A 42,953-nucleotide genomic window follows, 5' to 3' on the forward strand; every position below is an offset into this window, starting at 1 on the left:
CGCCAACCTGAGCGGCCTGCAAGCGGCGATGAGCACCTTCATCTCCACCACCGAGCGCGAAGCCACCAACCTGCGCGTCACCACCCAGCACGCCTTCGACGCCCAGACCTACGCCGCCGTGATTCAGGCTGGCGGCGCGGTCAACGTCCAGGCCGGCAACAACATCGACAACAGCGTGGTACGCGGTGGTTTTACCTACGTCAGCGGCGGCAAGCGCACCGACACCACGGCACCGGGCAGCGACTACGCCACCCTGGTACCGCTCGACCGGCAACTGGCGCCAGACCTGGCACAGCAAGCGCTCAACCCGACCACCTTGCCCGGCTTCAGCCTGCCCACTGGCCAGAACGGCCTGTTCCGCCTGAGCGACGCATCCACCAGCGGTGCCGCGCTGCTCAGCGCCGCCAACAGCAGCCAGCCGCACCGCTACCTGATCGAAACCAACCCGGCACTGACCGACCTGCGCCAGTTCCTCAGCTCCAGCTACCTGCTCGACGGCCTGGGCCTGGACGCCGACACCGCCTGGAAACGCCTGGGCGATGGCTATTACGAACAACGCCTGATCCAGCAAGCCGTCGTCGCCCGCACCGGCCAGCGCTTCATCAACGGCCTGACCAGCGACGAAGCGATGTTCAAGTACCTGATGGACAACGCCATCGCCAGCCAGTCGGCGCTGAACCTCAGCGTCGGCGTCGGCCTGTCCGGCGAGCAAGTCGCCGCGCTGACCCACGACATCGTCTGGATGGAAGACCAGGTGGTGCGCGGCGAACACGTGCTGGTGCCGGTGCTGTACCTGGCGCAAGCCAACAACCGCCTGGCCGCCAACGGCGCGCTGATTCAAGGCAACGAACTGTCGCTGATCGCCGGCAACAACCTGACCAACGTCGGTGTACTTAAAGCCACCAGCACCTTGCAGGCCGGGGCCGGCAATAGCCTGATCAACGAAGGGCTGATTCAGACCAATGAACGCCTGAACCTGCAAGCGACCAACGATGTACTCAATCGCGCCGGCGGCGTGATCAGCGGCCGCGATGTCAGCCTGGTCTCGGCCAATGGCGATGTGAGCAACGAGCGTACGGTTACCAGTCATCAGAGCGCCGCTGGAGCCTCGGTCTGGCGCGAAGACTTCGCCAGCAGCGCGGCGCGGATCGAGGCGGCGGGCGATCTGACGGCCAGGGCCGGGCGTGATGTAAATAACAGCGGCGTCATGCAAGCCGCTGGCAACGCGACGTTAGTGGCGGGCCGCGATGTGAATGTAGTGGCAGCGCAGACCCAGGAAGGGCGTGTTGACGGGCCGAATCACACCCGTTCCAGCGTGACGCAACTGGGTGCTGAACTCAGTGCTGGGCAGAACGTAGGCGTGCAGGCCGGGCGCGATATCAATGTCACGGCCAGTCAGGTCGCCAGCCAAGGCAACCAGACACTTCTGGCGGGCGAAAACATTCGGGTCGAATCCGCCGCTAACCAGAGCGAATACGTTTCACGCAGCAAGAGGGTCACTGAAGAGATTCGCACGGTCAACCAGCAGGCCAGCCAGCTGCAAGCCGGCGGCAACCTTGTGCTGGATGCCGGAACGAATCTCGATGTCGTGGCCAGCCAGCTCAACGCACAAGGCAATGTGGCCCTTGACGCTGGACAGGATATCAACCTGACCTCAGCGCTGAATGAGGATGCGCGCTTCTATGCCAAGAAAAGCAAAGGCTCGTTTGGCCGCAGCAGCAGTGAACAACGCGAAAGCTATGACAGCACCAACGTCGCCACCGAGGTCAATGCAGGCCAGGACCTGACCGTCAACGCCCGTCAGGCGGCCGATGGCAGCATCGGTATCAACGGGGCTCGCGATGTCACCGTTATCGGCAGTCAGCTCAAGGCCGGCAACGATCTGGTCATCGGCGCCAGCAACGATGTGGCGGTGCTGTCAGGTGTCGAGGAGCACGGAGCCTATAGCCAGAAAAGCAAATCCGGATTTCTGGGTTTGTCCAAGAGTGGCAAGAGCGAGTTGCAGACCAGCGCCACGCAAGTGGCCAGCGGGCTGGATGCCAAAGGTAATGTCATCGTCGCCTCGGGCAAGGACATCCGCCTGCGCGCCAGCGACATCAATGCCGGTAACGACGTTGATCTCAGGGCGGGTCTGGTCGACAGCAACGGCGACATCAACCTGATCGCCGCCAACGACGAAGCCTACAGCCGTAGCGAGGAATATCGCAAAAAGACCGGCTTGTCGGTCTCGGGCGGCTTCCTGTCAATCAGTTCGGCCAAGCAGGCCGGGCGCGAAGCGCAAAGCAGCACCAGCGTCGGCAGCCAGGTGACGGCAGAGCGCGATGCCGCGTTGCAAGCCGAGCGTGACATCAATGTGGTCGGCAGCCGTATTCAAGCCGGGGGCCAGGTCAATCTGAATGCCGGTCGTGACGTAAATGTCCTGGCCGCACAAAACAGCCGTTCCGATCAGGATTGGGAGAAAAAACGCCAGAGCGGGATTGGCATTTCGGGCGACGACAACGGCGTCACCCTCTTTGCCGGCATCGAGCGCACCGCCGAAAGAAACCGACTGGAACAACAGACCGCCGCCGCGAGCCAGATCAATGCAGGTCAGGACCTTGGTATTCGGGCCGGGCAAGACATCAATCAGATCGGCTCAGACCTGCAAGCCGGCAACGACATCAATCTGGCGGCACAGCGCAATATCCTGATCGACGCCGCCAGCGAGCGGCAGGTCATCGAGCAGCAGCGTGAACAACAACGCAATGGTCTGAGTGGCACCATCAATCACAACTTCGGGAGTACCAAGGATGCGGTGAGCGGTGCAGGCAAAGGCGATGACAACGTCAGCAAGGCCTCCAGCACCCTCAAGGCTGTGGACAGCGTTAGCCAGTTCCTCGCTGGCCCGACCAGTGATGGCAAGTTTGGCACCAGCAAGCAAAGCACCACTGAGCAAGTGACCGAGCAAAGCAGCCGTGCCTCCACGTTAGAGGCGGGTAATGATGTAAATCTGTCGGCGAACAATGATGTGCGGGTACGCGGCAGCCAGATGCAGGCTGGGCGGGACATCAATGTCATGGGGCGCGATGTGACCCTTGAAGCGGCCAAGAACAGTTTTAGCCAGGAAAACCGGGAAAGGCAGAGCTGGGGCGGGATACATGGTGGGACCAGTGGTGGGTTCAAGATAGGGGTCGGTGGCAGTAACGGGCAGATCAGCGGCGACAGCAGCCAGGGCAGCTCAACCGTTAGCTCTTTAACGGCCGGGCAGGACATCAACCTGAAAGCTACCAATGACCTGACACTGGTAGGCACGCAAGCTAATGCCGAACGTAATATCGACCTCCAGGCTGGCAACAACCTGAACATCCGCGCTGCGCAAAACGATGCAGACAGCCAGAACAACCGTAAAAGCGGTGGCGGTGAAGTGGGGCTCAGCGTTGGGTCAGAAGGTGTGGGTATCTACGCCAGCGTGAATCTTGGCAAAGGCAATCTCGAACGGGAAAGCCAGCAACAACAGCAAGCCTACCTCTATGCAGGCAATCGTCTGGCGTTCAGCAGTGGGCAGGACACCACCATCAGTGGTGCCACTTTGCGCGGCAACGAAGTGGTTGGCCGTGTTGGCCGCGATCTGATGGTGTCTTCGGCGGTCGATACCGGTCAGGTCGAAGGCAAAGAATATGATCTCAGCGCTACCGTGACAGTGGGGCCGGGTGCAGGCGTCAGCGGTTCGGTCGGTTATGGCACAACCAATGGCTCGACTTATTGGGTCGATCAGCAAGCCCGTATTACCGGCAAAAACAGTGTCGATATCCGCACGCAAAACCACACCCAGCTCGATGGCGCCTTGATTGCTGCCGACAGCGGCAAGCTCAAACTCGATACTGGCACCTTGGGTTTTAGCGACATCGCCGGCAAGGATAAAGAACACGGCTATTACCTGAATGTCGGCGGTTCTTACGGCAAGGGCACCCAAGACCCGTCGGTTGAAGGCAAGGGTGGTAAAGACGAAAACGGTTGGAGCCTGGAAGGCTGGAACTACGAAAAAGATCGCCAGCAAATTGTCCGCGCCACATTGGGCAGCGGCGACATCGTGGTGCGCAACGATGCACTAACAGGAGCGGACTCGACCAACGGTCTGAATCGCGATGTCGACAAGGCCTACGAAATTACTCGGGACGATGAGCAACGCACCAACCTTTACGCATCCAGTCGTTCGATTGAGGCCGTCAGCAATCCGGTCACAACTGCACAGGTCTGGACCCGCCAACTGCTTGATTACAATGAGACGGCCAAAAAGAACTTCGAGCAGGCTGCTCTTGATGCCAGCCTCGTTATTAATCGGATCGAAAGAGGCCTGGGACGTCAACTCGATAGCGGTGCCACAAAGATGGTGGGCAACGACTTTGCCGAAGCCACCATGGAGTCCTTGATCCGCGGGGGATTGAGTCGCAGTCAGGCCTTGGAGACCATGGCTGATCCAGATTTTCAGGAAAAGGTATTGGCTGAGCTTGATTATCTGTCCAGTATCAATCTAGAACCGGTTAAAGCTGCCAGTGAGGAACTCAACACATCGCTCGCCGGGCTCATAAGCTCAACAACTGTCGTGCTTGATGAAACGCTAATCCATGCCTCTGAGGAGAAAAAACGCACAGCCGCGCAGGATGTCCTGAGCGCCATGGGCAAGGTCAACGATTACATACAAGAGCATGAGACTGAGAGGGAGGCGGTTACCGTTGTCGTTGCTTTGGCAGGAGGCCCTAAGGCGCTGGTTCAGTTAGCCATTGTCAACGCGGCAGCCAAGACTGATATAGGACAGCAACTGAATGAAACCATGGCGCAGTACAGCGACGTCCTGGGCACGAAGCTTGCCATTGAAATTGAAGGTACAGAGCTTAGTAAAGAAGACGTCGAACAACGGTCTCTGATCGGCGGTGGTGTCTTGATGGTGGCGGTCTTGACAGGCGTGATCGCGAGCCGTAAATCAGGAGCCGAGAGCAGAACGGTTTCGATGGATCGGAGCAAGAATGCGAATTCGTCGAGTGCTGTGACAGATGCTGAAGCTGGGGTTAGCAAACTACCAAGAACTTGGGATGTTCCAAGCACTACAATTAGTAAATTCCCAGAGAGCTGGGCAGTTTCGCCAAATAAAAAAGGTACTGGATTTAGATGGCAAGACCCCAAAAATAAAGGAAATGGTGTTCGGATTGATAAGGGTGAAGCTCATATAAGTCAGCCAACTCAGCAAGTGGATCACGTTATTGTTAGGTCAAATGGTAAGGTTATAGGTAGAGATGGTAAGCCTGTTGTAGGGTCTATTAAAGATCATGCAGAGGAAGTTCATATTCCGTTAAGCGAGTACAGGAAGTGGGAAAAATGGAACTCTCCGAACTAGAGTACCCTGCGATGAGAGATGAATTGATCTCCTACTTGGAGGGGTTGTCCAGTGCTGATTATCAATATAGTGCCTGGGTATCTAGGTCGAGCTCTGATATAGCTTATGATGAGTTGGATTATACTATTCACTTTTTATACGATGATACCGATTTGGCAACCGATCCTCGCTCTTGGGTCGGGATTATACTTAGAGGGGAGAACGAAGTAAGAGCAATTTCTAATGTTGTTAAGAGTATTGATAAGGTTTTTGATAAATATGGGACTTGCCTTGCGGATGAGGAATATTTAACAAAGCCTGAATGGGCTAGTGTTATTGAATCATCAAAAAACGCTTTAATAGAGTTTTCTCAGGTGTAGAAATCCTGATTTTATCTGGCACTTAAAGTTAAAGGGCCCTAGTTTGCGCTAGGGCTCTTCCTTTACTCTGCCGTAATCATCAACAGGTCAGCCACACCGCTACCTGATCGAAATCAACCCGGCACGGACCGACCTGCGCCAGTTCCTTAGCTCCAGCTACTTGCTCGACGGCCTGTGCCTGCCAGCGTTGGCATCAGCATTTGTATTCCGCCGCTTTGCCTAGGTGCCAGTGGCAGCGCTGCATTCAGCCGAAAAAGTTGCGCCGCCAGCGCCATAGGTGGTGCGGCATCGAGCTTGCTGACCCATCTGTTCAGCGAAACCAGTCCCGATGAGTCTGCACCGGAGCGCGAAGCCAAACGCAATTTCGCGCACAGCTGCAGCTGGCGGAAATGAATGGGGAGCCCTTTAATCTGGTTGTAAGTCCGCGAACGCAAAATATTTCAGAACCTTTGAAAGCTCAGATAGATGCAGTTGTTAGTAGGTTTGGAGGTGGTATATGTAGATATGATCCAGCTACTAAAGAATTTTCAGATTTTTAGTTGAGGGAGGTAGAGTGTGCTGAAGATATCGTTGATTACGGAAGTGGATACGAAGCTTTGGGAAGTGGGCAAAAAGGTACTTTCAGCTTTCACTGAAATAAGCCCGCTGCTAACTCCTGATGTCTTGTTTTAATGGGAGAACAAGATTTCAGATTTTCATAGCGTGGATGAGTGCAAGAGCTATTGGGCTCAGACTGCAATAATGCAGGCTGCAAACGCTAAAGTAGAAATTCCTATCGGGCTTAGGTGGAAAAATAAAGGGCCTGCTAAATACGATGCTGAGATTAGTCATACTTACATGAGTGTTAAAGGTGATTTGATAAATGGTTTGTTGAAGCTTAGTGCCAAGCTACATAGGTGTGTTGACTGGCTTGTTGTTTTCAAAGAGTTATGTCTGGCGATTAAGCCAGATATTGCAATTATGCATTTTTTCTCTGGGCCTGAACTGAAAAAAACAAGCGTAGGCACCCATGAGAGCTATTTTTTATCAGGGGTTGTTTGTAATGGGAAGATACCTAATATTGGCTGGGCAATGTTTTACGGTGATGGTTTTTCTCAGGAGGTTAATGCTGAAAAAATTTCGGCGGCAGGATTCTGTGTTGAAAGTTTAGGGGGCGGGTATCTAGTGCGGGTGACGGATGATATTAATGATGTTGTGTCAGATTTTTCAGGGTTTTCTAAAAGGCGCTCTGAGCTTAAGGGTTTGTTTCGAGAGGGCTTTTTTATGATTGGGGATGAGCCTGTAGCGTAGATGAGATTTGGTTAGGTTTTTAAGCTGGTCATGAAGTGGTGTGATGTGTATGGTGCAAGTTTTTACATGTTGATTTTTAGATTTTTTGCTCTTTAAAAATTACTTAAATCTGAAGTAAAATTTTATGTTTTCTACGCAATAGTGCTGGCAGGGCAAAAAAGTTTCAGCCCGTTTTTAGACGACTTTTCATAAAATATTAGTCGCGATGCGGATAACAACTTGCAAGCCGGTGGGGCTGCTACCGAGGTCAAAGGCGTCAGCGCCAACGCGCCTGTTGCCTTGATCCCCAGCGGTAATTCCAGCAGTAAAACCCGCAGTGGCATCAGCGGCGCAACCGTCAACATCACTAACGAAGCGGGTCAACGCGCCCTGACCGGCGAAAGCGCAGCTGAAACGGTCGCCGGTATCAATACCGACGTATCCAGCGACCGCGATGGCACCAACAAGCTCAAGCCGATCTTCGACGCCGAAGAGATTCAGACGAATTTCGAGATCACCAGCACATTCGTGAAAAACGTCGGCGTGTTCCTGGAGGACCGCGCCAACGAGGTCAAAGCCAAAAACAATGAGGCTGAAAAAGAACTGGTTGCCTCCCAGAACCCCAATCGTTCGCTGGAGGATCGGCAAGCCAGCCGCGACAGGTACCTGGTCCTCAAGGAAGAGGCCCGCGAAACCAACAACGACTGGGGCGCCGGTGGTACCTACCGCCAGATCGCTACCGCGCTGACCGCCGGCATCTCCGGCAACGTGACCGGCGGCACCAGCCAGTTCTCGCAGAACATGGTGGTCAACTACCTCCAGCAACAAGGCTCGGCCGCCATTGGCGACATGGTCAGGGATGGACTGGGAGAAGGCAGCCCGGAACACGCCGCACTACACGCCATTCTCGGTTGCGCAGGTGCAGCGGCCAGCCGACAAAGCTGTTCCGCCGGCGCCATGGGCGGTGCGGCATCGAGCCTGCTGACCCACTTGTTCAGCGAAACCAGCGCCGATGAGTCTGCACCGGAGCGCGAAGCCAAACGCAACGTCATCGCCAGCCTGGTGACGGGTATTGCGGGCATGACCAGCCCATCTACGGCGGCGACGGCCAGTAATGCTGCGGCTGCCAATGTGGATAACAACTGGCTGGCGACGCAGCAGGAGTTGCAGTACCGCAAGGAAATGGATCAAGCCTCTACCTCGCTGGACAAGCTGAATGTCTGGGCCAAGTGGGAAAAGACCTCGCTCAGGCAGGACGTACTGACAGGCACGGGCATTGCCAAAGGCTTCACCGAGGGCATGGCCGGCATGGGGCTGGACACCCTGAACAGCGCCGCCGGGTTCATGCGTGATCCGAAGGAAAGCTTCAAGGCTGCCAAAGAGTTCATTACCTCCCCTGAAGCCCAGAGACAGTTGGGCCAGCAGCTGGCTGCCACCCTGGAGAAACAGGTCAGGGAGATTGAGGTCGAGCTTGATCAGGGTGGTGACGCTCATGCCGAGGAACTTGGCAAGAAAATGGGGCAGACCTATGCCCTGGTGATCGGAACGATTGCCAGCGGCCCTGGTGGTAATGCCGCCAAATCGATGAACTTCGCGAGAATCGGGCTCAATCTCTCCAGCAAAAGTGTTGAAGCGGTTAGCGCCGGAATCAAGCTTGACCATGTCAAGGACGAGATCGCCACGCTTGGGAAGGTGGGGCGTGATACGGATGTGCCGGTTATTGAAACCGTTGCAGGCACAGCCGCGCAGGCAACGAAGGATGTCGAGTCTGGCCTTGATTTATTACTCACTGATCGTGCCAAGGCTCTGGCAGAGCAAAATGCAAATCGCAAACTCACGCTTTACGGGCCATGCTGCTTCGCAGCGGGCACCAAAGTGTCGACGCCAAGCGGCGAGCGCGCGATCGAGACGCTCAAAGTGGGCGACATCGTCTGGAGCAAGCCAGAAAAAGGCGGTAAACCATTCGCCGCTGCCATCCTGGCCACGCATGTTCGTTCCGACCAGCCGATTTATAAACTCAAACTCAAGGGTGTAGACGAAGACGGTAAGGTCAAGAGCGAAACGCTGCTGGTGACCCCAGGGCATCCGTTCTATGTACCGGCCAAGAAAGACTTTGTTCCCGTCATTGATCTCAAGCAGGGAGACCAACTGCAGTCACTGGCAGACGGCGCGACGGAGAACAGCTCGTCCGAGGTTGAATCGCTGGAGCTTTACGCACCGTCAGGCAAGACGTATAACCTGACAGTCGATATTGGCCATACGTTCTATGTCGGTGAGCTTAAGACGTGGGTTCATAATGAAGGACCTTGTCTGCTTCCAGATGGTACGTTTGGGGCTGGTGGAGCTAAAGGAGGCCCGCCATTAGCGTTGCCGTCGGGGACACAAGGCTCTGTTGTTAGAGGTTCGTTAACCGACCACGAATTCAAACAGGCATCCGACATAGTTTCCTTCAGAGGCGGGGAGTTTAAAGGAGTGGACTCATCTAAGTTTCCTGGTATTGATGGTTGGTTGGATGGTGTGCCAGCTCAGCTTAAGGTTGTAGAGGGTACGAGTATAAATGCGGTTAGGAGGAATATTGTTAGTGGGGCCAAGGATATGGCAAAAGCAGGGTATAAAGGTGATATATATATAGATGCCACAAATACAGGGGTCTCCATGAGTAAGATGTTGGATCATTTTAGTTCTGGGTCTCCAGTATCTAATATTGTTGGTGAAGGAGTTGTGAGCAATATTTATATTAAGACGCAAGATGGCTGGATGAATATTTCGGCTGGGCGAGTGGCTCAACATAAGGGCTGGCAATGATGGCGACAGGTTTGTTTGTTCCCGTTAAAAGAATTCCTGTTTTCAGTGAGCTACTGGATGGGATAGCCTTGTTTCTTTCAAGGTTTTTTGTGACGACAGGTGGGATAACAGTAGGTGTTAATCTTGCTGGGGGGCTTGATTTGAGCAAGGGGTTGATTATTGTACAGGATCATGAGCAAAGTCAGTTCTGTCGAGTTAGTTTTTCAGAGGTTTCTATTGAGTCGAGAGAGATCTCGGAATATGATCTACCTATTGTTGCGCAGGTAATTACTAGGCCGGAAAGTAGTTTTTATTTCTCCGTGGCTGTTTCCTATGCGATCGGTATGAGCTTGGGGGGGCGAGTTGTTTATGATGATGGACATATCTATTTTGACGCCAAAAAAGATGTGTACTCTCTTTTGGAAGTGGAGCAGTATCTTATGGCTAAAGTTTAAGTGTTGCAAAAGTAACTGACGTGAGCGCTGGAGAGTTTTGGGTGGTAAGGAGTGAATGATTAAAGCTAGTGCTTAACAAGTGATCTATGTTGGTGAGTTTAAGGCATGGGTTCATAATGAAAGGGGAGTGCTGGCTTCCGAATGGTACGCTTGGTGTAAATGGTCCAAAAGCAACTGGGGCTGTAGGGAAAGAGATACCTGCGACATCTCCTTGCTCGGGATGGCTTGCGTGAAGACTTAGCGGCACAAGCCGGTACTCCTTCATCTGGTGGCGCCCAAGTCTATACGGTCGAAGGTGGTGCTACAGGGGTTAAAGAAATTCAGTATAGTTCCTTTAATTATTGGTGATGATGTTCTATCAACTCACAAGGGTGAGCACTATGTTGTTTATTGTAATTCGCGAGGGGGGAGTAGTTTTCAAATATTATAAGAGTGTACGTGGGTCAAAGTAATGGGTATTAAAATTTCATGGCGGGCTCCAATAAAACCTTCTGAGTCACTTGCGGGTATTCTGTTGGGAACACACGTAAGAGATCTTGAGCGGGCTTTTGCTGAATATGCTTCAGATTGTACACAGGGCGAATATGTTTTTTTGGAGTCACCTGCTCTGAGAATGGAAAAAGGTTTCGATTCTAATGGGGATGGAGGGTACGGCTTTTTTATTGTTGATCCGGAATTAACCAATTGGCGGCTTTATTACGATAGGTCTGATCATCCAGGTGTTGAATCAAGGGCGCTTCATGTGCTTACTCGTAATTGGCGGGCGGTTGCAGGAATCGAGTGCAGCACGGTCTTGAGGTGAAGAGCGGAACTGCTAATAAGACTAGCTATCAAAGATTTACCGATTATTTTGTGAATAAATTTGGGGCGCAAGGGGAGGGGCGGCTAAATGGCGAGGTCATCGAAAGGGCTGCCACAGTCTATGTGCCGTGAAGGTGGGAAATATGAAGCTCGAAGCCGAAAGTAGTCCTGTAATAATTAGTGTTAATCAAGCGCAGCTTGTAAAAACGTTAAAGAGATTAAAAAGCTATGGCCCTAGCTCATTCGCATGCATAACTGACGATGATGGTAATTACGTGCAAGTGGCTGGCGGTAGGTTCACTTGTTTTGTTGAGAGGTATGACGCTAAAAATAAAATTCTGTTCAGAGGCTATCATTCAAATTCCAGCACTAACTTCGAGGATGGAAGCTTGCTATCGTTTGGTGCGGGTCGTGTTCAATTAAAAAAAGATGAGTGGTTTAATGTTGATGATGTGATCGAGGTTTTCTCTCGCTTTAATGAAGGTCAGGCTCTACCGGAAAGTATTTACTGGCGCGAGATAAAGGTTGAATGAAAACGGGAGTTAAACAAATGGTGCAAAAGTGATAGAGGAAACTAAAGTTGATTTTTTGGACTGGAGTCGCGATGCCTGGGAGACTGAATTGACTAGGGGAATGTAAAAGCTTACTCGCTTTATGATGAAAGTTGTTTTGAAATAATTACTATCGACTCATTTGAGATCGCGCTATCAACGTGGTTGGATCTCATTAAACAGAAACCAGCGCAGGAATAATTCAGGAGGTTGAAGTCTAAACTGCCATTTTGTATGTGGCTTGGGTGCAAAAGGGCCAGATAAGATCGTTGTGCGCAGCGATAACGATTTCAGCGCAACGGTCAACGGGGCTGGCAGCATTCAAACACACGTGCGTGGGAAATTATACTTCTGGCTTTGGCTCAAAGGGTAAGGTAGCGAGGGTAAAAAATGATGAATGTTGCGGAGTTGAACGAGTTGCTTGCCGGTCACAACTGCTTGCATGCAATTAGCATTCAGTTAAATACGGAAGGGATGGCTTATGATTTATCTCTGTCGATTTCTGCCTCCGAAAAGGCGAGGGCTGATGTCGTAAATATCAAATTTATCGATGTTAGCCAATTTGCAGCACATGGTTTTGGCGGCGGATTGACTCAGCTTATGCATATGCGCGTGAGTAAGTTGGACTCAGGCTTTGACAGGGCGCGTTATCAATTGAGTGATCTTGAAGATAAAAAGATGTCGTTTTGTTTTTCATCATTTTCGGTTGGTTAGATAGAGCGTGAAAATTGATTGTCGCCAGCTCTTTTAAATAGTGAGGTTTTGCATGCAGTGTCCACGGTGTGAACAGGGTAGCGTTGTGAAGGCCAAGGTTGTGGTCACTGGTGATTTATTGTATGTCTGTGAGGAGTGTGAGGCTTCATGGTTTAATTATAAGGATATCGGTGGTAAGGCTTTTTTCGATTATGGGGGATACATGGAAAGTCTAGGGCTATTGCCGCTATGGAGTGAGTTGCAAGTCATTTCTGGATAGGAATATAAAAGTTCGGTTGCTTGTAATTTTTTAGCTGTAAGTGCAAGCGAATAGGCAAAGCCATGTGCTTAAGTAACCTGATAAGCTGAACCCAAACGAGCAGGCTTCGTGTTGGATAGGATGATTGAAGTGCTTGCGAACCTAACTCAAATATTGTCGCCTCCCTCCGTTACTAGTCACAAGGACTGGTCAGGTTTCGAGGTAAAAGAAAATCTATACTTGCCAGCCGATTATAAAGAATTTATATCGGTTTATGGTGGTGGTGTGATTGATGATTTTTTATGGGTGTTGAGTCCTTTCGCTAATAATCGAAATTTGAGTTTTGAAAAAAGTAAATATTTCCAAGAGTCGTATCTTGAAGTGAAGAAAGAGTTGCCCGCAGATTACCCAAGGCCCAAGTACCCTTCACAAGGATCTTTCATCCCCTGGGCAGTGACGGATAATGGTGAAACTCTTGTATGGATTGTAGAGGGAAAACCTGAGTCATGGGGCGTGGCTGTTCATAGCTCGGACCAGGGATGCGAGGAGGTCTACAATATTGGGTGTGTGGAGTTTATTCTGAAAATCCTTCGTAGGGAAATATCTTCTAGTATCTTGCCTGTTCAGTTTCCGCCTGAAGGGCAAGCGCTGCATGTTTTTAAGCGAACTGATTAACGGTTATCTTTTTGATGAGTTGTCGAGTCTTAATGTGATTTTTAAAATGTCGTATAATAATGGGGCTATGCGGGCAGTGAGTGAGTCGAAAATAAATTGCACAAACGGCACTTCCAGGCTCATGTTGCTGATCATCGAGCCTTGGGCTGAGCAGTACTGGCTGACACCCGGAATGTCAGTGGATGTTGTCGCTGTGGGCGGAGTGGGCAAGGGCGTATTCGAAATTGAGTATGTCGACGAGGGAATGATTGTCTATGCTTGGGAGGGTAGTGTAGTTTCCGTGTTGATTGACGGCGTAGAGGCAGAGCCGGATTCTCAAATTTAGATTGTTTGGTGTGCGCAGATCGCATGTCAATTTTTAGTAGATGATCTAATCTTTGAGCAGGGACGGTACAGTAGTAAATTTATAGAAAATTTGGGTGTCTGATCTTGGTGGTGATGAGTTTGTTGCGAGGTAAAAATGAATGTTGGCGATTTTTTTGAATCTGCAGGTTGGTTGGCTATTATCGATTTTAGGCTTTTTTTGTGGCCTGTAAATTATTCTGAAAATGATGAGGTTGGTAGTAGGGTTGAAATATCCAGTCCTGAATTAATATTTGCTGTCATTGATAAGATTCTACCCTTGGGTGGTGGTAGAAGTTTTGTGTTTCACAAGTCGGAGGCTTTGGGCTTCATAATACAGCTTTCGCCGGTAAAGATTAAATTGACGGCCTTGTCTGTAGAAGAGAGGGGGCATGGTTTTTTTTGTGTAGATGTCAGTGATGTCTCTATTGAATCGTGTAGGCTTCGCTATCAAGAACTACTTAAAAGCAAAAACATTAAGTCGGGTGACTGGCTGGATTATGTCTAATTGGTTTTTATTCTGAAGTCGGAAATAGCCTGGTTGGCTGTAGAGGGTTTTTTCAACGATCCACAGCAGAAATCAGAACGTATACAGTGGATTGCGTCTAACGATATTGTCTGGCCAGTCGATAGCTGAAAAGACGCTCAAACAATAAAGCTCGAAACGTTAAGCAGGGCATCTGATGAACCACTCGATCCAGACAATCCATGCGCTTCCCTCCATCGAACGTATCAAGCACGTCAGCCAGGCGCTTGCGCTGCTGGATGCGATCATCATGCCCGAGTGGCAATACCGGTATTTCTCATTCAACTGCAATTGGGATGGCGCCGGTCAAGAAATGATGGCGTCGATGAGGGACGGTTCAGGGGCGGAGTACTTCCTGCATTTCAGTTCTGAAGGTGTTGCCGCAAAGGTCGTGAGCGGATCGCTGTTGCCGGATGCCCTCAGGCACCTGAACGCAATGCCTGAGAGGTTCCAGGGTTTCAAATCCGAGCCAGCTTTTTCCACCGAACATGCAAGCCTGTTTTTCTGGCGAGGTGTGGATCAACCCTCGTGGTCGGTATCACCGGACACACTGGACCTCTATCCATTGCTGGGTTTTCTGGTGGATGGCGTCGAGGCGTACAAGAATCTGGTTGAGGATTACTACGAAGAACACCTTGATGCGAATACCATCGAGCAGGTGTTCGCTTCATTGAGCGTGACTGAAGATCAGTTGAGTGCGCTTAACCACGATCTGACCCTTGAGGATCTGGCGGAAGACGCTCAAGAGATTTTGGGGCGAATCCTTTAGGAGCACAAAGGTTGTGATGGATAAACAAGCGATTTCAAGACAGGCCAGCGAAATGCCGTGGATCAAGAAGGCCGCTGTCTTTCTGCTGGTACTCGATCATGCGCTGGAAAACCTCAAGTCATCCGGGGCCACCCATGCAACCTGCAAAGAGGCCATCGAACTTTGCTGGCAGTGGCTGTCTGATCGCAGCGTGACGGGGGAGGCACTGGCGCATTACCTCGATTCCGATGAGCTGCAAGATGGCCCGTTGGCAGAAAGTCATTTTGCCGCCGGCAGTGTCGAGCAGGACAGCCTGATTCTGATTGTGCTGGTTGTAGGGTTTTTTGCTCATCGGGCTTATAAGGTGTCAGGTCAGCAAGCCAGGATGTCGGCTTCGGTGTGCGAAGCGGATGAGGGGGCGGCGCAGTATATTGTCGAGTTCATAGATAAGGTGGGCCTGATGGATGTGCTGGGTGCTCACTTACCCACCCGCCCTGCATAAACCGTCACCGTCGCCCACCGATAATCACCGCCCCGTTTGCCGCTTACCGGGCGTTTCGCCATAATCCTTGCCTTGACACCGTTTCGCAGACTTAGCAGGAGCCTCATGGAGCACTTTCGTAATATCGGCATCATCGGTCGTCTGGGCAGTGCCCAGGTGCTGGAGACGGTGCGCCGACTCAAGAGATTCCTCCTGGACCGGCATCTGCATGTGATCCTCGAAGACACCATTGCCGAGGTGTTGCCTGGCCACGGCCTGCAAACCTCGTCGCGCAAGATGCTTGGCGAGGTCTGCGATCTGGTGATCGTGGTTGGCGGCGACGGTAGCCTGCTGGGCGCGGCGCGGGCGCTGGCCAAGCACAATGTGCCGGTGCTGGGCATCAACCGTGGGCATCTGGGCTTTCTGACCGATATCCGCCCCGACGAGCTGGAGATCAAGGTCGCCGAGGTGCTGGACGGTCATTACCTGGTCGAGAACCGTTTTCTGCTGCAGGCCGAGGTGCGTCGGCACGGTGAAGCCATCGGCCAGGGCGATGCGCTCAACGATGTGGTGCTGCACCCTGGCAAGTCGACGCGGATGATCGAGTTCGAGATCTGGATCGATGGCCAGTTCGTGTGCAGCCAGAAGGCTGACGGCCTGATCGTCGCCACTCCGACCGGCTCGACCGCGTATGCGCTGTCGGCGGGCGGGCCGATCATGCACCCCAAGCTCGACGCTATTGTCATCGTGCCGATGTACCCGCACACGCTGTCGGGCCGGCCGATCGTGGTCGACGGCAACAGTGAGCTGAAGATCGTGGTGGCCAAGGACATGACGATTTATCCGCAGGTGTCGTGCGATGGCCAGAACCATTTCACCTGTGCGCCGGGCGACACCGTCACGGTCAGCAAGAAGTCGCAGAAGCTGCGCCTGATTCATCCGCTGGATCACAACTATTACGAAGTGTGCCGTACCAAGCTCGGTTGGGGCAGTCGCCTCGGCGGGAGAGGAGACGACTGATGCTCGATCCCGCGCGTAGCTACGATCTGATCGGTGACGTGCACGGGTGTGCCCAGACCCTGGAGCGACTTCTGGAGCAACTCGGTTATCGTCTTGAAGCGGGTGTGTGGCGTCATCGCCAGCGCATCGCGCTGTTTCTCGGCGACATCATTGACCGCGGTCCACGAATCCGCGAGTCCCTGCACATTGTGCGCGACATGGTTCAGGCCGGTAGCGCGCTGTGCATCATGGGCAACCATGAATTCAATGCGCTGGGCTGGGTGACGCCGGCCTTGCCGCAAAGTGGCCATCATTTTGTGCGCGAGCACACGCCACGGCATGAAAAGCTGATCGGCGAGACCCTGGCGCAGTTCGAGCAGTACCCGGACGAATGGCGCGAGTTCATCGACTGGTTTTATGAGTTGCCGCTGTTTATCGATGCCGGGCGTTTCCGTGCCGTGCATGCGTGCTGGGACCCGAACCTGATCGAGCCGCTGCGTGGCCTGCACGGCTGCGGGCGCATCGACCGGCATTTCATCCAGGCGTCGGCCATTCCTGGCAGTTTTGCCAGCAATGTCTTCAACCGCCTGCTGCGCGGCACCGACATGCGCCTGCCGCATGGCCTGACGCTGACCGGCGGCGATGGCCTGACCCGCGAGTTCTTCCGCACCAAGTTCTGGGAAGACGACCCGCAAACCTATGGCGACATCGTCTTCCAGCCCGACGCGCTGCCCGAAGGCGTGGCCAAGACGCCGCTGTCGACCTCGGACAAGAACGCCTTGCTGCGCTATGGCATTGACGAGCCGCTGTTGTTCGTCGGCCATTACTGGCGCAGCGGCGTGCCGGCGCCGATCCGGCCCAACCTGGCGTGCCTGGACTACAGCGCGGTGCTGTACGGCAAGCTGGTGGCGTACCGGCTGGATCAGGAAACCCGAATCGACCCGGACAAATTCGTCTGGGTGGATGTCCAACGCCCCGAGGCGAGCCGCTAAGCGCTGTCTGCCCCTTTATTCAACCATTGGCTGTCACAAGGATTCACCATGGATGACTCGACGCTGGACCAACTGGAAGCCGCGCTGTCGGCGTCCCCCGGCAATGTCGCGCTGATTACCCTGCTGCTCAAGGCGTGCCTTGAGCGTGGCGATTACTCGCGGGGGCTGAAACTGCTTCCCGATGACCTGCAAAGCCAGCCCGGCAACGAAGCCCTCAAGCCTGTCGCGGCGCAGCTGTACCTGGCGGCCGGCGATGCACAAAAGGCGCTGGACCTGGCCGATGGCGACGATGCGCAGGCGCAGTTGCTGCGGGCCCGCGCCCTGGCCGATCTGGGCCGGCTCAAGGACGGTCAGGTTGAGTACCGCGCCGCGATCAACGCCAACCCGGCGCTGGAAGACATGGCGCTGTGGCGCCGGCTGAATGTCTCGGTCACCAGCATCGACAAGGGTGAAGGGCGTCCGCGCCTGCGGGTGATCTCCAATGACGACACCGACCAGACCGAAGTGCGCCGTCTGCTGGTGCCGGAAAATCAGGACGTGACCTTCGCCGACATCGGCGGCCTGGATGAGCTGAAAAAGACCATCCACAAGAAAATCATTCTGCCGTACCAGAAGCCGGGCCTGTTCGAGCGCTTTCGCAAGCGCGTCGGCGGTGGCGTGCTGTTGTACGGGCCGCCCGGTTGCGGCAAGACCATGCTGGCGCGGGCCACGGCTGGCGAGTGCAAGGCCAGGTTCTTCAACGTGGCGATTTCCGATGTGCTGGACATGTACATCGGTGAGTCCGAGCGCAAGTTGCACGCCTTGTTCGAGCAGGCGAGGGCGCAGGCGCCGGCGGTGATGTTCTTCGACGAGGTCGAAGCGCTGGGCGGCAAGCGTTCCAATACCCGCGACTCGACGTCTTCCAAGCTGGTCAGCCAGTTTCTGTCGGAGATGGACGGCTTCACTCAGGACAACAAGGGCGTGTTGATCCTGGCGGCGACCAACGTCCCATGGTCGGTGGACTCGGCATTCCGCCGTCCCGGTCGCTTCGACCGTACCTTGTTCGTGCCGCCGCCTGACCGCGTAGCGCGCGAGACCATGCTGCAGTTGATGGTCAAGGGCCGTCCGCTGGCCGCCGATATCGACTTTGCCTTTCTGGCCAAGAACACCTCGGGCTTTTCCGGCGCCGACCTGGGCGAGCTGGTGGAAACCGCTGCTGACGAGGCGATTGAAGAGTCGATCGAGCAGGGCGGTGAACAGCCGATCTGTGACCGGCACTTCAAGCAGGCCTTGAAAGAGGTGCGCGCCACCACGCTGGAGTGGCTGACCACCGCGCGCAATTACGCGCGCTATGCCAACGAAGGCAATCAGTACGATGAAGTGCTGGCCTTTCTCGACAAGCATGGCAAGGGACGTTGATGGCCACTGACAACGTGTATCGCATCGAAGACGAGCCGCGCCCCGGTACGCTGGCCAAATTTGCCGTCTCACCGTTCTGGCCGCTATTGGGCCTGATGATGGGCGGGCTGTGGCTGGGCTTGCCATGGTTCGTGCTCAACTCCATTGCCGTGGGTTGCCCCAACCGGGTCAAGGAATGGATCTGGGCAGGCGTCGGCCTGGTGGGCAGTGTGATTATTGCGCTGGGCTTGCTGTGGCTGATCAATACCGGCTACCTGAACAGCCAGGTGCAGTTGCAGTACGCCATTCTGATTCTGGTGGTATGGAAGCTGTCCATCGGTTATGTGCTGTTCACCCAGCAAAGCGCCACCATCGAGCTGTACCAGTATTACGGCGGCGAACTTAATCGTTTCGCGCCGTTGGTGGCCTTGGGCGGCGCGTTCCTGCTCAGGGGCGCGGTGCTCAAACTGCTGCCTTCAGACCTCTGGTTTTTGGTGATGAGCTGATGAATACAGACTATTTGCTGGAAGTCGCCTATCAGCGTCTGAACACCGGCCACACCGATGGCGCCATCGACAGCCTGCGTCAGTTGCTGGCCCATGACCCGGAGTCGGCCGAGGCGCATGCCTTGCTGGCCATCTGTTTGCTGAACATGCGCCGCCTGCATGCGGCACGTCACGAAGTCGGGCTGGCGCTGGCCAATGACCCGGCGCTGGCGCTGGCACACTATGCGGCCGGGCAGATCGACATCGCCGCCCGCCAGTTCAAGACCGCCGAGCAGCACCTGTTGCAGTTGCTCGATCTGGAGCCGATGCAGCCGCGTGGCTATCGCAGCCTGGCCGATCTTTATCAACTGACCGGACGCTTGAAAGAGAGCCTGCCGTTGCTGGAGAAAGCCCTGGAGTTGCAGCCCGATGACGCCGCCAACCTCACCGCCATGGCCGATTACTATCGCTCGTGCGGCGACTATGGCAAGGCGCAGCTGTATGCCCGCGAGGCGTTACAGGCCCAGCCCGGTCATATCGGCGCCATCGTGGTGCTGGGGCATTTGTTGCTGCGTGAAGGCAATGTGCAAGGCGCGCGCGAGCATGCCGCCTGGGCGTTGCAGGAAGACCCCAACAGCGTTCCGGCGTTGGGTTTGCTGACCGAGGTCAAGGCACGCAGCAATGTGTTCATGGGCGGCTGGTGGCGTTTCAACCGCTGGCTGATCGAACGCGGCAGCACCCGCGCCATTGTGTTGTTGCTGGTGATGTTCGTCTGCTACCGGGTTACGGTGTTGACCGTCAGCAGCCAGGGCTACCCGCAGGCGGCGCAGATGATCGACTGGTTGTGGCTGGGCTTTGCGATCTACACCTTCGCGGCCCCGCAGATCTTCCGCCGTGCGATGCAGAAAGAGCTGGAGCAGGTGAAGCTGTCCCGGGATTTCTAACGCCGCTGAGGATCCCCGTAGGAGCTTGTAGGACCGACTTTAGTCGGGAACGGTGGTGCGCCATTCCCGACTAAAGCGGAGCGCCGCCCGGTCGGTCCTACATCGGTCCCGTTGCTCCCGTTGGTCACACGAAGCGGCGCAGATGCCACAATGCGCGATCAGCGTTAAACTGGCGCCATCCCGTAGAGAGTGTTGAACATGTCCTCTTTTGCAGAAATGATTCAAAACATCACCCCTGATGTGTATGAGAGCCTCAAGCTGGCGGTCGAAATCGGTAAATGGTCCGATGGCCGCAAACTGACCCAGGAGCAGCGCGAGCTGTCGATGCAGGCGTTGATCGCCTGGGAAGTGCGCAACCTGCCCGAAGACCAGCGCACCGGTTACATGGGCCCGCAAGAGTGTTCGTCCAAGTCTGCGCCGATTGCCAATATCCTGTTCAAGTCGGATGCCATCCATTGATTGAACTGGGTCGTGGTGCTGTCAACAAGATGTCGGCGCGTCAAGGTGACGCGCCGTTTGTGCAATATGCCTTTCGCCTGGGCGATGCTGAAATTGCGGTCAACCCGCTGATCGGCAAGACCCTGCGCCTGGAGTTTCTGGGCGCCATTCATTGCAGCAATTGCGGGCGCAAGACCAAGTCCAGCTACAGCCAGGGCTATTGCTACCCGTGCATGACCAAGCTGGCGCAGTGTGATGTCTGCATCATGAGCCCGGAGAAATGCCATTACCATGCAGGCACCTGCCGCGATCCGTCCTGGGGCGAGCAGTTCTGCATGACCGACCACATCGTTTATCTGGCCAATTCGTCCGGGGTCAAGGTCGGCATCACCCGCGCCACCCAGTTGCCGACCCGCTGGCTCGACCAGGGCGCCAGCCAGGCGCTGCCGATCCTGCGCGTGGCCACCCGTCAGCAGTCCGGCTTTGTCGAAGACCTGCTGCGCAGCCAGGTCGCCGACCGCACCAACTGGCGCGCGCTGCTCAAGGGCGATGCGCAACCGGTTGACCTCAAGGCCATTCGCAGCGAGCTTTTCGAACACTGTGGCGCCGGCCTTGCCGCGTTGCAGGAACAGTTTGGCCTGCAGGCCATCCAATTGCTGCACGATGCCGAGCCGCTGGAGTTCCGCTACCCGGTCGAGGCGTACCCGACCAAGATCGTCAGCTTCAATCTGGACAAGAATCCGATCGCTGAAGGCACGTTGCTGGGCATCAAGGGCCAGTACCTGATCTTCGACACCGGCGTCATCAATATTCGCAAGTACACGGCCTATCAACTGGCCGTACTTCAGTAATAAGGATTTTCCGCATGCGCACCGAACAACCGCAAGTGATCCATCTGAAGGACTATCAGGCGCCCGAGTACCTCATCGACGAGACGCACCTGACCTTCGAGCTGTTCGACGACCACACGCTGGTCCATGCGCAACTGGTGATGCGCCGCAACCCTGAGCGCGGCGCCGGCCTGCCGCCGCTGGTGCTCGACGGCCAGCATCTGGAGCTGCTGTCGCTGCAACTGGACGACAGCGAACTGAGCGCCGCCGATTATCAGTTGAGCGACAGCCACCTGACTGTGCAGCCCAAAGCCGAGCAGTTCACCCTCGACAGCACGGTGCGCATTCACCCGGAAACCAACACCGCGCTGGAAGGCCTGTACAAGTCCAGCGGCATGTTCTGCACCCAGTGCGAGGCCGAAGGCTTTCGCAAGATCACCTATTACCTCGATCGCCCGGACGTGATGAGCAGCTTCACCACCACGGTCAGCGGCGACAAGCAGAAGTACCCGATCCTGCTGTCCAACGGCAACCCGATCGCCAGCGGCCAGGAAGACGACGGCCGCCACTGGGCGACCTGGGAAGACCCGTTCAAGAAGCCGGCCTACCTGTTCGCGTTGGTGGCCGGTGACCTGTGGTGCATCGAAGACACCTTCACCACCCGCAGCGCGCGTGAAGTGACCCTGCGCATCTATGTCGAGCCAGAAAACGTCGACAAGTGCCAGCACGCCATGGACAGCCTGAAGAAATCCATGCGCTGGGACGAAGAAGCCTACGGTCGCGAGTACGACCTCGACATCTTCATGATCGTGGCGGTCAACGACTTCAACATGGGCGCGATGGAGAACAAGGGCCTCAATATCTTCAACTCCAGCGCCGTGCTGGCCCGCGCCGAAACCGCCACCGATGCCGCTCACCAGCGCGTCGAGGCCATCGTCGCCCACGAATACTTCCACAACTGGTCGGGCAACCGCGTGACCTGCCGCGACTGGTTCCAGTTGTCGCTCAAGGAAGGCTTCACCGTGTACCGCGATTCCGGTTTCTCGGCCGACATGAACTCGGCCACGGTCAAGCGTATCCAGGACGTGGCGTACCTGCGTACCCACCAGTTCGCCGAAGACGCCGGCCCCATGGCCCACGCCGTGCGCCCGGACAGCTTTATCGAGATCTCCAACTTCTACACCCTGACCGTGTACGAAAAGGGTTCGGAAGTGGTCGGCATGATCCACACCCTGCTGGGCGCCGAAGGTTTCCGTAAAGGCAGCGACCTGTATTTCGAGCGCCACGACGGCCAGGCCGTGACCTGCGATGATTTCGTCAAGGCCATGGAAGACGCCAATGGCGTGGACTTCACCCAGTTCAAGCGCTGGTACAGCCAGGCCGGCACGCCGCGCCTTGAAGTCAGCGAGCACTACGACGCCACGGCGCGCACCTACAGCCTGACCTTCCGCCAGAGCTGCCCGATGACCCCGGACAAGCAGGAAAAACTGCCGTTCGTGATCCCGGTGGCGCTCGGCCTGCTGGACGCCGAAGGCAATGAAATCGCCCTGCGCCTGGACGGCGAAGCGGCGGCCGTCGGCACCAGCCGCGTGCTGTCGGTGACCGAGACCGAACAGACGTTCACCTTCGTCGACATCGACGCACAACCGCTGCCTTCGCTGCTGCGCGGCTTCAGTGCGCCGGTCAAACTGAGCTTCCCGTACAACCGCGATCAGTTGATGTTCCTGATGCAGCACGACAGCGACGGCTTCAACCGCTGGGAAGCCGGCCAGCAACTGTCGGTGCAGGTGCTGCAAGACCTGATCGGCCAGCATCAACAAAGCCAGCCGCTGGTCATCGATCAGCGCCTGATCACCGCGCTGGGTACGGTATTGGCCGATGAGCAACTGGACCAAGCCATGGTCGCCGAAATGCTCTCGCTGCCAGGCGAGGCGTACCTGACTGAAATCAGCCAGGTGGCCGATGTCGATGCGATTCATGCCGCCCGCGAATTTGCCCGCAAGGAAATTGCCAGCGGCCTGTTCGACAGCCTGTGGGCGCGCTACCAGGCCAACCGCGAAGTGTCGCGCAAGACCGCTTACGTGGCAGAGGCCGAGCATTTTGCCCGTCGTGCCTTGCAGAACATTGCCCTGTCGTACCTGATGCTCAGCGAAAAACCGGAAGTGCTGGCCGCAGCCATCGACCAGTTCGACACCAGCGACAACATGACCGAGCGCCTGACCGCGCTGGCGGTACTGGTCAACTCGCCGTTCGAGCAGGAGCGTGCCCAGGCACTGGCGGTGTTCGCCGAGAACTTCAAGGACAACCCTCTGGTCATGGACCAATGGTTCAGCGTCCAGGCCGGCAGCACCCAGCCCGGCGGTCTGGCGCGGGTCAAGGCGTTGATGGAGCACCCGGCGTTCAACATCAAGAACCCCAACAAGGTGCGGGCCCTGATCGGCGCGTTTGCCGGCCAGAACCTGATCAACTTCCATGCGGCGGACGGCTCCGGTTATCGCTTCCTGGCCGATATCGTCATTCAGCTCAACGGCTTCAACCCGCAAATCGCCTCGCGCCAGTTGGCGCCGCTGACCCGCTGGCGCAAATACGACAGCGCCCGCCAGGCGCTGCTCAAGGCCGAGCTGGAGCGGATTCGCAGCTCAGGTGAGTTGTCGTCCGATGTGTATGAAGTGGTGAACAAGAGCCTGGCTGATTAACTGGCTCTGAACAATGGAAAGGCGTTATCCGTTATGGCGGGTAACGCCTTTTTTGTTGAAAGTCTGGCACTGACCCCTGTAGGAGCGCGCTCTGCCCGCGACCGAGTGCGTTAGCGCTCGCAAAATCTCGGAAACGCTGAAAATTTACGACTGCTAACGCAGCCGGTCGCGGTGGTCTGGCATTCCGGCAGAGCGCGCTCCTACAGATTAATGCCGATCAGTTAAGCCGGATTTCGCCAGTTTTCAAGACTGGCGCTGTGTTTGTAGGAGGGAGCTCTGCTCGCGATGAGGCCAGTAAAACCGGCACATTTGTAGCGGCTGTACCACAGCATTCGCCAGCAGAGACGGATCGCCGCCCGCTCCCTCCTACAGATCCGTGTTGCCCTTAACTGATCGGCATTACTCCTACAGATCAGGTTCAGCATGTGAGAGGTGTGATGAACCCTGCAAAAATCCTCACATGTGAGGGGTTTCGGGTTTTTGAAACATCTGTTAGCGTGCGTGTCAGTTGTGCAAGCAAAACAAGGGAGGAGTGCCCATGCCTCGCAAGACCGGAGGCGAGAACCCTTCGGGAACCGGCAAGACCACTAAAAGCTCGACCGACTATATGCGCGAAATGCGTCAGCGCCTCAAGGAGGCGGGTCTGGTCAAACGCGAATTCTGGATCCGGCCCGAGAACACCGACGCTTTACGGGGTATCGAGAAGGCCCTGCGACAGCCCTTCCTCGGCACACGAATCAAACTGGAGGATTTCATGACCGAGAACGCCAACTGGACCATTCATTCGTTGCACAAATCCCTGGCCGAGCTGGACCTGGTGGTTCAAGGCCAGATCGAACTGAGCCTGACCGACGCCAGCGATCACGGCATTCGCCTGACGCTGCGTGAGTTCGGCGACTTGCCGGTGTACTTGGCGGTGGTGGGCGACCAGATCCTGGCCGACACCACGCTGATTGAAGTCAGTCGCATCAAAAACACTGCCGCCTTTAACGAAGTCGTGCTGCGCAGCCGTGACCTGTTCCCGCTGTCGTCGGTGGGGATCGAGCAACTGGCCGACGGCCAGGAAGTCTACTGCCTGTTCGGCGCCCTGAGCGCCGCCTCCAGCCTGACCGTGATCGTGCAGGAAATCCTCACCCTGGCGGACAACGTGATCCGTGCGGCCGAGGCCTTCGAAGACCACTTTATCGACTGAAACGGCCCGCTGGCCGTTCTGGAGAAACACCTACATGAGCACAAGCATCTGGAAAAAACTGGTCACTGCCGTCCGTGGTGGTGCCTCTGAAGTCGGCGAGGCAGTCATCGATGCCAACGCCCTGCGCATTCTCGATCAGGAAATCCGTGACGCCGACAGCGCCCTGGTCAAGGCCCGCGAAGGCCTGATCGGCATCAAGGCCAAGCACAAGCTGTCGACCCAGCGCCTTGACGAGCACAACAGCAACATCACCAACTGGGAAAACCGCGCCTTGCAGGCCCTGAACAAGGGTGAAGAAGGCCTGGCCGGCGAATGTGCGGCCAAGATCGCCGAAATCGAAGCCCTGCGCGATCAGGAGAAGGCACTGGCCGACCAGTTCGGCAAGCAGGTCGCTCTGTTGCAAGAGCAGGTGGTCAAGGCTGAAGCGCGGATTCGCGGTCTCAAGCAGCAGGTCGAAATGGCCAAGGCGCGCGAAACCGTACAACGCGCCCGCGTTGCCACAGCCAATGCCACTGGCGGCGCCAATGGTGCGGTCGAAACCGCCGTCGGTTCGCTGGCGCGGCTCAAGCAACGTCAGGATGAGCAGGACGCCAAGCTGGAAGCGGCTGAAGAACTGGCCAATCAGTCCAGCGGCGGTGACCTTGAGCGTCGCCTGCAAGACGCCGGCATCGGTGCGCGCAGCGGCGGTGCCGATGACGTGCTGGCGCGGTTAAAGGCTAAAAGCCAGACCCCGCAATAATTGGCACTCTCGATACGCTTTCGCCTGATCCTCGGCCTGTCGCTGTTGATGGTCGGGGTACAACTGGTCAATGCGTTCAGCGGCTACAGCCTGGTCCAGCACGGTATCTTGCCGCGCACGTTGTGGGGCTTGCAGGGTCTGGTGTTTGCGCCGCTGTTGCATGGCTCGTTCGCGCATTTGCTCAGCAACCTGTTGCCGTTCATGGTGCTCAGCTGGCTGGTGGCGACCGAAGGCGTCAAGCGTTATGCGTGGGTGGTGGCGCTGGTGTGTCTGCTGGGCGGCGGGCTGGTCTGGCTGTTCGGGCGCACCAGCCTGCATGTTGGCGCCAGTGGTCTGATCTTCGGCTTGTGGGCGTATTTGCTGGCCCGGGTCTGGTATCAGCGCAGTTTCGCCAGCCTGCTGGTGGCGCTGGTGACATTGGTCGCCTACAGCGGTCTGATCATGGGTTTTGTGCCCATGCCCGGCGTGTCGTTCGAGTCGCACATCGCCGGTGCAGTGGCCGGTGTGATCGTCGCCCGATTGATGCATGCCAAAGGCGAACAGGGTTAATTTCAAGCGTTTCCTTCAAATGTCTCAAGGAGCGGTGCGATGAGTTGGTTCAAACGGGTAATGGGCCTGGAAGCGCCCAAACCCTCAGGCAAGCAGGCAGGTTCGGCGACTGCCTCCAGCCCTCTGGGATTGCGCAGCGGCAATATGCTGTGCCTGGATTCCTCGCTCAAACTCCTGCTGGACGGCCATTCGCAGGTCGAGCTGCCCGGTGACGAGAAGGTCTGGGCCGTGGGCGAGATCGATCTGGGCCAGGCCATGGTCTTGCGGCGTTTCTATCTGGATGACGAAGACTATTTTCTCCAGGTGCTCAGCAACGGGCCGCTGGCCGAAGATATTCAGGACATCATCCTGTTCGGCTACTACAGCGCCACGCCGATCAACAGCCGCGACGAGCTGTTGCGCCTGACCGGCCCGGCCTCGAAAATCGGCCTGCCGACCTTCGAGCACGAGGGCGAAGTCTTCGAGCGCCAGTGGGGCACCGAGACCGGCCAGACCGAACTCACGCCCATGGACGAACAGGTGGTCAGCCCCGACAGCGCTTACCGCGTCAAGCACCTGAGCATGTTGTACGCCCGTGAAACCGGGTTGATCGATCGCCGCGAGTTTCTGCTGTTCTCGGTCGAAGAGGACGAGGAGGGCAATATCAGCCTGACCACGGCGGTGGGCGTCACGCTGCAATCCACCGATATCACTGTTCTATAAAAACGGCCTTAAAAGAAAAGGAAATCTTCATGCTCGACGCGCTGCAATTGTCGCTCAATGCCCCGGCGGTCCTGGGCTTCATCCTCTACATCCTGGTAGCGGCCCTGCTGTTTGCGGTGTTTCAGTTCATCTACAGCCGGGTCACGCCGCACAAGGAATTCGCCCTGATTCGCGACAACAACAGCGCAGCAGCGCTGGCGCTGGGCGGTTCGCTGATCGGTTTCGCCTTGCCGGCCAGCAATGTCATTGCCTACAGCATCAACATCCTCGATGTCGTGGTCTGGGCGCTGATTGCCGCCGTGGTCCAGCTGCTGGCTTTCGGTGCTACCAGCCTGGTGCTCAAGGGCCTGTCGGTGCGGATTGCCAAGGGCGAAATGGCCGCAGCGATCTACGCGGCCAGCGTGGCCATCAGCGTCGGCATGCTCAATGCGGCGTGCATGACGCCTTCGGTCTGAGTCAGGGAGATCACCATGAGACGCAGTTCAGCCAAACTCGTGCTGGTCAGCGCGCTGCCGCTGGCGCTCAGTGCCTGCGGCGACTCGGACGAAAAGCCGAATTTCACCGCCAAGACCACATTCAATTCGGTGCAGGAATGCTCCGAGGCCAAGGTGCCGGTGGACGTCTGTTCCGACGCCTACATGGAAGCCCTGGCCGACCACCGCCGCATCGCGCCGGTCTACGATGACAAGGCCTCCTGCGATGCCGATTTCGTCGCTGACTACTGCCAGGTCAACTCCGACGGCAAATACACGCCGAAACTGGGCGGTTTCGAGTTGTCGTTCGCCGGCAACGTACCGCAACAGACGCTGGACCAGGCCAATCAGCAGATTGCCCAGGCCAACAGCGGCGCCACCAGCAATCTGCTCACCGGCCTGTTGATCGGCCATCTGCTCAGCAACGGCTTCGGCAACAACAGCCGTTATTACGCGCAACCGGTGTACATGGGGCGCGATGATCGCGGCGGTTATTACAACTCGTCGCTGTACACGCACATTGACCGCGGCAAGACCTTCAGCCGCTCGACTCAAGCCCGCTACAGCACTGAAAAGACCTACAACAAGTCGACCCTGGGCCGTAACCTCGGTGGCGGCTCGTCGGTGTCGTCGACCGTGTCGCGCGGCGGCTTCGGCAGCCAGGCCACGGCACGCAGCGGCTGGGGCGGCAAGAGCAGTAGCAGCAGCCGTTCCAGTTTCGGCGGTTAAGGGCAGCGTATGAAGCGGATCAGCATCGAAGAGCGTCCCGACTGGCGTGCCACCGCCGAACGTGAAGGTTTTGACTTTCACACCATCGACGGCGAGCGCTATTGGGACGAGCGCCATTACTACCAGTTCAATGAACAGCAGATCACCCGTGACCTTGAGGCGCCGACCCAGGAGCTGCACCAGATGTGCCTGGATGCGGTCGCGCGGGTGGTCGACAGCGAGGCGCTGCTACGGCAACTGGCGATTCCCGAGGCCTTCTACGATCTGATCCGCCGCTCGTGGAAAGACGGCCACCGCCATCTTTACGCCCGCTTCGATTTTGCCTATGACGGCATGGGGCCGGCGAAGATGTATGAAATCAACGCCGACACGCCCACCAGCCTGATGGAGGCTGCCGCCTTTCAATTGCTGTGGCTGGACGAACAGATCGAGCGCGGTGTGTTGCCGGCGCATGCCAGCCAGTTCAATGCCATCGCCGAAGATCTGGTCACGGCGCTCGAGCCGTTCAAGGGTCCGGCACCGTTTTACTTCTCCGCGATGTCAGGTTCTGCCGAAGATCGTGGCACCACCGAATTCATGCGGCGCATGGCCGCGCATGCCAGCATCGACACCCGGCACATCGATGTCGAAGACATTGGTCTGGACAGCCAGGGTCGCTTCGTCGACCTGCAAGGCCGCCCGATCGAGCGCCTGTTCAAGCTGCATGCGTGGGAGCATATCTTCCACGAGCCCTTCGGCCAGCATGTCGCTGCCAGCGGCACACGCTTTGTCGAGCCGGCCTGGAAGGCCATCTTGAGCAACAAGGGCATTTTGCCGTTGCTGTGGCAGTTCAATGAAGGCCATCCCAACCTGCTGGAATCGTTTGTCGACGCAAACCCGACACGCGCGGTGCCCAAGGGCTGGGTGCGCAAACCGTTTTTCTCCCGCGAAGGCGCCAACATCGAGATCCGCACGCCGGGCGACGAAGTGATTGCCGAAGACGGGCCGTACACCGACGCGCCCTACATCCTGCAGGCGTACTCGCCGCTGCCCCGGTTTGGTGAGAGCTATACACTGGTGGGTTCATGGGTGATGGGCGATATGGCATCAGGAATCGGTATCCGCGAAGACGACAGTCTGATCACCAAGGACAGCAGCCGCTTTTTGCCACATGTTGTAATAGATTAAGCGGCGGGTTTGCCCCTGGATTTGGCCGTTGCATACCGTTCATCCCGGCTACACTCGTGCTTGCTCCGGCGTGTCCGGTATCAGAACAACAACAGGGAGTGGTCCATGAGCGATGCTTTGCGGCGGTGTATCTGTCTGTTCGTTGTCTGTCTGGCGCCTGGATTACTCAGTGCCGCCGAATCTGAAACCTGGTCCATCGAATCGAGCAAAGCCGCCAACACCCTGCTGCTGGATGTCGCCCAGGCCGGCTCCCGACTGGTCGTGGTGGGTGACCACGGCCATATCCTTTATTCCGACGATCAGGGCCAGCACTGGCAACAAGCCAAGGTGCCGACGCGTCAGTTACTCACTGCGGTGTATTTCGTCGATCAGCAGCATGGCTGGGCGGTGGGCCATGATGCACAGATTCTCGCCAGCAGCGACGGTGGCCAGAGCTGGAACAAACAGTTCGAAGACCTGAGCCGTGAGGCGCCGTTGCTGGATGTCTGGTTTCAGGACCTGAACACCGGCTTTGCCGTTGGCGCCTATGGGGCCTTGTTGACCACGGTCGATGGCGGCAAGCACTGGAGTGATGTCAGCGAGCGCCTGGACAACGAAGACCAGTACCACCTCAATGCCATCGCTGCCGTGCGTGATGCCGGCCTGTTTATCGTCGGCGAAGCGGGCGGCATGTACCGCTCGCGCGATAACGGTGTCAGTTGGGAAAAACTGCAAAGTCCTTATCAGGGCTCATTGTTCGGCGTGATCGGCACCTCCAGCCCGCAAACGCTGCTGGTCTATGGGCTGCGCGGCAATCTGCTGCGTTCCAGCGACTTTGGCGACACCTGGAGCCGCATCGAGCTACAGGCCGGGCGCGGGCCGCTGGAAGCCAGCCTGACCGGCGCAGATTTGCTGGCCGATGGTTCGCTGGTGCTGGTCGGCAACGGCGGCAGTGTGCTGCGCAGCCAGGACGATGGCCACAGTTTCAAAGTGTTCAATCGCCCTGACCGCATTGCCCTGTCCAGCGTGACCGGCAATGCCCAGGGTCAACTGATTCTGGTCGGGCAGGGCGGCGTACGCTCAGGCCTGGCCAACGGTGCCACACCACAATAAGAACGCGAACAAGGATGGCAGGCATGAGCGAGTCTACGCATTCCCGGCAGCAGTCCGATGAACAGGCCACGTTGCTTGAGCGCCTGATCTTCAATAATCGCCCCACCGTGATCGTGCTTTGTCTGCTGGCCAGTCTGGTGCTGTTCTGGCAAGCCTTGCAGGTTCGGCCCTCGACCAGTTTCGAGAAGATGATCCCGCTCGCGCACCCCTACATTCAGAACATGCTGGCGCACCGTAATGACCTGGGCAATCTGGGCAATACCGTGCGTATCTCGGTGGAGGCCACCGAGGGCGATATTTTCTCGCGGGCGTACATGGACACCCTGCGCAGCATTCATGACGAGGCGTTTTACATTCCTGGCGTCGACCGCTCGGGCCTCAAGTCGCTGTGGAGCCCCAGCGTGCGCTGGACCGAGGTTACCGAAGAGGGCTTTGCCGGCGGGGAGGTGATTCCCAAGACCTATGACGGCTCCGACGACAGCCTGGAGCTGCTGCGCAATAACGTGCTCAAGTCCGGGCAGGTCGGGCGGCTGGTGGCCAACGATTTCCGCTCGAGCATCGTCGAGATGCCGTTGCTGGAAGCCTACCCGGACCCGAACGATCAGGGCACCTTGCTCAAGCTCGATTACCAACAGTTCTCCCATCAGCTCGAAGAAAAGATCCGCGACAAATACCAGGCCCAAAACCCGCAGATCAAGGTGCATATCGTCGGCTTTGCCAAGAAGGTCGGCGACCTGATCGATGGCCTGTTCATGGTCGTGGCGTTTTTCGCCATCGCCTTTGTCATCACCCTGGTGCTGCTGATCTGGTTCACCCGCTGCGTGCGCAGCACCATCGCCGTGCTCAGTACCACGATGATTGCGGTATTGTGGCAACTGGGCCTGATGCATGTGGTCGGTTTTGGTATCGACCCGTATTCGATGCTGGTGCCGTTTCTGATCTTTGCCATCGGTATTTCTCATGGCGTGCAGAAGATCAACGGCATCGCCCTGCAATCGAGCGAAGCCGACAACGCCCTGACCGCGGCGCGGCGCACGTTCCGCCAGTTATTTCTGCCGGGCATGATTGCGATTCTGGCCGATGCGGTGGGGTTCATTACCCTGTTGATCATCGACATCGGCGTCATCCGCGAGCTGGCCATCGGTGCTTCGATCGGCGTCGCGGTCATCGTGTTCACCAACCTGATTCTGCTGCCGGTGGCGATTTCCTATGTCGGCATCAGCCGCAAGGCGGTCAGCCGCAGCAAGCAGTACGCAGTGTCGGAGCATCCGTTCTGGCGCCTGTTGTCGAACTTTGCCAGTCCCGGCGTGGCGCGTGTTTCTGTGCTCCTGGCCTTGCTGGCCTTTGCCGGCGGGCTCTGGTACAGCCAGAACCTGAAGATCGGCGATCTTGATCAAGGCGCGCCAGAGCTGCGCCCGGACTCGCGCTACAACCAGGACAACGCCTTTATCATCGCGCATTACTCGACCAGCTCGGACGTGCTGGTGGTGATGGTCAAGACCCCGCCCGAAGGCTGCTCGGCCTACACGACGCTGGAGGCGATGGGCGAGCTGGCGTGGAAGATGGAAAACACCCCGGGCGTGCAGTCGACGGTGTCGCTGGTCAACGTCTCGCGTCAGGTGATCAAGGGCATGAACGAGGGCAGTCTGAAATGGGAGACCCTGTCGCGTAACAAGGATGTGCTCAACAGCTCGATTGCCCGCGCCGAAGGCCTGTACAACACCGACTGCTCGCTGGCGCCGCTGCTGATCTTTCTCAACGACCACAAGGCCGAAACCCTGGACCGTGCGGTGCAGGCGGTGCAAGCCTTTGCCGATCAGCACCAGGACCCGCAGCTTCAATTTCTGCTGGCGGCTGGCAATGCCGGGATCGAGGCAGCGACCAATCAGGTGATCAAGCAATCGGAGTTTCTGATTCTGCTGCTGGTTTACCTGTGCGTGGCCGGTATGTGCATGATCACCTTCCGTTCGTGGGAGGCCACCTTGTGCATCGTCTTGCCGCTGGTGCTGACCTCGGTACTCGGCAATGCGCTGATGGCGCTGCTGGGCATTGGCGTCAAGGTCGCGACCTTGCCGGTGATTGCTCTGGGCGTGGGGATCGGCGTCGATTACGGCATTTATATCTACAGCCGCCTCGAAAGCTTTCTGCGTGCCGGGCTGCCGTTGCAGGAGGCCTATTACGAAACCCTCAAGTCCACCGGCAAGGCGGTGCTGTTTACCGGCTTGTGCCTGGCGATTGGCGTGTGCACCTGGATCTTCTCGGCCATCAAGTTCCAGGCCGACATGGGCCTGATGCTGACCTTCATGCTGCTGTGGAACATGTTCGGCGCGCTGTGGCTGTTGCCGGCACTGGCGCGGTATCTGCTCAAACCGGAAAAGATGCCCGGCAAGGTTGGCCATTCGCTGTTTTCCCATTGAGTGGCTATGATGGCGACCTTTTTCCCGATACCCCGTGAGTGCTCATGACCACCTCTACCTTCCTGCAAACCCTGCAAGCGACCACCCTGCTCGAAATCGACGGGCTATATGCCTCCGGTTTCAGCCTCGAAAACGGTCTGCAGATCGAATGCATGGATGGTCGCGCCCGCAAGGTCTGGACCTTCAGCGCCGAACAGGTGCAGGCCGCAGCCTTCGACGAGTCGCTGCAAAGCTGGGTGATCAACGACGGTGAGTCCGATCACCGCGTGGTCTGCCTGGACGCCTTCAGTCCGAGCGATGACGAGGATGCCGATCTGGATTGATCCAGATCAGTCTTTTGTTATTGCTCAACCACTAGACTCGCCCGGCGTGCCGACCTTGCTGCTGCGCAGCGGGTCGCCATCGGGCGGTAGGGTGCCTGGATAATCGTTCCAGCCACTACACACGGACGTGCTTGCCTTTTCTTGCCTCGATCACGGGGCAACGACGTTTCATGCACTGGCTTTGGCCGGTTGCTGCGCTTCATGAAATCGAGCGAACAAGAAAACAGGGAATTGTTAATGTCTACTCACGGTGCGTTGAGTCGCGTGCGGCTGCTGCCGACCTTTCTGGGTGCGTTACTGCTGGTGTTGGGGCTGGTCAAACTGATCGCCGGCTACAAACTGGCCAGCCTCGGCAGCTCGTTCTACTACCCTTTGTCCGGGTTGGGTCTGGCGTTATGCGGAATCCTGCTGCTGATGGCCCTGCGCCTGGCGATCTGGTGGTTCACCCTGTGTTTGTCACTGTGCACGGTCTGGTCGTTGTGGGATGTGGGCCTGGACCGTCAGCAACTGATGCCGCGCCTGTTTATCTGGTTCCTGATCGGCCTGGTGCTGCTATGGCCTGCGGTGCGCAAAGGCCTCAAACCCATGCGCCGACCTTTCTCCATCGGTCACCTGGTCGTGGCGCTGGCGCTGACCGGTATTTCTCTTGACCCGTTGGCGCAGATCCGCCAATACAGCCCGGATTATCGAGGGCTGGCGGCGCTGTTGATTCCGAGCATGGATGTGATGCCGCTGGCGCTGGAGGGGGCGACGGCGCGGGGGCCTGAGGGGTAGTGTTGAGCCGCAGTGGTTGCAGTTGGTTTAGGTCAGAGCAGTTCGTCGGCGTTTTGTGCAATCACTGCTTCAGCTACTGAATCGAAAAATTGCCGTGTGATGCTGAAAAAAGGACTTAACCGGCCATTGACTGGAACAAGATCAACGCCTGCAAGGCAATGCAGGTCCATATCTTGCTGAAGGTGCCGGTCATACTCGGTGTCCAGTTCATCCCACCAGTTTTTACGCAAGTTGAGCAGGTAAGGGCTGTTCAGATTGAGCAGGTCAATGGTGTAGCGGGCGCGCTCCGCATCCAAGGGTGACAAGCCGTCAGCGGGCACTACACGACCATCGGATAGATAAGTGAAATAGCGGGCGCTGTCGGCTTGGTGACATGAAATAAAACGAGTCGTATCGACTGTGTTCGACTTGCCGCTGGCATGTCCGCCGAATAGCTCTGCGCGTTGTGCCTTGAACGATTGCAGATCATTTGCACTGTCCAGAGCGCACGCGGCCAGATTGGCGTATTCAAATGTTCGCTGCGGGCGCTGGCTTTTGTTTTCGACATGCTCGATATGAAAACCCAGATCCTCCAGGTCAGCGCGAATTTCGCTGTAGCAACACAGATGGTATTGCTCTTCACGTAAAGCATTCAAAACGGCTTGTTTGTGGCTGAAGCTGCTCCAGCGTCTGGAGGCTGCCTGAGACGTTGTTGGTGGGGTGGCATGTGAACGTTCAAGTTGATAAGGACCATTGCCTGCCTTGCGAATCGACCTCATTTTTTCAGAGCCTTCTGCCGCGTGATGCTGCGTTTCAAGCGCTGGAGCTGCGGATGTTGAATGCCCAGAGCGTCGGTCAGCTTCTGCATCAATTCAAGCGCGGCAGGATCATCGTGGCGACCCTTGTCAACCCATTCGGTGAGTTGCAGCAAATCCTGCTTTTCATCGACAGGAGGTTGAGGGTCGACCTGCATGACGCTATGAAGCACGCTGTTACTTGGTTCTCCATAGGTCATTGCCAACGGTGCAGAGGCGGTTAGCCGGCCTTGTGCATCCTTGCCAATGACCCGGATATTTTCCTTGCGCACGGTACTGAGCACTTGTGGACTATGCGTGGTGACAATGAACTGCATGGCCGGAAACGCGGTGCGAAGCGCGCCAGCGATGGTTTGTTGCCATGCCGGGTGAAGGAACATGTCCACTTCATCGATCAGCGCCACGCCGGGTGTCTTGAGTGGCGCCTGCTCGCCCAGTTGCGGGTTGAGCTTGCAGGCACGGAAGGCCATGTCGGCAACCAGTGCAATCGCATTACGCAGGCCGTCGCTGAGCATTTCTACAGGTAGCACGCCTTGCTCTGCATGGTGCATGACCAGTTGCTGACGGTGACTGGCGCTGTACTCAAGGCTGTGCCAACCCGTAGATGCCTTGAGCAATGCGTCTATAGCCGTCTTGATGGCGGCAATGGTCTGGGCGATGTGTTTGCCGGGTTCGGAAATTTCAGTGCCTTTTTCCAGGGCAATGAGTTGTATTTCACGATAACTGCGATAAACCCAGCCATACCATGCGGTGAATGTCTTGAAGCTGGATGTATAAGCCAGGCAATTGAGATAGCCGGAGGTTCGCGAGTATTCGGTGATATCCAGCGTGGTCTGCGCGGCAGCCGAACTGAACCGGCCCTCGAACCAGAGCCTGGAGGTGCCCAGGTAAGTCACCATCGGCAGAATGACTGGCTGGTCCTTGCGCACCTGGTCTTGAAGCTGCTTGCCATAGGCTGTCAGCGCTTTAGCGTTGCTGTCGCTGAGCGAGTTGGTGGATTTTTTAAGGCTCACACGTTCCTGTCGCCAGTGATGCTGGCCGGCACCACTGCCCCAGTCTCCCCACGCTTCGATAGAGCAGGGGCTTTGAGGCTCCATATTGCCACTGCTCAACTGGGCGAGGCGCACATCTTCAGTCTGGATAGTGGCTGCTTTTCCAGTCTGGCTGCCCAGATCGAATCCTTTTACAAAGGGCCATAACGCCACCCGGGCAGCGTCCAGAATCGTCGTCTTGCCACCACCATTGGAGGCAATGAGCACGGTCAGATCGGGATGCAGATCGATCTCAAGTTCGTCGAAACAGCGATAGTTGCGGATCCGCAGCTTGTCGAGCTTCACGGCATGTTCCTCGGTACGATCAATTGCTCAGGCATGAAACCATGCGCCTTTCTGTTGCGGTTGGCACAGCATAGTAAATACAAGTCGCGAAAATGCCAGACAAAGTCATGACCCGATGCTTCAAACGTTCGGCCTTCTAAACCTTGGCCGGATTGGTGTTGTCTCACGTTGAAGCTTGAACGCCATGCAATGAAAAACCAACAATCAAAGGAGGCTATCATGATCCGCTCATTCATCACCGGGCTGGCATTGGCCAGTGCATTAGGCAGCGTTTCGATACAGGCTCAAGGCATGTCAGATTCAGATTTACTGGTCGGCACCTACACTCAGGGCGCCAGTCAGGGCATTTACCGCATGGGCTTCGACAGCCAGACCGGGCTGATCGAGATCAAGCCGCGACAGATCGTACAGGCCGATAACCCGTCCTGGCTGACCGTGTCGCGTGAGGGTAATTACCTGTTTGCGGTCAACGAAAACGGGCCGGGGCAGCGGGATGAGCGGGGCAAGGTCAGCAGTTACTTGATCGATCCGGCCACGCGAGCGCTCACCGCGATCAATCAGGTCGCCAGCCAGAGCGACGAGCCGACTCATTCAAGCCTGAGCCTCGATCAGCGCTTTCTGTTTGTCGCCAATTACGCGGTGCAGTCCACGCCAGGCGGCCTGCTGGCAGTGGTGCCGGTCGGCGAGGGCGGGCAACTCGGTGATGTGGTGCAGACACTGGGCCCTAACCCGCCGAGCAAGGTCAACCGTGAACGTCAGGGTTCGTCGCATGTGCACGCGGTGGTGCCAAGCCCGGATGGCCGCTACGTGATGGCCGCAGATCTGGGGGCTGACCGCTTGTATGTTTACCGCTATCACAGCGACCGTGCCCAACCGCTCGAACGCGCTCCGGCGCCTGAAGTGGTGTTACCCAAGGGCAGCGGGCCACGGCATTTGCTCTTCAGTCAGGATGGCCGGCATGCCTGGCTGACCCTGGAAATGTCTGCGCAAGTGGCGGTGTTCGATTATCAGAACGGTGTATTTCGGCGAACCCAGCTGGTCGACCTGAAAACCGCCGGTGTGCAGCAAAGCCACGGCGCCAGCGGCCTGCATGCATCGCCAGACGGGCGCTTTCTGTATGTGGCCAATCGCGGCGATGCCAATCAGTTGCTGGTGTTCAGCATCGATGCGGCCAACGGCACACTCAAGGAAGTCCAGCGGCGTTCGGTGGAGGGGCGTGAGCCGCGCGAGTTCAGTATCGACCCCAGCGGCCGGTTTCTGTTGATCGCCAACCAGAAGAGCAATCAGATCGTCACCCTGCGCCGCGATCCGCAGACCGGCCGGTTGGGCGATATCGTCCAGGTGCTGGATTTCGACTCGCCTTCTTCCCTGGTATTTCTGCCGGCTGCCAAGTGATAACGGCTCTGGCCCGCGTGTTACGGGGCCTGGGCTTACTATCAATCGCACTGATAGAAGCTAGTGCCACAAAAGATTTTTGCAACAACCGCCTCGGGAGTAAGTTTGATCCATGGCCAACACGGTCCGGAACCTGAAACCACTTCCGAGGAATTACCCATGAACTTCAATATGTTTTCCATCATTGCCGCATCGGCCATCTCTGCCACCGTCGCGCTGCCTGCCAGCGCCAGTTCGGAAGTTGCCGAAAAAAGACTGCACGCCTCCCAGACCCAGAGCTACACCCCGCAATACCTGCAACAAAGCGCCAACTTCTATGCGGCGCTGGATCACAAGAGCGTTAAATGAAGCACCGTTGACAATGAAGCTTTCGCGAGCCTGTTAGCCCACTTTCCTGGCGACCCCTGTCCATTACGCGGCAGACAACGCAGACCTCGTCGGCCAGCCTGCTCGCGAAAGCTTCGCCTCTGTTTTCAGAAACACCCTTATTTTCGTCATCCCCGCAGGGTACTCTCTGGCGGGGATGTTTTTTTGTGCGAACGAAAGATTAAACGTTCAGGTTTTTCAGGCATCAATACTAGTGATCGCTGGTATGCAAAGACATGCTTTCTCATGGATCAACCTTTCAAGCACTCTGGTGCCACAGAAAGACGAGGAACTCAAACATGGCCACTGCACTGCTTCATTCGATCAAACAAGGCGCCTGGATTGCCATTGCCTTGTACGTGGTGTTCATTGCCGTGGTCACGGTGACCAGCATGAACCCGACCTTGAGCCCGTCGCAGGCGCCCGTCGTGGTACACAGCGCAGAACCGGCAACGGCACAGCATGCTTCCTGATCGGCACCCATAAAAAACCCCGCACGAGTGCGGGGTTTTTTATTACGCCGGGTCAGTCGATCAAGCTTGAACGACCGGGATGTTGGCGTTGGCTGCCGCTTCACGGAATTCGGCAATCTGGTCGAAACTCAGGTAGCGATACACGTCCGCTGCCATGGTGTCGATCTGCTTGGCGTATTCCATGTACTCCTCGACGGTCGGCAGGCGACCCAGGATCGAGGCAACCGATGCCAGCTCGGCCGAAGCCAGGTAGACATTGGCGCCGTCGCCCAGACGGTTCGGGAAGTTACGGGTCGAGGTCGAGACCACGGTAGAGTTCGGCTCTACACGTGCCTGGTTACCCATGCACAGCGAGCAGCCCGGCATTTCCATGCGCGCGCCGGCCTTGCCGTAGATGCCGTAGTAGCCTTCTTCGGTCAGCTGGTGAGCGTCCATCTTGGTCGGCGGCGACAGCCACAGACGAGTTGGCAACTGGCCTTTGACCTTGTCCAGCAACTTGCCCGCTGCACGGAAGTGACCGATGTTGGTCATGCACGAACCGATGAACACTTCGTCGATCTTCTCGCCCTGTACGGAGGAGAGCAGGCGGGCGTCATCCGGATCGTTCGGGGCGCAGAGCACAGGCTCCTTGATGTCCGCCAGGTCGATCTCGATGATCTCGGCGTATTCGGCGTCCGGGTCGGCAGCCAGCAGTTGCGGGTTGGCAATCCAGGCTTCCATCGCCTGCGCACGACGCTCCATGGTCCGCACATCGCCGTAGCCTTCGCTGATCATCCAGCGCAGCAGGGTGATGTTCGATTGCAGGTACTCGGCAATCGGTTTTTCCGGCAGCTTGATGGTGCAACCGGCAGCGGAGCGCTCGGCCGAGGCGTCGGACAGTTCGAATGCTTGCTCGACCGTCAGTTCGTCCAGACCTTCGATTTCCAGGATGCGACCCGAGAAGGCGTTGATCTTGCCTTTCTTCTCGACAGTCAGCAGACCCTTCTGGATGGCGACGTAAGGGATGGCATGGACCAGATCACGCAGGGTGATACCGGGTTGCATCTTGCCTTTGAAGCGCACCAGGATCGACTCGGGCATGTCCAGCGGCATCACGCCGGTGGCGGCGGCGAAGGCGACCAGGCCAGAACCGGCCGGGAAGGAAATGCCGATCGGGAAGCGGGTGTGCGAGTCGCCGCCAGTGCCGACAGTGTCAGGCAGCAGCATGCGGTTCAGCCAGCTGTGGATGATGCCGTCGCCAGGACGCAGGGACACGCCGCCACGGGTGCGGATGAAATCCGGCAGGGTGTGGTGGGTGGTGACGTCGATCGGCTTTGGATAAGCCGCAGTGTGGCAGAACGACTGCATGACCAGATCGGCGGAGAAGCCCAGGCACGCCAGGTCCTTGAGTTCGTCGCGGGTCATCGGGCCGGTGGTGTCCTGAGAACCGACGGTGGTCATCTTCGGTTCGCAGTAAGTGCCCGGGCGCACGCCTTTGCCTTCGGGCAGGCCGCACGCCTTGCCGACCATCTTCTGCGCCAGGGTGTAACCCTTGCCGGTGTCGACCGGCGCTTCAGGCAGCTTGAACAGGTCGGTCGGGCCCAGGCCCAGTTCGGCACGGGCCTTTTCGGTCAGGCCACGGCCGACGATCAGCGGAATACGGCCACCGGCGCGGACTTCGTCCAGCAATACAGGGGTCTTGAGTTCGAAGGTGGTGATGACTTCTTCGCTGTCGTGCTTGCAGACCTTGCCCTGATGCGGGTACAGGTCGATCACGTCACCCATGTTGATGTTCGAGACATCGAATTCAATCGGCAGGGCGCCGGCGTCTTCCATGGTGTTGTAGAAAATCGGCGCGATCTTGGTGCCGAAGCAGAAACCGCCGGCACGCTTGTTCGGCACGTACGGAATGTCGTCGCCGAAGAACCACAGCACGGAGTTGGTTGCCGATTTACGCGAGGAGCCGGTACCGACTACGTCACCTACGTAAGCGACCGGAAAGCCATCGCCGTACATCTGGGCGATCTGCTTCATCGGGCCGATGGAGCCTTGCGCGTCAGGTACGATGCCTTCACGGGCCATTTTCAGCATGGCCAGTGCATGCAACGGGATGTCCGGGCGCGACCAGGCGTCGGGCGCAGGCGACAAGTCATCGGTGTTGGTTTCGCCGGTGACCTTGAATACGCGCAGGCTGATCTTGTCGGCCAGGGTCGGGCGCTTCTTGAACCACTCGCCATCGGCCCACGATTGCAGTACGGCCTTGGCATTGGCGTTGCCGGCCTTGGCTTTTTCAGCCACATCGTGGAAGGCATCGAACATCAGCAGGGTGTGCTTGAGCTGTTCGGCAGCGACAGCACTCAGGTCGGCGTCGTCGAGCAGTTCGACCAGGGTGGCAATGTTGTAGCCGCCCTGCATGGTGCCCAGCAGTTCGGTGGCGCGTTTTTTGTCGATCAGTGGCGAGGTGGCTTCGCCCTTGGCCAGAGCCGACAGGAAACCGGCCTTGACGTAGGCAGCTTCGTCAACGCCTGGTGGAACGCGGTTGGTGATCAGGTCGACAAGGAAAGCTTCTTCGCCAGCCGGGGGATTCTTCAGCAGCTCGACCAGGCCTGCGGTTTGTTCGGCGTTAAGCGGCTGGGGCACGATGCCCTGGGCGGCACGCTCTTCGATATGTTTACGGTAGGCTTCAAGCACAGTATTACCCTCATCAGTGGTCCCAAATAGGGTGTCCGGGACGCTCATCCAGAAATTTTCCGTAGCCTGCGCATGTGAGTGCTTTTTGAGCACCCTGGCCAGGGTAGCGGCAATTCCTTACGAAGCTGTTTTCAAAGTTTTACGCCTGCTGAACGGCTGGGTGGGACAGTCGGTCGGCCATTCGTGATGAGGGAATGGCCGGGCCGACACCGGACGGCTGGAAAACTTGACTGTGCTCGTGACGCTTTGAAAACAGCTTCCGACGGACATTGGCGCCTTAAAAGGCCCGATGATTCTACGGCAAAACTTCGGCAAAGGTAAGTTAGGCCCTACATCTTCTGGGGTGACCCTGGTTAGACAAAGGGCTAACATGGCGCCTCGTTCCACCAGTTGCTGCCTGCCGCTCATGCCTGATCAAATCATCAAAACGCCTTGCATAGGCCTGTGTTCGACGGTCTTTGGCGATCGTGTGTGCCGGGGTTGCAAGCGTTTTCACCATGAAATCGTCAACTGGAATGCTTACAACGAAGACGAAAAGCGTGCCGTGTGGATGCGCCTGGAGCAGTTGCTGGTGCAGGTCATGACCGCCAAGCTCGAAGTGTTCGATGCCGAAAAACTGCGCGGGCAATTGATCCAGCGCAAGATCCGTTTTGTCGCGCACCAGTCCGAATATTGCTGGGCCTACCAGTTGATCGCCCGTGGTGCGCGGGTGATCAACCAGGTCGAAGCCTATGGTTTCGTGCTGCTGCCGGAGTTTCGCGACTGGGGCCTGCCGGAGTTGCGCGACGCCATCGACCGCGAGTTTTTCCTGTTATCGGACGCGCACTACGACCGCTACATCGCCCCGTCCTTTTTGCGTGATGCATTGGGTAACTGACCTGGCGCACTCCGGCAAATGGCATCAACGCAAATGAGCAGCACCGCTTTCCTGACGGCTTGACCCGGATCAGCGTTTTTGTGTCGCGAGCGGTGCCTGCCGCTCGTATAATACGCCGCTTTGCCCAGCCGTCCTCGTGAGCCTATGTACCCGATCCCTGAAATCGAAGCCTTTCTGCTGTGCCGCACCCCCGATGCCTGGGTGCAGGCGGCGCTGCGCAATCTGGATATCCTGCTGATCGACCACGCCAACAACGAGAAGAAAGCGGCCGGCGCGGCGTTCCAGTTCATGTTCCAGTACAACGACAAGTTCGATCTGCAGGCCAAGATGTCACGCCTGGCGCGTGAAGAACTGCGCCATTTCGAGCAGGTCATCAGCCTGATCCGCAAGCGCAACATTCCCATGGCCAACATCAGCTCGGCGCGCTATGCCGGGGCTTTGCGCAAGCGGGTGCGCAATCACAACCCCTACCGGCTGACCGATGCACTGATTGTCGGTGCAATCGTCGAGGCGCGTTCGTGCGAGCGTTTTGCAGCGTTGGTGCCGCACCTGGACGAAGAGCTGTCGAAGTTCTACGCCAGCCTGCTCAAGTCCGAGTCCCGGCATTTTCAGGATTACCTGAAGCTGGCCTATGCCTACGGCGAAAAAGCCGATGTCGATGCCAAGATCGAAGAGATTCGCCAGGCCGAGCGCGAGCTGATCGAAAGCCCGGATGAAGATTTCCGCTTCCACAGCGGTGTGCCGGCTGCCGCATAACCCCCTCTGATTCAGCCAGAAACGACCGCCTCGCCGCCGGTCGTGTTTTTATT

At 57.1% G+C, this 42,953-nt stretch carries 40 protein-coding genes; 37 read left to right on the forward strand and 3 right to left on the reverse strand.

The features are described 5' to 3' along the window. Positions 1 to 175 precede the first annotated feature (175 nt). From ACYP2A_RS22850 to ACYP2A_RS23005, 32 genes are all read left to right on the forward strand, one after another. Positions 176 to 5,371 carry a hemagglutinin repeat-containing protein gene (locus ACYP2A_RS22850; RefSeq protein WP_459748298.1) on the forward strand — a complete coding sequence of 1,732 codons (5,196 nt, stop codon included), beginning with the start codon at positions 176 to 178 and terminating at the stop codon, positions 5,369 to 5,371. Next, the gene (locus ACYP2A_RS22855; RefSeq protein ID WP_459748215.1) at positions 5,353 to 5,730 is read left to right on the forward strand and encodes an SCO4402 family protein; all 378 of its coding nucleotides are present in this window, start codon (positions 5,353 to 5,355) and stop codon (positions 5,728 to 5,730) included. The genes ACYP2A_RS22850 and ACYP2A_RS22855 overlap by 19 nt, the downstream gene beginning before the upstream one ends. Positions 5,731 to 6,432: 702 nt before the next feature. Beyond that, positions 6,433 to 7,020: a hypothetical protein gene (locus tag ACYP2A_RS22860; RefSeq protein WP_459748216.1), complete on the forward strand. Its 588-nt coding sequence runs from the start codon at positions 6,433 to 6,435 to the stop codon at positions 7,018 to 7,020. Positions 7,021 to 7,239: 219 nt separating this feature from the next. Next, the gene (locus ACYP2A_RS22865; RefSeq protein ID WP_459748217.1) at positions 7,240 to 9,804 is read left to right on the forward strand and encodes a polymorphic toxin-type HINT domain-containing protein; all 2,565 of its coding nucleotides are present in this window, start codon (positions 7,240 to 7,242) and stop codon (positions 9,802 to 9,804) included. Further along, entirely contained in the window at positions 9,801 to 10,238 is a 438-nt protein-coding gene (locus ACYP2A_RS22870) for a hypothetical protein (RefSeq protein WP_459748218.1), read from the forward strand. Before ACYP2A_RS22865 ends, ACYP2A_RS22870 begins: the two co-directional genes overlap by 4 nt. A 451-nt stretch (positions 10,239 to 10,689) precedes the next feature. Next, positions 10,690 to 11,040, forward strand: coding sequence for a hypothetical protein (locus tag ACYP2A_RS22875; protein WP_459748219.1), 351 nt, complete (start codon positions 10,690 to 10,692; stop codon positions 11,038 to 11,040). 142 nt (positions 11,041 to 11,182) lie between these two features. Continuing rightward, entirely contained in the window at positions 11,183 to 11,572 is a 390-nt protein-coding gene (locus tag ACYP2A_RS22880; protein ID WP_459748220.1) for a hypothetical protein, read from the forward strand. Positions 11,573 to 11,980: 408 nt separating this feature from the next. Further along, positions 11,981 to 12,304 (forward strand): hypothetical protein, encoded by a 324-nt coding sequence (locus ACYP2A_RS22885; protein WP_459748221.1) that lies wholly within the window; start codon positions 11,981 to 11,983, stop codon positions 12,302 to 12,304. A 367-nt stretch (positions 12,305 to 12,671) separates the two neighbouring features. Continuing rightward, positions 12,672 to 13,217 (forward strand): SMI1/KNR4 family protein, encoded by a 546-nt coding sequence (locus ACYP2A_RS22890; RefSeq protein WP_459748222.1) that lies wholly within the window; start codon positions 12,672 to 12,674, stop codon positions 13,215 to 13,217. Continuing rightward, positions 13,195 to 13,542: a hypothetical protein gene (locus tag ACYP2A_RS22895; RefSeq protein ID WP_459748223.1), complete on the forward strand. Its 348-nt coding sequence runs from the start codon at positions 13,195 to 13,197 to the stop codon at positions 13,540 to 13,542. Before ACYP2A_RS22890 ends, ACYP2A_RS22895 begins: the two co-directional genes overlap by 23 nt. A 135-nt stretch (positions 13,543 to 13,677) precedes the next feature. After that, entirely contained in the window at positions 13,678 to 14,067 is a 390-nt protein-coding gene (locus tag ACYP2A_RS22900) for a hypothetical protein (protein WP_459748224.1), read from the forward strand. 175 nt (positions 14,068 to 14,242) lie between these two features. Continuing rightward, complete coding sequence (locus ACYP2A_RS22905) at positions 14,243 to 14,854, forward strand: hypothetical protein (protein ID WP_459748225.1); 612 nt, start codon at positions 14,243 to 14,245, stop codon at positions 14,852 to 14,854. Further along, positions 14,805 to 15,335, forward strand: coding sequence for an Imm6 family immunity protein (locus ACYP2A_RS22910; RefSeq protein WP_459748226.1), 531 nt, complete (start codon positions 14,805 to 14,807; stop codon positions 15,333 to 15,335). Before ACYP2A_RS22905 ends, ACYP2A_RS22910 begins: the two co-directional genes overlap by 50 nt. A gap of 105 nt (positions 15,336 to 15,440) precedes the next feature. Then, the gene (locus tag ACYP2A_RS22915) at positions 15,441 to 16,334 is read left to right on the forward strand and encodes an NAD(+) kinase (protein WP_459748227.1); all 894 of its coding nucleotides are present in this window, start codon (positions 15,441 to 15,443) and stop codon (positions 16,332 to 16,334) included. After that, complete coding sequence (locus ACYP2A_RS22920; RefSeq protein ID WP_459748228.1) at positions 16,334 to 17,305, forward strand: metallophosphoesterase; 972 nt, start codon at positions 16,334 to 16,336, stop codon at positions 17,303 to 17,305. The genes ACYP2A_RS22915 and ACYP2A_RS22920 overlap by 1 nt, the downstream gene beginning before the upstream one ends. A gap of 48 nt (positions 17,306 to 17,353) precedes the next feature. Next, the gene (locus ACYP2A_RS22925; RefSeq protein ID WP_459748229.1) at positions 17,354 to 18,703 is read left to right on the forward strand and encodes an AAA family ATPase; all 1,350 of its coding nucleotides are present in this window, start codon (positions 17,354 to 17,356) and stop codon (positions 18,701 to 18,703) included. Then, complete coding sequence (locus ACYP2A_RS22930) at positions 18,703 to 19,188, forward strand: hypothetical protein (protein ID WP_459748230.1); 486 nt, start codon at positions 18,703 to 18,705, stop codon at positions 19,186 to 19,188. The genes ACYP2A_RS22925 and ACYP2A_RS22930 overlap by 1 nt, the downstream gene beginning before the upstream one ends. Further along, positions 19,188 to 20,111, forward strand: a complete 924-nt coding sequence (locus ACYP2A_RS22935) for a tetratricopeptide repeat protein (RefSeq protein ID WP_459748231.1) — start codon at positions 19,188 to 19,190, stop codon at positions 20,109 to 20,111. The genes ACYP2A_RS22930 and ACYP2A_RS22935 overlap by 1 nt, the downstream gene beginning before the upstream one ends. 198 nt (positions 20,112 to 20,309) lie before the next feature. Beyond that, the gene (locus ACYP2A_RS22940) at positions 20,310 to 20,570 is read left to right on the forward strand and encodes a YeaC family protein (RefSeq protein ID WP_459748232.1); all 261 of its coding nucleotides are present in this window, start codon (positions 20,310 to 20,312) and stop codon (positions 20,568 to 20,570) included. Further along, a complete protein-coding gene (locus ACYP2A_RS22945; protein ID WP_459748233.1) occupies positions 20,567 to 21,400 on the forward strand; it encodes a DUF2797 domain-containing protein in 834 nt (277 codons plus the stop codon). The genes ACYP2A_RS22940 and ACYP2A_RS22945 overlap by 4 nt, the downstream gene beginning before the upstream one ends. A gap of 14 nt (positions 21,401 to 21,414) precedes the next feature. Further along, positions 21,415 to 24,075, forward strand: coding sequence for an aminopeptidase N (gene pepN / locus ACYP2A_RS22950; protein WP_459748234.1), 2,661 nt, complete (start codon positions 21,415 to 21,417; stop codon positions 24,073 to 24,075). Positions 24,076 to 24,613: 538 nt separating this feature from the next. Then, the gene (locus ACYP2A_RS22955) at positions 24,614 to 25,267 is read left to right on the forward strand and encodes a YjfI family protein (RefSeq protein ID WP_459748235.1); all 654 of its coding nucleotides are present in this window, start codon (positions 24,614 to 24,616) and stop codon (positions 25,265 to 25,267) included. A gap of 34 nt (positions 25,268 to 25,301) precedes the next feature. After that, positions 25,302 to 26,006, forward strand: a complete 705-nt coding sequence (locus ACYP2A_RS22960) for a PspA/IM30 family protein (RefSeq protein WP_459748236.1) — start codon at positions 25,302 to 25,304, stop codon at positions 26,004 to 26,006. Then, complete coding sequence (locus ACYP2A_RS22965; protein WP_459748237.1) at positions 26,007 to 26,555, forward strand: rhomboid family intramembrane serine protease; 549 nt, start codon at positions 26,007 to 26,009, stop codon at positions 26,553 to 26,555. A 39-nt stretch (positions 26,556 to 26,594) separates the two neighbouring features. Next, positions 26,595 to 27,257 (forward strand): DUF2491 family protein, encoded by a 663-nt coding sequence (locus ACYP2A_RS22970; RefSeq protein ID WP_459748238.1) that lies wholly within the window; start codon positions 26,595 to 26,597, stop codon positions 27,255 to 27,257. A gap of 29 nt (positions 27,258 to 27,286) precedes the next feature. Next, entirely contained in the window at positions 27,287 to 27,712 is a 426-nt protein-coding gene (locus ACYP2A_RS22975) for a DUF350 domain-containing protein (RefSeq protein WP_459748239.1), read from the forward strand. Between the two features lie 15 nt (positions 27,713 to 27,727). Beyond that, positions 27,728 to 28,459, forward strand: a complete 732-nt coding sequence (locus ACYP2A_RS22980) for a DUF1190 domain-containing protein (RefSeq protein ID WP_459748240.1) — start codon at positions 27,728 to 27,730, stop codon at positions 28,457 to 28,459. Between the two features lie 9 nt (positions 28,460 to 28,468). Continuing rightward, complete coding sequence (locus tag ACYP2A_RS22985) at positions 28,469 to 29,626, forward strand: glutathionylspermidine synthase family protein (RefSeq protein WP_459748241.1); 1,158 nt, start codon at positions 28,469 to 28,471, stop codon at positions 29,624 to 29,626. A gap of 105 nt (positions 29,627 to 29,731) precedes the next feature. After that, positions 29,732 to 30,718, forward strand: a complete 987-nt coding sequence (locus tag ACYP2A_RS22990; RefSeq protein WP_459748242.1) for a WD40/YVTN/BNR-like repeat-containing protein — start codon at positions 29,732 to 29,734, stop codon at positions 30,716 to 30,718. A 23-nt stretch (positions 30,719 to 30,741) separates the two neighbouring features. Continuing rightward, positions 30,742 to 33,135, forward strand: a complete 2,394-nt coding sequence (locus ACYP2A_RS22995; protein WP_459748243.1) for an efflux RND transporter permease subunit — start codon at positions 30,742 to 30,744, stop codon at positions 33,133 to 33,135. Positions 33,136 to 33,179: 44 nt separating this feature from the next. Continuing rightward, positions 33,180 to 33,458 (forward strand): DUF5629 family protein, encoded by a 279-nt coding sequence (locus ACYP2A_RS23000; protein ID WP_459748244.1) that lies wholly within the window; start codon positions 33,180 to 33,182, stop codon positions 33,456 to 33,458. Positions 33,459 to 33,695: 237 nt separating this feature from the next. After that, positions 33,696 to 34,232, forward strand: a complete 537-nt coding sequence (locus ACYP2A_RS23005; protein ID WP_459748245.1) for a hypothetical protein — start codon at positions 33,696 to 33,698, stop codon at positions 34,230 to 34,232. A gap of 32 nt (positions 34,233 to 34,264) precedes the next feature. Here the strand turns inward: ACYP2A_RS23005 and ACYP2A_RS23010 are convergent, their stop codons facing one another. Next, positions 34,265 to 34,990 (reverse strand): retron system putative HNH endonuclease, encoded by a 726-nt coding sequence (locus ACYP2A_RS23010; RefSeq protein WP_459748246.1) that lies wholly within the window; start codon positions 34,988 to 34,990, stop codon positions 34,265 to 34,267. Continuing rightward, positions 34,987 to 36,363, reverse strand: a complete 1,377-nt coding sequence (locus tag ACYP2A_RS23015; RefSeq protein ID WP_459748247.1) for an AAA family ATPase — start codon at positions 36,361 to 36,363, stop codon at positions 34,987 to 34,989. Before ACYP2A_RS23015 ends, ACYP2A_RS23010 begins: the two co-directional genes overlap by 4 nt. Positions 36,364 to 36,582: 219 nt before the next feature. On the opposite strand from ACYP2A_RS23015, the gene ACYP2A_RS23020 reads away from it, so the two are divergent. The 3 genes from ACYP2A_RS23020 (at position 36,583) to ACYP2A_RS23030 (ending at position 38,597) form a co-directional block, all read left to right on the forward strand. Next, entirely contained in the window at positions 36,583 to 37,758 is a 1,176-nt protein-coding gene (locus tag ACYP2A_RS23020) for a lactonase family protein (protein WP_459748248.1), read from the forward strand. Between the two features lie 159 nt (positions 37,759 to 37,917). Then, on the forward strand, positions 37,918 to 38,106 hold the full coding sequence (locus tag ACYP2A_RS23025; RefSeq protein WP_459748249.1) for a hypothetical protein: 189 nt from the start codon (positions 37,918 to 37,920) through the stop codon (positions 38,104 to 38,106). A 317-nt stretch (positions 38,107 to 38,423) separates the two neighbouring features. Continuing rightward, a complete protein-coding gene (locus ACYP2A_RS23030) occupies positions 38,424 to 38,597 on the forward strand; it encodes a hypothetical protein (protein ID WP_459748250.1) in 174 nt (57 codons plus the stop codon). Between the two features lie 60 nt (positions 38,598 to 38,657). Here the strand turns inward: ACYP2A_RS23030 and acnB are convergent, their stop codons facing one another. Further along, positions 38,658 to 41,267 carry a bifunctional aconitate hydratase 2/2-methylisocitrate dehydratase gene (gene acnB / locus ACYP2A_RS23035; RefSeq protein WP_459748251.1) on the reverse strand — a complete coding sequence of 870 codons (2,610 nt, stop codon included), beginning with the start codon at positions 41,265 to 41,267 and terminating at the stop codon, positions 38,658 to 38,660. 406 nt (positions 41,268 to 41,673) lie between these two features. Between acnB and ACYP2A_RS23040 the strand changes: the two genes are divergently transcribed. Beyond that, complete coding sequence (locus tag ACYP2A_RS23040; protein WP_459748252.1) at positions 41,674 to 42,144, forward strand: DUF1289 domain-containing protein; 471 nt, start codon at positions 41,674 to 41,676, stop codon at positions 42,142 to 42,144. A gap of 144 nt (positions 42,145 to 42,288) precedes the next feature. Further along, positions 42,289 to 42,900, forward strand: coding sequence for a MiaE family protein (locus ACYP2A_RS23045; protein WP_459748253.1), 612 nt, complete (start codon positions 42,289 to 42,291; stop codon positions 42,898 to 42,900). The last annotated feature ends 53 nt before the right edge of the window (positions 42,901 to 42,953 follow it).

This window comes from Pseudomonas sp. 3A(2025) (assembly GCF_054589175.1).

Coding starts and splice junctions, on each gene's coding strand:
- ACYP2A_RS22855 (WP_459748215.1), top strand. CDS start 5,353: ATGGAACTCTCCGAACTAGAGTACCCTGCGATGAGAGATGAATTGATC.
- ACYP2A_RS22870 (WP_459748218.1), top strand. CDS start 9,801: ATGATGGCGACAGGTTTGTTTGTTCCCGTTAAAAGAATTCCTGTTTTC.
- ACYP2A_RS22875 (WP_459748219.1), top strand. CDS start 10,690: ATGGGTATTAAAATTTCATGGCGGGCTCCAATAAAACCTTCTGAGTCA.
- ACYP2A_RS22880 (WP_459748220.1), top strand. CDS start 11,183: ATGAAGCTCGAAGCCGAAAGTAGTCCTGTAATAATTAGTGTTAATCAA.
- ACYP2A_RS22885 (WP_459748221.1), top strand. CDS start 11,981: ATGATGAATGTTGCGGAGTTGAACGAGTTGCTTGCCGGTCACAACTGC.
- ACYP2A_RS22895 (WP_459748223.1), top strand. CDS start 13,195: ATGTTTTTAAGCGAACTGATTAACGGTTATCTTTTTGATGAGTTGTCG.
- ACYP2A_RS22900 (WP_459748224.1), top strand. CDS start 13,678: ATGAATGTTGGCGATTTTTTTGAATCTGCAGGTTGGTTGGCTATTATC.
- ACYP2A_RS22905 (WP_459748225.1), top strand. CDS start 14,243: ATGAACCACTCGATCCAGACAATCCATGCGCTTCCCTCCATCGAACGT.
- ACYP2A_RS22915 (WP_459748227.1), top strand. CDS start 15,441: ATGGAGCACTTTCGTAATATCGGCATCATCGGTCGTCTGGGCAGTGCC.
- ACYP2A_RS22920 (WP_459748228.1), top strand. CDS start 16,334: ATGCTCGATCCCGCGCGTAGCTACGATCTGATCGGTGACGTGCACGGG.
- ACYP2A_RS22925 (WP_459748229.1), top strand. CDS start 17,354: ATGGATGACTCGACGCTGGACCAACTGGAAGCCGCGCTGTCGGCGTCC.
- ACYP2A_RS22930 (WP_459748230.1), top strand. CDS start 18,703: ATGGCCACTGACAACGTGTATCGCATCGAAGACGAGCCGCGCCCCGGT.
- ACYP2A_RS22935 (WP_459748231.1), top strand. CDS start 19,188: ATGAATACAGACTATTTGCTGGAAGTCGCCTATCAGCGTCTGAACACC.
- ACYP2A_RS22940 (WP_459748232.1), top strand. CDS start 20,310: ATGTCCTCTTTTGCAGAAATGATTCAAAACATCACCCCTGATGTGTAT.
- pepN (WP_459748234.1), top strand. CDS start 21,415: ATGCGCACCGAACAACCGCAAGTGATCCATCTGAAGGACTATCAGGCG.
- ACYP2A_RS22955 (WP_459748235.1), top strand. CDS start 24,614: ATGCCTCGCAAGACCGGAGGCGAGAACCCTTCGGGAACCGGCAAGACC.
- ACYP2A_RS22960 (WP_459748236.1), top strand. CDS start 25,302: ATGAGCACAAGCATCTGGAAAAAACTGGTCACTGCCGTCCGTGGTGGT.
- ACYP2A_RS22970 (WP_459748238.1), top strand. CDS start 26,595: ATGAGTTGGTTCAAACGGGTAATGGGCCTGGAAGCGCCCAAACCCTCA.
- ACYP2A_RS22975 (WP_459748239.1), top strand. CDS start 27,287: ATGCTCGACGCGCTGCAATTGTCGCTCAATGCCCCGGCGGTCCTGGGC.
- ACYP2A_RS22980 (WP_459748240.1), top strand. CDS start 27,728: ATGAGACGCAGTTCAGCCAAACTCGTGCTGGTCAGCGCGCTGCCGCTG.
- ACYP2A_RS22985 (WP_459748241.1), top strand. CDS start 28,469: ATGAAGCGGATCAGCATCGAAGAGCGTCCCGACTGGCGTGCCACCGCC.
- ACYP2A_RS22990 (WP_459748242.1), top strand. CDS start 29,732: ATGAGCGATGCTTTGCGGCGGTGTATCTGTCTGTTCGTTGTCTGTCTG.
- ACYP2A_RS22995 (WP_459748243.1), top strand. CDS start 30,742: ATGAGCGAGTCTACGCATTCCCGGCAGCAGTCCGATGAACAGGCCACG.
- ACYP2A_RS23000 (WP_459748244.1), top strand. CDS start 33,180: ATGACCACCTCTACCTTCCTGCAAACCCTGCAAGCGACCACCCTGCTC.
- ACYP2A_RS23005 (WP_459748245.1), top strand. CDS start 33,696: ATGTCTACTCACGGTGCGTTGAGTCGCGTGCGGCTGCTGCCGACCTTT.
- ACYP2A_RS23010 (WP_459748246.1), bottom strand. CDS start 34,990: ATGAGGTCGATTCGCAAGGCAGGCAATGGTCCTTATCAACTTGAACGT.
- ACYP2A_RS23020 (WP_459748248.1), top strand. CDS start 36,583: ATGATCCGCTCATTCATCACCGGGCTGGCATTGGCCAGTGCATTAGGC.
- ACYP2A_RS23025 (WP_459748249.1), top strand. CDS start 37,918: ATGAACTTCAATATGTTTTCCATCATTGCCGCATCGGCCATCTCTGCC.
- ACYP2A_RS23030 (WP_459748250.1), top strand. CDS start 38,424: ATGGCCACTGCACTGCTTCATTCGATCAAACAAGGCGCCTGGATTGCC.
- ACYP2A_RS23040 (WP_459748252.1), top strand. CDS start 41,674: ATGCCTGATCAAATCATCAAAACGCCTTGCATAGGCCTGTGTTCGACG.
- ACYP2A_RS23045 (WP_459748253.1), top strand. CDS start 42,289: ATGTACCCGATCCCTGAAATCGAAGCCTTTCTGCTGTGCCGCACCCCC.